Below are 57,671 nucleotides of genomic sequence, written 5' to 3'. Positions count from 1 at the left end.
TGGTCAACAGCACGGTGGACCGGGGCGCCATCCCGGCAGCGATGCGGACCCGGGTGATGGTGTGATCGGCCGGCACCGACCACCACACATCCGGGCCCCCGGGTGCGATGTAGGCGGCGGTGACGTTGTCCTGCCCCTTGATCGTCGACCACTTCTCCCGCACGAAGCTGATCTCGGTCGCATGGTCGAAATCGTCGAAACTGCGCGCACATTCGGCATCGACACCGTGGCTGGCCAGCCGGTCGGCAATCCGCGTGGTCGATGCCACCAGGTAGCGGGCGATACCCGCGACGCCCTCGTCGCGCCGCCGCGCCGACGCCTGAGCACGCCGCGGATCGGCACGCATCACGATCCAGGTTCGCCGGTACGCCGGCGCCGGGTCACGACCGATCACTTCCCGGTACAAATTCAGCACATCCGGGGACGCGGTCTTGCCGACCCGGTATCCGGCCGACACCACCTCGGCTTCCAAGTCGGGACAGTGCACTGCGAGCAGCTGCTCCAGCAACCGCGTGTCGACGACGTCGTCGGTGTTCGCCTTGCCGTCGACGACCACCGTCGGCGTGAACGGCCGCGGAATGAGCTCGATGACCGCCACCAGCTGCTCGCCTTGCCAGCGCACGGCCACGTGGTCGCCGGGCAGGACGGTGGCACCGACCTCGGCCTCGGACGGAAGTTCGGGTGACCGGCGATGGCGCAGTAGCCAAGCGAACATCGCCACCACCCAGCCGGTGAGCCGCCGGCCGCGGAAGGTGACCGTCGCGATCACGGCGCCGACCGCCACCAGGGTCGGGCCGGCCCACTCGTAACGCGTCCCCATGAACAGCAGGATGCACAGCGGAGCCAGCACGGCCGCCCACATCGCGTGACCGCTGCTGAACCGGAGTCGTATTGATCGCATGGGCTTCGTCAGCGCCGTTTCAGGGCTTGCCCGACGAGCGCGGCGAGTCCCAGCGCGACGATCAAACCCATGACCCCCATCGTGACAGCATCGATCGGCCCGTGATCGGGGCCCGGCACCGACACCGGGGCTTGAATCGCTTTGACCGGATCCACCGGCGCCGGTGGGCCGGCGGGGACGTCCCAGGTCAGCGCGGCGACCGCATCGATGATGCCCGCACCGACGGCATCGTCGACACCGCCCCCGGGGTGGCGTGCGGTCGCGGTGATCCGGTGCATGACCTGGGCCGGCGTCAGGTCGGGAAACTTCTGCCGCACCAGCGCCGCCAGACCCGACACGTACGCCGCCGCGAACGAGGTTCCCGCGATCGGCACCGGACCCTCCTTGCCCGACAACGCATCCACCGGGTCGCCGCCGGGGCCAAGTGCGATGACGTTGTCGGCGGCCGCGGCCACACTCACCCACGGTCCGTGCATCGAAAACTCGCTCGGTGCCCCGTTTTGCCCGACACCCCCGACGGTCAGCACCAGCGGCGCGTACCAGGCCGGCGTGACGATCGTCTGAACCCCTTGCCAGCCGCGGGGATCGGAGGGAATGGCCGCGTCGGGCGGCGGATTCTGCTGGCAATCCCCGCCGACGTTGCCGGCCGCGACGACCACCACGGCGCCCTTGACGTTGACCGCGTAATTGAGCGCGCCACCCAAGGTGGTCTCGTCGACCTGCTTCTTGGCCTTGAAGCAGGCCGCCTCGCTGATGTTGATCACGCCGGCGCCCAGATTGGCGGCGTGCACCACCGCGCGGGCCAAGCTGCGGACGGAGCCGGCGGCCGGCGTCGCGTTCGGATCCCCCTGATCGGGTTGGGAATCCTTCGGCTCGAACGCCTCCGACGTCTGGCGCACCGAGACCAACCGCGCGTCGGGTGCGACACCGACGAACCCGTCGGTCAGCGAGGGCCGCCCCGCGATGATCGACGCGGTCAGCGTTCCGTGCGAGTCACAGTCGGAGAGCCCGTTGCCGTCCTTGACGACGAAGTCGCCGCCCGGATCGGCCGGAACGCGGGGCGAGGCATCCACCCCGGTATCGATCACGGCCACCGTGACACCGGCACCGGTCGCGAACTTCTGGGCCTGGGTGATCCCGAGGTAGGTGTTGGGCCACGGTGCATCGTGGAAATTGGTGCCCGGCAGCGATAACGGGGCCTTACAGACACGCTTCTGTTCGAGGGGCTGATCGGGACCCGTCACATCGGGTGGAACCGCCGTCGAATCGATCAACGGTGGCGATACCGCCACGGCAGGAGGTGCACTGACCATGGCTAGCATCAACGCCACCGTGATCAGCAAGATACGCTGCACCGCCGGACGCTCCATTCGTCAGCCCTGTTTGGCCACCGCACTATCCCGGTGGCGGGCCTGCGTGCATCTTAAGCTTTCCGGCTGCGCCGACAACGGGTTTCCCGCAACGCTGGCCACCCGCGCGCCCGCGCCCATCGGCTCAGGAATCGGGCCTGATCAAAGCACTATCGGCACATGCTTTTCCGCGCACGCGTCCTTCACCGCCGCAACGACGTCCTGGGTACGGAGCGTTTGCAGATCCTCTACCGTCACCGACCCTTTGTCGACTCGGTGCTGCGCGGCCACCCGCGAGTCGCGCAATCGTTCCGCGCGCTCAACGACATTGCGCGCGAACCGGCCGTTGTGCATGACGTCGATCCCGTGCTGGCCATCAGGGGCACGGTAGGCGCGCAATGTCGCGCAGGCGGCGGTCAGCGCCTCGGCGGTGGCGGGGTCGAGAACCGTGGCGCGGGGCCTGCCGTAGCGAACCGCGATTTCCACCAGCTCGTCGGGTGTGTAGGACTCGAACCGCAGTTTGCGGTTGAACCGGCCCGCCAGACCCGGGTTCACGGTGAGGAATTCGTCGACTTCCTTTTCGTATCCGGCGCCGATGAAGCAGAAGTCGAACCGGTGCACCTCAAGTGCCACCAGCAGCTGGTTGACCGCCTCCATGCCGATCATGTCCGGCCGACCGTCCTGGTGGCGTTCCACCAGCGAATAGAACTCGTCCATGAACAGGATGCGGCCCAGCGACCGGTTGATCAGCTCGTTGGTCTTCGGCCCGGATGCACCGATGTGCTCCCCGCAGAAATCTGCCCGCTTGACTTCGACGATCTCCGGATGGCGCACGATGCCCAGGCCGGCGTAGATCTTGCCGAGCGCCTCGGCGGTGGTGGTCTTACCGGTGCCGGGCGGTCCGACCAGCAGCATGTGGTTGGTCTGATTGGCCACCGGCAGGCCCGCCGCCAGACGCAGCGCACGCACCTCGATCTGGTCTTCCAGTTCGGCGACCGCACGTTTGACGTCGGCCAATCCCACTTGGTTGTCGAGCAGCGCGCGACCCTCCTGCAGCAGTTCGGTGCGCCGCTCCTGATGCTCCTCTTCCTGTCGCTGCTGCTCCGACAGCTCGGTGGTCACGTCCCATTTGTTGGTGCGAGAACTGATCGCGTCCTCGTCGGTGACGACCAGCTGCAGCGCGGGGTCGGCCAGCGCTTGCTTGGCCGGCTCGATCAATGCGCCGTTGATCGTCGCCTTGGACAGCCAGATCTGCGCTTTGGGCTCCTCGCCGAGCTGGCGATGCGCCATGCCACGCACATAGGCGAGGTCGGCGGCGATCAACGGGAAGTCGGTGGGATCGACTGCGGTGACAGCGGTTTCGAGGTGCTGACGACGCGTCTCGGTCGGGCCGCCGAATCCGGCGCGCAGCTCGACCCGGTCGGTCCATTCCAACGCGACGCGCGCCTGGCCGAGATGGGCCGCGGCGTGTGCCGCCAGCGTGCAGGTGGCCGCGGTGACCGCCGACATGATGATGGCCTGCGGTGGCAGGATGGCCGCGGCCACCGAGATGACGTCCGGCCACCGTTGGGTGGCGAACATCAGATAGGACTCGATGTATTGCTTCCACTGGTGGTTCTCCCAGGTGTCCAGCAGCGTCGAATCCCCCAGCAGCGCTTCGGCTTTCTCGTATTGACGATCGTCGATGAGCGCGCTTGCCAGGGCCAGGCCGGCATGCGAGGCCTCGGTCACCGAAATCGACAGATAGGGCCCGGCTTTGATCGGCGCCGACAGACGCGCCCCGATCCGGTTGGTCTCCCGGTGCAGCCGGCCGCCGTAGTTGTAGAGCTGTTCGACGGTCGACAACGCCTCGTCACCCGCGGCGATCCGGCCCAGCCACGCGTCGGCCATCGACGGGTCGACTTCGGTTGCCTCCCGAAATCGGGCAGCTGCCGCGGCGGGATCGCTGTCGAGCAACGCCATTGCCGCGTCGAAGTACTTTCGCGCGGCGGCCGGCGTCGTGCTGCTGGTCATGGGGTGTCCACCGCTTCGAGATCAGGGGTTCGCAATGCCATTGGTTCCGACGATACGTATCTATTCTCGGCGCGGAACAGCTCCACTTCCACCGCATGCAGGCGACCATCGGCCGCGACCACATCGACCGTCGCCGGACCCGTCTGGGTGATCAACACGTTGGCGGTGCCCCGGTACGGCTCACCCGGGCCGCCGATCGAGATGAGGGTGTTCGGCCGCGGCGCCGGCGACATGCTGCCGTCGACGACGCTGACCGTGGTGCCCGATACCGGTTTGGGCTGATCGGTCACGGCAACGTCCGGCATCCGAACACTGGCCCACCGCTGCATGTTTCGAGTGTGCACGGTGATCCGCTCGCCGGCACCGGCCAGGCGAATGATGAACCGCTTGGCCAGCGCGTCCTCTGCGGCGATGTGCACCCGGCTGAACTCACCGGCGTCGTCGAGCGGCAGCAGCATCCGATTCCCGCCGGCGACCTTGCCGAGCAGCACACCCGACGGTCCGATCGGGACGATGAGCGGACCGTGCAGCACACCACGACGGATGCCACGCAACGGCGGCAGCGGACCGCACAGACTGGCGGCGACGGCTTGGGCCTGCTCCCCCCGCAAGGTCTTCAGCCGCATGCTCAACGACGCCGACGGTGGCTGGGCGCTGCGTACGGTGACGGTCGCCGTCGCGGTGCCGTCGCTGAAAAGCGTGACGTTCTGCACGATCCCGTCGACGCGTGCCGACCACGCTTCGGCCAGCGCTTCGGAAGTGATGTCGCCGGGGCGGTACCAATAGGTGGTCAACCACCCGCTGTCGCCACGCACCGATCGCCACCGCCGATTCGAGACGTCCAGCGCGGAGCGGCCCAACCGCCGCTCCATCTCGACGATGTCGGTGGCGGTGGCGACCTTGGCGCGGATGCCATGCTGGCGCAGCGCCGCGCTGATCCGCTGGGCGGCCGCGAGGGTGGCGGTACCCACCGAAGTGCGACCACGTAACGCCTCGACATTGTCCAGCGCCGCGATGCGCACGATGAGCCAGGTCTCGCGCTGGCCGGCGTAGGGCGGCGTGCCGATCAACGTGTCGTACACCCGCGGATAGTCGCCCGTGCTGCGGCGGCGGGCGCCCGCCGTGACCACGCTCAACGAATCCAGAGTGAGCCCCAAGCTCTGGTGTAGCAGCGGCATCAGCTCGGTGATGTCGAAGGAGTTGTCGGTGTAGGTCGCGGTCGAACCGGTGAACAGCGTTGGCGCGTGCGCCTTTCCGAGCAGCTGGACCGCGGCCACCGCGACGCCGTCCTGGTAGCGGATACCGCCGCCGGCACGGTCGTTGGCCACCGTGAGCGGCTCGGTCCACGCGATCGGGCGCCGGCGCCGCAGCCACAGGATCAGCCAGGACCACATCGGCTGGCCACGCCACCGGATCACGCCGACCGCGATTCCGATCACCAAACCCGCTGCCGCACCGGGGTACCCGCCGCCCGCCCAGCCGATCGTGGCGGCGATGAAGATAGCGACGATGATCGTCAGCTTCGTGGCGGCGGTCATCGCTCACGCCTTGCCCGAACGATCAGCGCGACGACGGCGATCGTCGCCGCCACGATACCGGCGAAGATCATCGCGACATTGCGGGCGCGGTGATCCGGCAGCGGTGGCGGCGGTGCCGGGTGCAGAACCCGACTGGCGGCGGCGGGTGAAAGTCGTTCCCCGGCAGGCACATCGAAGGTCAACGCGGCCACCGGGTCCACCACGCCGTAGCCGACCTGGTTGTCTACCCCGCGGGGTGGATTGTGCGCGGTCTGCAGAATACGGTTGATGATCTGGTGCGCGGAGAGGCCCGGATATTTCGCCCGCACCAACGCGGCCACCCCGCTGACATACGCCGCGGAAAAGCTGGTGCCCCAGAACGGCATGTTCTTCTCACCGGGCCGGATCGGCGGATAGGCATTGACCGGTCCCCCGGTTTCCGGTGACAGACCCATGATCCCGACGCCGGGTGCCGCCGCGGCCACCCAGGGCCCGGCCAGACTCTTGTTGATCGGCGCGCCGGTGTTGTCGACCGCCCCCACCGACAACACATAGTCGGAAAACCAGGACGGCGACGACACGGTCTTGACTTGGTGCCAGTCGCGCGGGTCGGAGGCATTGAGTGGGTCGAAGGTCGGATTCTGGGCGCAGCCTTCTTCGTTGTCATTGCCGGCCGCGGCGACGATGACCGCGTCCTTGACGGTGGCCGCATACCAGACGGCGGCGCCGATGGCGGTCTGATCCAGCGGGTCGGCGGCCGAAACACAGGCTGTGACACTGATATTGATCACCTTGGCGCCCATGTTCGCCGCGTGCACGATGGCGCTGGCCAGCGTCGCGATGGTGCCGGCCTTCTTGCGCCCCTCAAAGTCGCCGCCGCCGCCGGGGTTCACCGGCTCGAAGGCACGCGAGGACTGGCGGATGGAGATGACGGTCGCGTGCGGCGCGACGCCCGCGACGCCATCGGGCGCGCCTGGGGGCGGTGGTGGCACCTCGGGATCGTCGGGCTGTCCGGGCGCGGGGTCCCCCGGTCCGTTCGATGGCGCGTCGGGTGGGGGTGGCGGCGGGGGTGGTGGTGCCACCGTTTGGGTGATCGTCACCGGCGAGGGCGGTGGCGGAGGTGCCGGCGGGGGCGGTGGTCCGCCGGGTGGCGGCGCTCCCGCATCGGTGGGCGGTGGGCCCGCCGGTGGCGGGAAGGCGGGGGCGCTGGGCATCGGGGCCGGCATCGGAGTGCCTTGCGGCGCAGCGCCGATCACCGACGCCACGACGGTGCCGTGCGCGTCGCAGTCGCTCAGACCGTCGCCGCCCATGATGTAATCGCCACCCGCCACCACCGGCAGCCGGCGACTCGGGTTGATGCCGGTGTCGATGACCGCGACGGGCACCCCGTTGCCGGTCGAGTACTGCCAGGCCTTGCTGACGTTGAGCATCGTGAAACCGGGCGCGGGCAGGGCCACATTCGGGTCGGCGACGGTCATCGTCCGTGCACAGGTGAACGCCTGCCGCATCGGCTGATCGGACGCGGGCTTACCGTCGGCCGGTACCCGGCCGGGATCAACAACCGGCGGTGGAATCGCCTGGGCCGCAGGCAGTCCCGCTATCAGGGTGACCAGCAGGCTCGTCAGCGCCGTGGCGGCGACCCGCTGGGTCATTGCGCGAGCGGTGAGCGCCATCGGGGTCATCGCATGCGCACCCAGGTGAACAATCCGCCGATCCATGCGGCCAGCGGCAGGGCCGCAATGATCGCCGCTATCTCCACCCATTCGGCGGTCATCCGCACCAGCGGCGTGAACCGGGTGATCGGCACGAGCAGAGCGGCGAGCAGCCCGGCACCACCGAAGACGGCCAGTACCAGCGTGCCCCACAACAGCCCGTAGCCCGATGAAGCAGGTTCGTGCAGAACGTATTTCGCTACGCCCACGCACAATGCCGCGGCCGCGCCGCAGACCAGCGCGATCGCCTGCCGTTTGTCGGCGAAAGCCCGCCCCCGGCTGATGAAGATCACCACGAACAGCCCGGCCAGCACGGCGGCCGGCAGGCTGCGGTCGTGCCCCGGCATCAGGGTGGCCCACACCGCGACGGGAAGGGTCAGCCCCGCGCCCACGCAGATTCCGGTCAGCACGTTGTTCGCGTGGACCGCCGCGAGCGCGATCTGGGCACCGCGCGGCGTGGTGTCGGAGTTCGCTTCGTCGTCGGCGCCTTCCTCCACGGGCGACACCGCGTCAGCGGGCAGGCCCGCGCTGCGCCGGAACAGATCGCGCCCGGTGATCGAGCCGAAATAGGGCGGCCGGATCCGCGCGACCCACAGCGCGATCGTGGGGGCCATGGTCAGCAGCAGCAGCAGCATGACAAGCGCGCACATGCCCAGCCATTGGGCCGGCACGGGCCACCACATCCGGGCCGCGGCGGCCGCGCCGCCGAGCCCCAGTACGGTCACCACGGTCGCCGCCACATTCGCGTGACGCCCCGTCGCCGATGTGATTCCACACGTCAGCACCGCGCCCGCCAGCGCCGCGATGAAGGCGTGCGCGGCCCCGACAGGGCCCGGCGCCCCGGACGCGAGGCCGGCCGTGAGCAGTGGCAACGCGGTCCAGCCGAGCCCGTCGACCATGTCGGTGCGTCCCGGCCACCACCGCCACACCGTGGTCGCACCACCAGCGATCAGCAGACCGGCCGTCCCGGTCACGATGGTGGGCATTAGCGAGTCGGTTGAGAAGCGTTGGCGCACAGCCAGTCCCAATAGGGTCAGGGAGACCATTGCCAAGATCACCAACGCGGTGTGCGCGGCGGTCTTGAGCGTGACCGGCTCGAACAGGGCCTTGCCGACCCGGGCCAACCCGGTCGACAGCGACTCGTACTGCGGCTCAAACGATTCGCCCGCAACCGCGGGGACCAGCGTGAGTGTGGCACCGTCTTCGACGCCGAGTTCGTCGAGCGTCTTCGTGACGTCCAGCCGTACGCCGTTGGCCTTATGGAGTTCGTATCCGATGCCGGATTCGAGTCCGATGAAACCCCGGCGTTTGAGTTCCTCGTTGAGTAGCTCGACGACGTTGTCGATGAAGGCCTCGATCGGGACCGAGGCCGGATAAACCTGCGAAACGAGATGTTCTCCACATACGACAGCAACCGCACAGCGGGCTGGAAACGAGACCTTACCCACGTATGGGGTCATTAACGCGGCCTGTCGGCATCTGGAATGTATTTGTCGGCCAATGCCGCAGTGATTTCGAATATGCGCAGGCGGGTTTTCTTCTTCAGCTCATGCCGGGTGTCAATTATCCCGCCTTTTGCCAGGAACGGATCGTACGGCATGAATTCGACCGTTGCGCCTGATTGAGCGAAACGCTCGGTGAGATAGGTGCGCGCCTCCGCGTCGTATTTGTCGCGGCTGTCGTTCAGGATGACCATGCTGCGCGACACCAGCTCGTGATAACCCATCGAGCGCAGCAGGTCGATCGCACGGGTCACCGGCAACGAGGTGTCGGCGGTGAGACCGGACACGAAAACCAGGGTGTCGCACGCGTCGAGCACAGCCTTCATCACGGGGTGCTCGAGGTCGTCGGAGGTGTCCACCACGATCACGGTGTGGGTGCGACGCAGCCGCGACAGCACACCGGAGAACATCGAGGCGACCAATGGCCGCGGCTGGTCGGACGCGCGGTTACCGGCCAGCACGTCAAGTCCAAGACTGTTCTGCCCCAAGTGTTCTCGGATATCAGCGTAGCCCTGCACGTCCGTGTCGTTGAGGACCGCCGCGTAGTCGCCCGGCGGAGATTCGTCGATTCGCCCGGCCAGCGTGCCAAAGCCGGGGGCCGCGTCGATCGCGACGACGTTTTCGGGCCGGCATTCCCGGAACACCGCGCCGATGCAAGCGGTCATCGTGGTCTTGCCGACGCCGCCCTTTCCCGAGACGACCCCGACCACGTACTGCTTGCGGATGTGGCGACGGATGCGCTCTTGCAGCTCGCGATAGTGTCTTTCGGACGGCGATTCGCCGAAGTTGATGACATGGCCCGATATCTGGTACAGGAATTTACGCCAGCCTCCACCGGGCGGAATTTTGCGCGGCGCGACCATATCGGAAATGCGTAATGTTCCGGATACCGAATCTTGATTTTGGTACTGCGCGGCTGGCGCTTCTCGCCGAGTCGGTCCGCCCTGTTCCGGAGAATTGGATGAGCCCGTCCACGGATTCGTCACGGTGCCGATGCTATCATTTTCGGACTGCCTTTCGACTACACGACTTTTCGGTACGAATGCCATTCCTCGCTGGCCGGTAGCCGCCGCACCATATGGTTGATCGCGGTACCGATGTTGTTCTTGGTCCCCGGCGCGATGATCATCCAGTTCTTGCCACCGGACGAAACCTGTTCGGCGACAACACGTCCCTCCGTCGTATCGATGATCGTCACCGCGCCTGGTTCGAAGTGGGTCCGGGTCGGCAGGCCGGTTTCCACCCCGGACTGCAGGGCGACGAACGACGCCTGGGCCGAGCGGCTGGGATCGGTAGCCAGTTTCAGCATGTGCACCTGATCGGCATCCAGCCCTTGATTGCCCAGGAACTCGTGCAGCGATCGCTCGTCGGTGGCGGTGGCGCGCATCGCATCCGCATCCAGGGTGACCGGACGCAGCGGCGCGGGATCGTTTGCACCGCATAGTCTTTCGATCTGTGCATTGAGCGCCGCACTAGCCGTACCCTCGCTGTTCGCGATGCCCGCCCCGCTGATCCGGACCAGGTCACCCGATCGTTCGATGGCGACCCACCACTGTGCGAACCTGGCGAGCAGCGCACGCGTCGGCTCGCCGTCGTCGGCCAGGCGGAAGTGCACCAGCAACCCGATGTCGCGGCGCGACAGCACGGTCAGCCACTCGACGATCACGCCGTCGACCGAGTCGGTTTCGTCGATCGCTCCGGCGGCGCGCAGCTCCGCGGTCACCGGGTGGGCCAGCGCCTGGTGCTTGGGCTCGACGCGGGGCAGATGCGGTCGCAGCCCCATCTCGGGAGCCAGGACCTCGATGCCGGTGAGTACCTGCAGCACCCAGAGGCCGTCTAGAGAGGTGGTCAGCACGGTCTTCCCTTGAAGCCAAGTGCGGGGCGCACGCTAGGTGCGCCCCGCCAATCCCGGACTACGCCTGGTTGAAGAAACCTGCCGTCAAACTGTCGGCATTTATAGCGGCTTCGTGCACATTGCCCACGGTGTGCCCGTGCAGGGTGACGGTCTGGATCATATCCTGCAGTCCGTGCAGCATCTGCTGTTGCGCGTCGAAGAATGACGTGGCCCCCTGGCCCTGGAAGAACTCGGCCAGCGACTGGGTGATGTGTAGAACGTCGTCGTGAATTTCCATCAGCTGCGCGGCTTGGGTCGCGATGTCTCCGGTGAGGCCGCTGACGACGGCGTGGTTGTACGTAATTTGGTCTGACATTTTTGTATTCCTTACGCTAAATAAGCTTTTGGGGATTGCGGCTTAGGTGGACTGGACTCCGCCGAACACACCGTTGAGATTGTGCGCGGAATCGGCTTCGTGGTGTTCCATCAGCGTGGCCGTCTTGCCCAGCCCGTGGGCCAACCGGTTACCGCCGGTCATGATCTGCTGCAGGTCGTGCTGGATTTGGCCCGCGGTATTCAGCGACGTAGTCCCGGCCTGGCCGGTCCACCCGGCGGCGCTGACGACGTTCTCGTGTCCGCTCAGGTACTGGTTGGCGATGGCCGCCGCCTCTTGCAGCCGCGATTCGATCTTTTGCTGTGAAGCGCGCAGCAGTTCGGGTGTAACAACGGTTGAACTTGGCATGTTTTTCTCCCTCGATTCCTAGGCCTCCCCGACCGGATATGGATAAGAGTGTAGACAGGGATCGGGGTCTGTCACTTCAGTTGTTTTGCCTGCTGCACAGGCGTTGATTTACCCATTCGCGAAAGCGGCAAAACACCATGTCAAAGGTGGGTCGCGCCATCTGCCGACCCGTCACCGTCGGTATCGGATAACCGGACGTCCCACCGGCCGTCGCCGTCGGTGTCCACATAACCGGTCACGCCGGTCTCGTCGGTGCACAGCACTCGGTCGGCCACCCCATTGCCGTCGACGTCCACCAGCCGATCGTCCGGATGCCCGTGACCGTCGAAGTCCACCAGGGGGCCACCGGTGTGCTCGATCCCGTCGAGCCCATACCAGCGCAATCCCCCGGCCCGGTCCGCCGCTACCGCCCAGGTACCCGACCCGTCGTCGGTGACGTACGCCTCGGGCGTGCCGTCATTGTCGAGGTCGAGCACCGCGTGATCGACCAAACCGTCGCCGTCCAGGTCCGCCAGCGCGTCGTCGCGCATGCCGTCGTGGTCGAAGTCCAGCCCGATCGATTCGAGACGGCCGTCGTGGTCGAGATCGAGGTCGGGTTGGCCGTGCCACATCGCCGCGCCGCTATCACCTGCCAGGCAGTAATCCATAACCGTTCCGACGCGTCGGTGCCACGCGTGGTTCCGAGGCTGGCGGTCAGCTCCCCGGTTTGCGAAACCAGACCGGTGGGTCTTTGGTCAGGTCGACGTGGCTGTCCTGCACCGTGACGGCGTCCCGGAAGATCGCCGGTTTGGCATACTGAATCACCTGCGCCCGGTAGTTGAAGACACCCGAGACATGAACCGTCATCGTGTTCGGGTCCAGGTCGTAGGTCATGCCCTGAGTGTTCTCGAGCTCCTGGAGTGTCTCGCTGTCCGGCGCGACTCCAAGAGGCGGGGCAGGCTGCGGCTTGCAGCCGTCTTTGGGACAGCACTCCGGCGGCTTGGGACCGCTTTTGAAACAAATGCGGAGCTGGGCATCCACAGCCGCCAGGGCCGCCTGGCGACCTGCATCGTTGAGTGCGACGGTCGGGTGAATGACCGGTCGGTTGGCCGCCGGTGTGGTGAGCGCCTCGAGCATTACTCGTTCCGGCGGCGCGGTGACATCGATGAAGCGATTGGTCGATCCCATCTGAACGATGCCGGGGAAAACCGAGATGGGATTGGAGCCGTTCGTCCCCACGCCATAGATCGCAACGGTTTTCATTGCTTCGACCGCGTCAGGCGGATTGTCCACCGCTAGCGCGGCGGTGGTGGTGTCGAGCTTCCACTGACCGTCTTTCTTGTGCGCCCAGATCACGACCTGGGTGGGCGTGACGCCGAATTTCGCGGCCAAGACCAGCCGCTGGGCGTCGGATGGGGTGCCCGGGTCCGGGGCCGGGTCGGTGCTGACCTTGATGTCGGTGATTGGCGTGGTAGCCAATTGTGCGCGCAGCACCTTGTCGGTGAGCAGCTGCGGCGTGACCGGTTGGTCTGCCGACACCGACAGCGCGGTGTGGGCGTCGCCGACTGCCAGCGCCTCCAGGTAGTGCTGCCCGGCCAACCGGGCGGCTTCGCGGTCCTGCTCGGCACGTTTCGTGTCGTCGCCGGCGATGATCTTGCTTGCCGCGAAGATCCCCACTCCTGCCACCACGGCAAGCACGGCCAGCAGCGAAAGGGCCAGCGTCGCAGTGCGTTTCCGGCGGCGCGGCGGCGCGGGAAACGCATTGAACGGCGGGCCCCACGCGGGCGGCGGTGGCACGGGTGCAGCAGGATGGCCGGCCGGGGCCGGCGGCGGGTACTGCGGGCGCGGTGGCGAGATCGGACGGGTCGCGTCGGTCGCTACCGCGGCGACGGGCACCGTCTTTTCCGATATCGGCCTCGGCGGGGTGGGCGCCGCGGTGTGGCCGTGCGCCAGGCGTGCGGCCAGGGCGGCGGCGAAATCGCCACAACGCTCAAACCGTTCGGCGGGGTTCTTCGCCAAGGCGCGTGCGAAAACCCCGTTGGCGCTGGCTAAATCGGGACGCAACCCACCGAGCAGCGGTGCGGGCAATGTCAGGTGCGCATTGATTACCGCCACTGGGTTGACGTGAGGAAACAATTTGGCACCGGTGAGCAGGTAGTAAGCCGTCGCGGCGAGCGCATACTGGTCGGCGCGACCGTCCAAGGGCTGACCCGACAGCTGCTCGGGAGCGCAGTACGGAACCGTGCCGACCGTCATATTGGTCACCGTCAGACCGGTGGTGTCATCGACGGGACGCGCGATACCGAAGTCACACAACAGGATTCGCGGAGGACTGCCGTCGTCGGACCGGCTGATCATGATGTTGCCCGGCTTGATGTCGCGGTGGAGCAACCCGCGGTGATGCGCATGGTCCAACGCCGCGCCGACTGCGGTCACGATCGCAAGCACTTCCCCGGCCGGCATCCCACCGGGGTACTGCTCGTCCATCAGCGCGTCGAGGTCGGTCCCGTCGACGTAATCCATGGCGATCCACAGCCGGCCCTCGAACTCGCCACGGTCCTGCACACCCACGATATGGGGGTGCCACAGCCCGGCGGCGAGTTCGGCCTCGCGGTTAAACCGTTGCTGGTAGCCAGGATCCGCCGATACCTGGGTGCCCAACACCTTCAAAGCTTCGAAACGCGGCAGTCGCGGGTGGCGCACCAAATACACCTCACCCATACCGCCGGCCCCCAGCAGCCGCATCACGGTATAGCCCGCGAACTGTGCCCCCTCACTTAACGGCATGCGCGCATCTTAGGCTCGCCGAGCGACGGGCGACTGGTGTTTATCCATGCTTTTCCGTGCGCATATATATCGGGGGTTCCTTAGTCAGGTCGACGACGCCGATGGGTTTCTCCGTCACGGTGTAGTCGGGAATGCCCGCAGCGTGTCCCTGGTAAACGATGGTGCCGCCGATCGCGACCACCATCGTGCCGGCGTCGAAGTTGAAGGTCGCCTTGCTGAAATCGCCGGGGCCATCGATAGCGATCGTAGGGTTGTCGGGGCTCAGGCGCGCGCAGTCGTCGGTCGGTTCCACGCCGTGATAGCAGTTGTGGCTCCACGTGTCGAACGCCGCCTTGGCGGCCTGGTTCCCCGCATCGTTGAGCGTGGCTACCGGCCTGATGGTCGGCCGGTCGGTGGCACCGCCGAGTGCGTCGAGTAGCACCGGCAGGGTCTGCGCCGCGATGTCGACGTAGCGGTTGCTGGACGAAACCGACAGTGCACCGGGAAACACTGCGACCGGCGATGTGCCGTCGGTCGGAACACCCCACAGCGCAACCGCTTTCAGCGATGCATCCTTGCTGCCGGATGGTCCGATATCGACGGCGACGGTGGCGGTGTCGAGTTTCCATTCGTCGCCCTTGCGGTGCACGGCAATGCGGGCCTGCGACAAAGTCGGGCCGAATCTGGCGGACAGCATCAGGTACTGCACCTGCTGCGGGTCGTCGCCGGCGGGCACCGGTGCCGCCGTGGCGGTGATGTCGGTGATGGGCGCGGCCGCGAGCTGGGCCCGCAATACATCGCTGGTCGCGAATTGTGGTGTCGCCGACGGGTTTACGCTCAACGCAAGTGCGGCCGGCGCATCGCCGCGGGCAAGTGCCTCCAGGTAATGCTGTCCGGCCAGCCGGGCGGCTTCCTGCAGCTGCGGTTCCGATTGCGCGGGGTGCCCGTGATCGATCAGTCGTGGAATCGCAATGGCGGCAACGATGCCGACGGCGGCGAGCCCGGCCGTGACCAACGCGGCGGCGCGCCATCGACGCCGTCGCGGACGCTGTGGCGCACCGGGCGGTGCTGACGGGCCGGGCCACGCGGGCGGCGCGAATGGCATCGGGGCGTGCGTCGGCGGGGCGACGGGGGCCGGTCGAGGGGGCCCGGCGGGTGGGGCGTGATGCAGCTGACGAGCCAGCGCCGTGGCGAAATCACCGCAACGAGCGAACCGCTCGGCGGGGTTTTTCGCCAACGCCCGCGCGAAAACCGAATCGGCACTGCCCAATTCGGGGCGGCGCGTACCCAGCATCGGCGGCGGCGCGGTCAGGTGCGCGCTGATCACCGCGACCGGGCTGGCACCGGTAAACAGCTTGGCGCCGGTCAGCAGGTAATAAGCAGTCGCGGCCAGCGCGTACTGGTCGGCACGGCCGTCGATCGGATGACCCAGCAACTGCTCGGGCGCGCTGTAGTCGACGGTGCCCACCGTCGCGTTGGTCACCGTCAGTCCTGTGGTGTCCTCGACGGGTCGGGCAATACCGAAGTCGCTCAACATGATTCGCGGGGGGCTGCCGTCATCGGGCCGGCTGATCATGATGTTGCCCGGTTTGACGTCGCGGTGCAGCAGCCCCCGGTGATGGGCATGGTCCAGCGCCGCGGCGACCGCGGTCGCCACCGCCACGACCTCGCCTGCCGGCATACCGCCTGGGTGCTGGTCCATCAGCGCGCGGATATCAGGCCCGTTGACATAATCCATCGCGATCCACAACTGGCCGTCGAATTCACCGCGGTCGTGCACGCCGACGATGTGGGGATGCCACAGGCCGCCCGCCAATTCGGCCTCACGGTTGAACCGCTGCTGAAAGTCGGGATCCGCCGACACGTCGGCCCGCAAAATCTTCAAAGCTTCGAAACGCGGCAACCGCGGATGGCGCACCAGATACACCTCGCCCATACCGCCCACGCCCAACGGCCGCACCACGGTATAACCAGCGAATTGCGCCCCCTCAGCCAATGGCATGGGCAAATCCTAGAACTCCTCGGCGGGCGCCCACGGCCAAAGTCAAGCGTTGCCGCGCGTCTTCCACCAGGCGAGCAGCTCCGCGGTGGCTTCCTCGTCGGTCAACGGCCCGCGATCTAGGCGCAGCTCTTTCAAGAACCGCCATGCCTCGCCGACCTGCGGGCCGGCCGGGATGTCCAGCAGCTCCATGATCCGGTTGCCGTCCAGATCGGGACGCACCCGCGCCAGATCCTCCTGGGCTGCCAGCTCGGCGATGCGCGCCTCGAGCCGGTCGTAGTTGGCCTGCAGTCGCGCGGCCCGGCGTTTGTTGCGGGTGGTGCAGTCGGCGCGGACCAGCTTGTGCAGCCGCGGCAGCAGCGGTCCGGCGTCGGTGACGTAGCGGCGTACTGCGGAGTCGGTCCACTTCCCGTCGCCATAGCCGTGGAACCGCAGATGCAGATACACCAACTGGGAGACGTCGTCGACCATTTGCTTGGAGTATTTGAGCGCCCGCATCCGCTTGCGGGTCATCTTCGCGCCGACGACCTCATGGTGATGAAAGCTCACGCCGCCGTTTTCCTCGTGGCGTCTGGTGGCGGGCTTGCCGATGTCATGCAGCAACGCTGCCCAGCGCAGCACCAAATCGGGGCCGGCATCTTCGAGCTCGACGGCTTGGCGCAGCACGGTCAGCGAGTGCTGGTAGACGTCCTTGTGCTGGTGGTGTTCGTCGATGGCCATCTGCATGGCGCCGACTTCGGGCAGCACAACTTCGCCCATCCCGGTCTGAACCAGCAAGTCGACGCCGGCCACCGGGTCGGCGCCGAGCAGCAGCTTGTCCAATTCGGCGGCCACCCGTTCGGCGCTGATCCGGGCCAGCTGCGGGGCCATCTCTTCGATCGCCGCCCGCACCCGAGGGGCGACGGTGAACCCGAGCTGCGATACGAACCGCGCCGCGCGCAGCATCCGCAGCGGATCGTCGCCGAACGACACCGACGGCGCCGCCGGGGTGTCCAGTACGCGGGCCTTGAGCGCCGCCAAACCGCCGAGCGGATCGAGGAATTCGCCCGGGCCTTGCGATGTGATGCGCACGGCCATCGCGTTCACGGTGAAATCGCGGCGCACCAGGTCATCTTCGAGGCGGTCACCGAACTTCACCTCGGGACTGCGTGACACCTGGTCGTAGCTGTCCGCGCGGAACGTGGTGATCTCCAGGCGGTGCTCGTCCTTGCCGACGCCCACGGTGCCGAATTGAATGCCGGTATCCCAGACCGCGTCGGCCCAGCCCCGCACCATCTGCTGCACCTGCTCGGGGCGCGCGTCGGTGGTGAAGTCCAGATCGGGGCTCAACCGGCCCAGCAGCGCGTCGCGCACCGATCCGCCGACCAGATACAAGTCGTGCCCCGCGGCCTCGAACAAGGCGCCCAGTCCACCCAGCACGGCGGCATGCTGATTGAGGGCAATCCACGCCGACGTCAGCAGCTCTACATCGTTGGCGGCGTCGGACACGTTCGGTCAGCCTAGTCGTGTGACGATGCGGGCAGGTACGGCCCGCGGAGGAGCGCGACAATTCAGCCTAGTCGTCCACGGGCCGTCGTCGCGCCCGCACCAGCGGCGAGTGTGTCCGGAAGAACAGCTCGTGCCAGCTACTATCGCTTGGGTGTCGGATGGCGAACAAGCCAAACCACGCCGGCGGCGGGGGCGCCGTCGCGGTCGTGGCGGTGTGGGCGCGTCCGAAAACGACGCCGACGCCAAAGTGACCGCCGACTCGGCGGCAACCAGCACGCGTCGACCTCGCCCCTCCCGCCGGGTGCCGGAGCGGCTGCGGACCGTGCATGAAACGTCCGCGGGTGGCCTGGTCATCGACGGCATCGACGGCCCGATGGACGCGCAGGTCGCGGCCCTGATCGGACGCATCGACCGGCGGGGACGGATGCTGTGGTCGCTGCCCAAGGGGCACATCGAACTCGGCGAGACCGCCGAGCAGACCGCCATTCGAGAGGTCGCCGAGGAGACCGGGATCCGCGGCAGCGTGCTGGCCGCACTCGGCCGCATCGACTACTGGTTCGTCACCGACGGTCGCCGGGTGCACAAAACCGTGCACCACTATTTGATGCGCTTCTCCGGCGGCGAGCTGTCCGATGAGGACCTTGAAGTCGCCGAGGTGGCGTGGGTGCCGATCCAGGAGCTGCCGTCGCGGTTGGCCTACGCCGACGAACGTCGACTCGCCGAGGTCGCCAACGAGCTGATCGGAAAGCTGCAGACCGACGGTCCCGCCGCGCTGCCGCCGCTGCCGCCCAGCACGCCCCGGCGCAATCCACAGACCCATTCCCGAACCCGGCATTCCGACAAGCCCCGCGGTCGTAAGAACGGTCACGGGCCGGGGCCGTGACCGCGCCACGCCTCTGCTGCGCAGCCGTGTTGCGCCTTGCCGTCGTGATCGGCATTGTGGCCGGTTTTGCGGTGGTGCTCACCGGCCCGATCGGCATGCCCCGCGCCGCGGCCAACGAACCCGGTTCGACGCCGTTCGTCCGCGTCCGCATCGACCAGGTGACCCCGGACGTCGGCACCACGACCAGCCCGCCGGTCGTCACGGTCAGCGGGATGGTGACCAACATCGGCGACCGCCCGGTGCGTGACGTGATGGTCCGGCTCGAACATGCCGCCGCGGTCACCGCATCGGCGAGCCTGCGGACCTCGCTGGACGGCAGCACCGATCAATACCAGCCGGCCGCCGACTTTCTCACCGTCGCTCCCGAACTCCAGCGCGGCCAAGAGGTCGGCTTCACTTTGTCCGCACCGCTGCGCTCGCTGGCCAAGCCGTCGCTGGGCATCAACCAGCCGGGTATCTATCCCCTGCTGGTCAACGCCAACGGCACACCCGACTACGGCGCCCCAGCCCGGCTGGACAACGCGCGGTTCCTGCTGCCGGTGATCGGGGTGCCACCCGACCACGCCGACGCTTTGGAGTCCGCGGTCGCGCCGGACACCTCGAAACCCGTGTGGGTCACCATGCTGTGGCCGCTCGCCGATCGCCCCCGATTGTCCCCGGGCCAGCCGGGCGGCACCATCGGAGTCCGGCTGGTCGACGACGACCTGGCCTCCTCGCTGGCCACCGGCGGCCGGCTGGACATCCTGCTGTCCGCGGCCGAGGTCGCGACCAGCCACGACGTCGACCCCGATGGTGCCGTCGGCCGCGCGCTATGCCTGGCCATCGACCCGGACCTGCTGGTGACCGTCAACGCGATGACGGCCGGCTATGTCGTGTCCAACTCCCCCGACGGGCCGGCGCAGCAGCCGGGCACCCCGACACACCCCGGCACCGGGCAGACCGCCGCGACCGGGTGGCTCAACCGGTTGCGCGCGCTGGCCCGCCGCACCTGCGTCGCACCACTGCCCTACGCGCAGGCCGATCTCGACGCGTTGCAGCGCGTCAATGATCCGGGCCTCAGCGCAATCGCCACCACCAGCGTCGGCGACATCGTCGACCACATCCTGGACATCTCCTCGACCCGCGGTGCCACGCTGCTGCCCGACGGCCCGCTGACCGATGGCACGGTCAACCTGCTCAGCGCCAACAACAGCACGGTCGCGGTGGCCGCCGGCGAGCTGGTCGCCCCGGATCCGCAGGCGTCGCCCGGGCCCGACAACGTCGACACCGCACCGCGGCGGCTGTCCCCGCAGGTAGTGGTTGCGCCGTTCGACCCCGCGGTCGGCGCGGCACTGGCCGGGGCGGGCAACAGCCCCAGCGCGCCGACCTATCTGGACCCGTCGCTGACGGTTCGGCTCGCGCACGACTCCAATACCGCACGCCGCCAAGACGCCCTGGGCTCGATGTTCTGGCATGCGCTGGACCGCGACGCCCCGCCGCGCACCCAGCTCCTGGTTCCGCCGGCGACATGGAACCTGGGCGCGGACGACGCGCAGGTGATCCTGACGGCGCTGGCAACGACGATCCGTTCCGGCCTGGGGGTGCCGCGGCCGCTGCCGGCGGTCATCGGCGAAGCCCAGGCCGTTGACGCGGCCCGCACCCAGCCGGCGCAGCAGTTGGACGTCGCCGACCCCGAGCGCGGCCGGTTCGGGGAGAACGTCATCGCCGACGTCAACGGCCAGACCGCCCGGCTGTGGAAACTGACCGCCGCGCTGAGCACCGACGAGCGCACCGGCCTGACCGGCGTCCAGTACACCGCTCCGCTGCGCGAAGACATGCTGCGCGCGCTGAGCCAGTCCGATCCTCCCGATAGCCGCAACGGGCTGGCCCAGCAGCGGCTGGCGGTCGTCGGTAACACGATCAACGACCTATTCGGTGCGGTGACGATCGTCAACCCCGGCGGTTCCTACACCCTGGCCACCGAGCACAGTCCCCTGCCGTTGGCGCTGCACAACGGTCTCGCCGTGCCGATCAAGGTCCGCCTGCAGGTCGACGCCCCACCCGGGATGACCGTGACCGACGTCGGACAGATCGAATTGCCGCCCGGCTACCTGCCCCTGCGGGTGCCGATCGAAGTGAACTTCACCCAGCGCGTCGCGATCGACGTCACGCTGCGGACCCCGGACGGCACCCGGCTGGGCGACCCGGTGCGCCTGTCGGTGCACTCCAACGCCTACGGCAAGGTGCTGTTCGCGATCACCCTGACCGCGGCGGCGGTGCTGGTGCTGCTCGCCGGCCGCCGTTTGTGGCACCGATTCCGCGGCCAGCCCGACCGCGCCGACCTGGACCGCCCCGACCCGCCCCACCACCATCCGGCCGGCGCCCGGCGTGAGGTCGGCGGACGCGTCGACGAAGAGCACCGCGTATGAAACCCGCCTACCGGCGGTCCCATCCTCAGCAACCGCCGCGGCGCCAGCAGCCGCCACCGCGACCGTCCGGCCCGCCGGGCCGGATTCCAGCGCCGACGGGGCCACTGCCACCGGTGACCGACCTGCCAACGCGGCGGGTGGAACTGTCCGATTCCGCCTTGGTATCGCGGTCGTGGGCGATGGCGCTCGCGACGCTGGTCAGCCGGATCACCGGGTTCGGCCGGATCGTGCTGCTGGCCGCGATCCTGGGTGCGGCGCTGTCCAGCGCCTTCTCGGTGGCCAATCAGCTGCCGAACCTGGTCGCCGCGCTCGTGCTGGAAGCGACGTTCACCGCGATCTTCGTGCCGGTGCTGGCCCGGGCCGAGCAGAGCGACGCCGATGGCGGTGCCGCCTTCGTCCGGCGGCTGGTCACGGTGACCACCGCGCTGCTGCTATTCGCCACGCTGGTGTCGGTGGCGGCCGCGCCACTGCTGGTCCGGCTGATGTTGGGCCGCACCCCGCAGGTCAACGAGCCGCTGACCACCGCGTTCGCCTACCTGCTGCTGCCGCAGGTGCTCGCCTACGGCCTGACGTCGGTGTTCATGGCAATCCTGAACACCCGCAACGTTTTCGGGCCGACGGCGTGGGCGCCGGTCGTCAACAATGTCGTCGCGCTGGTGACCTTGGCGGTGTATCTGGTCGTCCCCGGTGAGCTGTCGGTCGATCCCGTCCGGATGGGCAACACCAAGCTGCTGGTGCTCGCCATCGGCACCACGCTGGGCGTCTATGCGCAGACCGCGGTATTGCTGGTCGCGCTGCGCCGCGAGCGCGTCAGCCTGCGCCCGCTGTGGGGGATCGACGAGCGGCTCAAGCGGTTCGGCGCGATGGCCGCCGCGATGGTGCTCTATGTGCTGATCAGCCAGCTCGGCCTGGTGGTGGGAAACCAAATCGCCAGCACCGCGGCGGCGTCCGGCCCGGCGATCTACAACTACACCTGGCTGGTGCTGATGCTGCCGTTCGGCATGATCGGTGTCACGGTGCTGACCGTCGTGATGCCGCGCCTGAGCCGCAACGCGGCCGCCGACGACACCAAAGCCGTGCTCGCCGACCTGTCGCTGGCCACCCGGCTGACGCTGATCACATTGATTCCGATCGTGGCGTTCATGACGGTCGGCGGACCCGCGATCGGTAGCGCGCTGTTTGCCTATGGCCACTTCGGTGGGGTCGACGCCGGATATCTGGGCGCCGCGATCGCCTTGTCGGCATTCACGCTGATCCCGTACGGCCTGGTGCTACTGCAGCTACGGGTGTTCTACGCGCGCGAGCAGCCCTGGACGCCGATCGTGATCATCCTCGTCATCACGGCCGTCAAGATCGCCGGTTCGGTGCTCGCGCCGCACCTGACCAGCGATCCCCAACTGGTGGCCGGCTACCTCGGGCTGGCCAACGGACTCGGGTTCTTCGCCGGGGCGCTGGTCGGCTACTACCTGTTGCGGCGCACGCTGCTGCCGGCCGGCGGTCAGCTGATCGGGTCTGCGGAGGTACGGACGATCCTGGTGACGATCGTCGCGTCGATGCTGGCCGGCCTGATCGCCCACATCGCCGACCGGCTGTTGGGGCTGGCCGCCTTGACCGCGCATGGCGGTGCTGCCGGTTCGCTGCTGCGGCTGTTGGTGCTGGGCTGCATCATGGCGCCGATCCTGGTGACGGTCATGGTTCGCGCGCAGGTCCCGGAGGCGGTGGCGACGATCGCGGCCGTCCGTCGCCGGGTTGGCGGTCGCGGCGCCAAGCCAGCCACAGCCCTGGAATCCCGGCCACCCGCCGCCCCACGGGGATCGTCTCAGCCGGGCCCGGTCACGTACCCTGAGCAGAGGAATTCGTCCCCGCCGGGGGTTGATGCGGTCCAGGAGCCGATCCGGCGCCGGCCTCCGGATCGAGCAGGCGACGCCCGGCTAGCGAAAGGACCGGAGGTGACCGACCGCCCCTTGGAGAGCGCTGCCGCGGGACCTGGGTCCGGTTTGGGTTCGGGCGGCGACCGACCCTCCCCAATACCAAGGCCGGCTGCCGACGACTTTCAGCCCGACATTCCGGCCGGGCGCAAGCCCGAACCATCGCCGCCGGCGCGCAACGGAGATCTCGCGCGCGAACGGGCGGCGGAATCGTCGGGCGAGGACGTCCACCTGGTTCCCGGTGCCCGGATCGCCGGGGGCCGGTATCGGCTGCTGGTCTTCCACGGCGGTGCGCCGCCGCTGCAGTTCTGGCAGGCACTCGACACCGCGCTGGACCGGCAGGTGGCGCTGACGTTCGTCGATCCGGAGGGTGCCCTACCCGAAGAGGTCCTGCAGGAGATCCTGTCCCGTACGCTGCGGCTGAGCCGGATCGACAAGCCCGGCATCGCCCGCGTGCTCGACGTCGTCCGGTCCAGTCATGGTGGCCTGGTGGTCGCGGAGTGGATCCGTGGCGGCTCGCTGCAGGAGGTGGCGGACACCGCGCCCTCGGCGGTCGGCGCCATTCGGGCGATGCAGTCGCTGGCCGTTGCCGCAGACGCCGCCCACCGCAATGGGGTCGCCCTGTCGATCGACCATCCCAGCCGGGTTCGGGTCAGCATCGACGGCGACGTGGTGCTGGCCTACCCGGCGACCATGCCCGACGCCAACCCCGAGGACGACATCCGCGGCATCGGCGCCTCGCTGTACGCGCTGCTGGTCAACCGGTGGCCGCTGCCGGAGTTCGGGGTGCGCAGCGGGCTCGCGCCGGCCGAGCGGGACGCAACGGGCCTACCCGTCGAACCCAACTCCATCGATCGCGATATTCCCTTCCAGATCTCGGCGGTCGCTGTCCGCTCCGTCCAGGAAGATGGTGGAATTCGCAGTGCGTCAACGCTTTTGAACCTTTTGCAGCAGGCCACCGCGGTGGCCGACCGCACCGAGGTGCTGGGCCCCATCGACGACTCCCCGCCACCTGAAGCCCCGCGGCCGACCGGCCGGGAGTACGCGGCGATGGTGCGTCGGCGCCGCAACCTGGCGATCGGTGGCGCGGCGGCGCTCGCGATCATCGTGGTCGCGTTGTTGGTGCTGGCGTCGATCGTGAGCAAGATCTTCGGCAATGTCGGCGGCGGCCTCAACAAGGACGAGCTCGGGCTCAACGGGCCGAGCTCGTCGAGCGCCTCGTCGTCGCCGAACCCCGCCCCTGCGGGCAGCATCGTCAAACCCACTCGGGCCACGGTCTTTTCGCCCGACGGCGATCCCGACAATCCGGGTACGGCCGGGCAGGCGATCGACGGCGACCCCACCACCGCCTGGGCGACCGAGGTCTATACCGATGCCGTGCCGTTTCCCAGCTTCAAGCAGGGCGAGGGGCTGATCCTGCAGCTGCCGAAGCCCACGGTGATAGGCCAGGTCAGCATCGACACGCCGAGCAGCGGCACCAAGGTCGAGATTCGCGCGGCGTCCACGGCGTCGCCCTCGAAGCTGGACGACACCACCGTGCTGGCCCCGGCGTTCACCCTGAAGCCCGGTCATAACGTCATCCCGGTCAAGGCCGGCGCCCCCACGTCTAACCTGCTGGTGTGGATCTCCACCCTGGGAACCACCAGCGGCAAGAGCCAGGCCGGCTTCTCGGAGATCACCGTTCAAGCCGCGTCCTGACACTCACAACCACCCCCTGGGGTGAAGTGCCGCGCGGTAACCGATTGGATACTGTCCGGCCGTGGGCGTCGGGGGGTATATCCAGCAGGAACGCAGTGATGCCGAGCTGCTGGCCGCCCATGTTGCCGGCGACCGCTACGCGTTCGGCGAGCTGTTCGGACGCCACCGGCGCCAGCTGCACCGCCTTGCCCGGTTGACCACTCGCACGCCCGAGGACGCCGAAGACGCGCTGCAGGACGCCATGCTGTCGGCACACCGCGGTGCCGGCTCATTTCGGTATGACGCCGCGGTCGGCAGCTGGCTGCACCGGATCGTGGTCAACGCCTGCCTGGATCGGCTGCGGCGCACCAAATCTCACCGGACGGCGCCGCTGGAGGATGTTTATCCGGTGCCCGATCGTACGGCTCAGGTCGAAACCGCGATGGTGGTGCAACGCGCGCTGATGCGGTTACCGCTCGAGCAACGCGCCACGATCGTGGCGGTCGACATGCAGGGCTATTCGATCGCCGACACCGCGGCGCTGCTGGGAGTCGCCGAGGGCACGGTCAAAAGCAGATGCGCGCGTGCCCGGGTACGGCTGGCCCACCTGCTCGGCTATCTGGATGCCGGCGCCCACACCACCCCCGACCGCCCCGGCGGCCAGCGTTAACGGGCCGGGCGCGACCGCCGGCCCGGGCATGACGGACACTGGGGCGGATGGGCGAGGCGGAGAACGAACCGGCGGATCACGATCCGGATCCGCGGAATGCGGGCGCGGACGCGGCGCTGACGGCGGAGTCGCTCGCCGACCTGCAGGCCGGTCTGCTGGACGACGAATCCGCCGCCCGGCTGCGCCGGCGAGTGCGCCAAGACCCGAACGCCCAACGGGTCCTGAGGGCGTTGAACCAGGTACGCCGCGATGTCGCGGCTCTCGGCGCGGATCCGGAATCGGCACCTGAATCGCCGGCCGAGACAACGAACCGGATCTCCGCGGCGCTGCGGGCGGCGTCCCCAGGTGCCGCGGCGACGGTGGTGACTCACGCCGCTCGCCCGCGCATCCGCCCCGCGCGAATCGCCGCCGGGGTGGCCGGTGTCGGCGCGGCGCTCGCGGCGGTCGGTTTCGGCACGGTGGCGCTGCTCAACGAGCCCGAACCCGCCCCGAGCACCCCGACCACCGCCATGCACATCACGGTGTCGACCCCACCGATGGCGATCCCGCTGTCCGCGTCCGAAATCGGCGTCCTGCTGCGCCGTGCTCCCGATTACGGTCCGCTCGCCGACCCCGGCCGACGCGCATCCTGTCTAGGCGGTCTCGGCTATCCGGCTTCCACCCAGGTGCTCGCCGCGCGGCCGATCGAGATCAACGCTCGCCCCGGCGTGCTGCTGGTGTTGCCCGCCGATAGTCCCGACGACCTTGCCGTCTTTGCGGTGGCCCTGAACTGCAGCGCCGCCGATACTGGGCTGTTAGCCAGCACCCAGGTCCCCCGCCCTTAAGGTGGTGGCACGTGTTGCGCGACACGGCCGGGAACAGCCGCGCCTAGGCTGGCGTTCGACACGATTGAGAAATCTGGATCCCTGAAAGGCTCGCATGACCGATACCGCTCATGACAAAGTCCACGACGTCATCGTCATCGGTTCCGGTCCGGCCGGGTACACGGCAGCGCTCTACGCGGCGCGCGCGCAACTGGCCCCGGTGGTCTTTGAAGGCACGTCGTTCGGCGGCGCGCTGATGACCACGACCGAAGTGGAGAACTACCCCGGCTTCCGCGACGGCATCACCGGCCCGGAACTGATGGACCAGATGCGCGAGCAGGCGTTGCGCTTCGGGGCGGACCTGCGGATGGAAGACGTCGAATCCGTCTCGCTGGACGGACCGGTCAAGTCCGTTGTGACCGCCGAAGGCGAGACCTTCAAGGCGCGCGCCGTCATCTTGGCGATGGGTGCCGCGGCGCGTTACCTGCAGGTGCCCGGCGAGCAGGAGTTGCTGGGCCGCGGGGTCAGCGCATGTGCCACCTGTGACGGGTTCTTCTTCCGCGACCAGGACATCGCCGTGATCGGCGGCGGTGACTCGGCGATGGAAGAGGCGACGTTCTTGACCCGCTTCGCGCGCAGCGTGACGCTGGTGCACCGTCGTGACGAATTCCGGGCCTCCAAGATCATGCTCGAGCGCGCACGTACCAACGACAAGATCAAATTCATCACCAACCAGACCGTGGTGGCGGTGGACGGCGAGACAACAGTCACGGGACTGCAATTGCGCGACAACGTAACTGGCGAAGAGACCACACTCCCGGTCACGGGTGTGTTCGTCGCGATCGGCCACGAACCCCGGTCGGCTCTGGTGCGCGACGTCATCGACGTCGACCCGGACGGCTACGTACTTGTCAAGGGACGCACCACGAGCACCACCATCGACGGTGTCTTCGCGGCCGGCGATCTGGTGGACCGTACCTACCGGCAAGCCGTCACGGCGGCGGGCAGTGGCTGCTCGGCGGCCATTGACGCCGAGCGCTGGTTGGCCGAGCACGAACAGACCGAAGTCGCCGACGAAAAACCGGCGGCCGGAAATGCGGACGACACTGATTTGATTGGAGCACCACGATGAGCGACGCCGAAAAAGCCGGGGCCACAAAGGAAGTCTCTGACGCTTCCTTCTCCGCGGACGTATTATCCAGCAATAAGCCTGTGCTGGTTGACTTTTGGGCGACCTGGTGCGGACCGTGCAAGATGGTCGCACCCGTTCTCGAAGAGATCGCGGCCGAACGGTCGGATCAGCTGACCGTGGCCAAGCTCGACGTCGATGCGAATCCCGAGACGGCGCGTGACTTCCAGGTGGTATCGATCCCCACGATGATCCTGTTCAAGGACGGCCAGCCGGTGAAGCGAATCGTCGGCGCGAAGGGCAAGGCGGCGCTGCTGCGCGAGCTCTCCGACGCGGTGCCCAACCTCACCTGATCGCCATCCGGTTTGCGCCAGCGCATCGCCGTTCAGCCTGGGGTTTTCCGGAAATTGAGAAGAATCTGCGACAATACCGGTTAGCTGTAGTGCGTTTGTCAGCCTGTCAGTTTGTCCCGGAGGGCCCTTGGTATGTCGAGTCCGCGCCGCGAAAACGGCGACGCTCTGCGCTGTGGTGACCGCAGCGCAGCTGTGACCGAAATCCGGGCCTCACTGGCAGCATTAGGGCTACTGGACAGCGCTGGCGAAGATCTGGCGACGGGTCGGCAGGTGGCCCTCGAAGTCTTCGACACCCAGCTTGACCACGCCGTCCGTGCTTTCCAGCAGCATCGTGGGCTGCTAGTCGACGGCATCGTCGGCGAGGCGACTTACCGGGCACTCAAAGAGGCGTCCTACCGGCTCGGCGCGCGCACGTTGTACCACCAATTCGGTGCTCCGCTCTACGGTGACGACGTCGCGACATTACAGGCCAGGCTGCAAGATCTCGGTTTCTACACCGGCCTGGTCGACGGCCATTTCGGCCTGCAGACGCACAACGCGTTGATGTCGTACCAACGCGAGTACGGGATGTCGGCGGACGGCATCTGCGGGCCGGAAACCTTGCGCTCCTTGTACTTTCTGAGTTCGCGGGTCAGCGGCGGTTCGCCCCACGCCATTCGCGAAGAAGAACTCGTCCGGCGCTCCGGTCCCCGACTCTCGGGCAAGCGGATCATCATCGATCCGGGCCGCGGCGGTGACGACCATGGTCTGATCGCACCCGGCCCGACCGGCCCGGTCAGCGAAGCAGATATCTTGTGGGACTTGGCGAGTCGGCTGGAAGGCCGGATGACCGCGATCGGCATGGAGACCTTCCTGTCCCGCCCGACCAACCGTAGCCCGTCGGACGCCGAACGGGCCGCTACCGCCAACAACGTCGGTGCCGACCTGATGATCAGCTTGCGCTGCGAAGCTCAGGTCAGCTCTTCTGCCAACGGCGTGGCCTCGTTCCACTTTGGCAACTCGCATGGGTCGGTTTCGACCATCGGCCGCAATCTCGCCGACTTCATCCAGCGAGAAGTGGTGGCCCGCACCGGGTTACGCGATTGCCGGACGCATGGACGCACTTGGGATCTGCTGCGGCTGACCCGGATGCCCACCGTCCAGGTCGATGTCGGCTACATTACCAACCCCGGTGACCGGGACCGGCTGCTCTCGATGCAAACGCGCGATGCGGTGGCCGAAGGCATCCTGGCCGCGGTCAAGCGGCTCTACCTGCTCGGCAAAAACGACCGACCCACCGGCACCTTCACTTTCGCCGAGCTCCTGGCGCACGAATTATCGGTGGAACGGACGACCCGCCTCGGCGGTACTTAACCGTTCTGCTTGTTCTGCAACGTATTTCCCGCCTTCAGGACGTTGCAAGACCCGGCGCCGACCGGCTGCTGAAGCTCGGCGTTCTGCAGTAGGCGCTCCAGGGCGGCTTCCACCTCCGCCTTCCACCCCAGGCCCTTGTCGAGCTCGAGGCGTAGCCGCGGGAAGTACGGATGTGGCGCTACCACAACGAAACCCACGTCTTTCAAGAACTCCGCATCGATGATGCAGCGGTCCACCGAGCAATCCCCCAGGGACTCCAGCACCGGCCGGACGTCGGGGTCGGCGAGGGTGGGGTCCAACGATTCCGATGCGGCCGGGGTGCGGCCGAAGGCTTCCAGCGCGCGGACCCCGCGACGCATCAACTCGTCGATCACCCGGGCCAGCAGATCATGTGGCAAGTCGTCGGGGGCGTGCCCGAGTTCGACACCCATCGAGGTCAACAGGACCGCGTCCGGAGACACCGGAGCGGTAGGAAACCGATGCGCTCGCGGCACCGCACCCGGCGGCGCGTACAGCACATAGCCCAGACACGGAGGATCGGTGACGCTTTGCTCGTCGGGCATCGCGGTCGCGACCTGTCCGCACGACCCCCACTCCAGCATCACCATCGACAGCCATGCCTCTTTTTCGAATTCCGGGTCGGCGAGGTGGTCTTGATCGCCGAGGGTCGCGGGATCGACCTCCCAGAAAACACAGCGGCGCGCATGCTTGGGCAGCTGCTCGAAGCCTTCGAGCCGCAGGGGCGTGATTCGAGCAGACACTAGCCTCCTGGCTTCCGTGCGTATCGCAGCCCAGTGCGGCAAGCCCGGCTGTACCCGGGCTGACGTGCACCACCAACCGCTCCAGGATAGGAGAGTTTATTGTTCTCGGGCCAGTGTTGACCCGACCACTCCGGCGCCGCGGCCGAAACGCTCCGATACGCGCAGCCGGCGGCGACCGGGACTCGAAAAGGCTTGATGTACAACGGATCTCCGCGCTCGAGAGGGTTCGGTAGGCGTTCGGAACACACCCGGTGTCACAGTGACGTAATTACACCGTGTAACGGGTCATGCCTTGGGCGGGGTCATGGTGTCGATAATCCGCTGTAAATCCTCGACCGAGGCGAACTCCACCACGATCCTGCCCTTGCGCTTGCCCAGGCTGACGGTGACCCGGGTGTCGAAGGCGTTCGACAGCCGCTCGGCAACGTCTTGCAGACCGGGCATCTGGATCGGCTTGCGGCGCGGCGCCGCCGGGGCCGCCGCATCACCACGGTTGGCCAATGTCACGGCCTCCTCGGTGGCGCGCACCGACAGACCCTCGGCGACGATCCGGCTCGCCAGCTCCTCCTGCGCTTCAGGCCCGGCTTCCAGCGACAGCAGCGCGCGGGCGTGGCCGGCGGACAGTACTCCGGCGGCCACTCGGCGTTGCACGGCGATCGGCAGTTTGAGCAGCCGGATCATATTGGTGATCAACGGCCGCGACCGTCCGATCCGCGAGGCCAGTTCGTCATGGGTGACGTCGAACTCATCGAGCAGCTGCTGGTATGCGGCGGCTTCTTCCAACGGGTTCAGCTGTGCCCGGTGGATGTTCTCGAGGAGAGCGTCGCGCAACAGGTTGTCGTCGGTGGTCTCTCGCACGATGGCGGGAAGGGTCGCCAGCTGCGCCTCCTGGGCCGCCCGCCAGCGCCGCTCCCCCATCACAATCTGGTACCGTGCGCCGCCGGGTGCTGGGGTGACCGCGCGCACCACGATCGGCTGCAAAAGGCCGAACTCGCGGATTGAGTGCACCAGTTCGGCCAGGGCCTCGTCGTCGAACACCTGCCTGGGCTGCTTGGGGTTGGGCTCGATATCGGCCGGCGAGATCTCGCGATACACCGCGCCTATCTCGTTAGCGATTGGTGCCGGCCCACCGATCAGCACATCGGCTGCGGCGTCGCCCATCCTCGGACCCAGTGTCGCGGGTCCGCCGTCGGCTTCGGCGGGTCCGGTGGGAATCAGGGCAGCGAGACCTCGGCCGAGCCCGCCCTTCTTTTTGCCCGCACTCGTCATTGTCGTCCCTTCACGAATGATGGTTAGTCGCGCTGTGCGAGTTCGCGGCTCGCGTCGAGATAGCTCATCGCCCCGCGGGATCCGGGGTCGTAGTCGATGATCGTCATGCTGTAGCCGGGCGCCTCCGAAACCTTGACGCTGCGTGGGATGACGGTGCGCAGCACCTTGTTGCCGAAGTAGCGGCGCACCTCCTCCGCCACCTGATCAGCGAGCTTGGTCCGGCCGTCGTACATGGTCAGAATCACCGTCGTCACATCCAGTTGCGGGTTGAGATGCGCCTTCACCATCTCGATGTTTCGCATCAGCTGCGACACCCCTTCCAAGGCGTAGTACTCGCATTGAATCGGGATCATCACCTCGGGAGCCGCGACGAGTGCGTTGATCGTGAGCAGTCCCAGCGACGGCGGGCAGTCCACGAAGACGTAGTCGAAGTCGAAGTGGTCCAGCTCCGCCAAAGCGTTACGCAATCGGTTCTCGCGCGCGACCATGCTCACTAATTCGATCTCGGCACCCGCCAGATCGATGGTCGACGGAACGCAGAAGAGTCGGTCGCTGTGCGGGCTACGGCGCAGCGCGGTCTCGATCGTCTCCTCACCGAGAAGCACTTCGTAGGACGACGGTGTGCCCGATTGGCGGTCCGTGATGCCCAGTGCCGTGCTCGCATTGCCTTGCGGATCGAGGTCGATGACGAGCGTTTTGAGTCCTTGCAGCGCGAGCGCAGCGGCGAGATTGACGGCGGTCGTTGTCTTACCGACGCCGCCCTTCTGGTTGGCGACGGTGAACACCCGGCGATGTGCCGGCCGGGGCAGCGGTGGGTAGGTCGTGTGCAGCACCCGCATGGCGCGTTCCGCCGCGGCGCCGATTGGGGTGTCGAATTCGTTCGATGTTTCACGTGAAACATCCGCCGTGGTGTCGGTCCGCGATTCGTCCGCGAGGGGTGCCGTCTCGTCCGGAGCGAGTGGCGGGGCCAACGGCGCCGGCGCCCGCTGCGGGTGCTCGACGCTCGGACCCGTGCCTGCGGACCGATCCTGGGGCGAGCTCATCGCTTTCTCCTGTCCGCCCTTGGTGCCGACCCGCGTCGCGACCGCGTTGCGCGCTGCGCTACCACGACGGTTGCGGGCGGACGCAAATAGCTCGCGCCACATGTCACCACCCTGACATCAACTGCCTCCAGCGCGGCCATCCCACGCCGGTGTTCCTCGACTTCGTCGGGAGCGCGCTCCCCTTTGATCGCAATCATGCGTCCGCCCGGCCGTAGCAACGGCATGCTCCACTTCGTCAACTTGTCCAACGCCGCGACTGCCCGTGAGACCGCCGCATCGCGCTCGCCGAAACGCTTACGTATCCCTGGCTCTTCGGCCCGGCCGCGCACCACTTCGACGGTTAACCCTAGTTCGGCAACGACCTCTTTGAGAAACTCGCTGCGGCGCAGGAGTGGTTCCAGCAGCGCGATCTCCAGATCGGGCCGCGCGATCGCCAACGGTATGCCCGGCAATCCCGCTCCGCTGCCGATGTCGACGATCCGCTCACCGTCCTCGAGCAGTTCGGCGACGGCCGCACTATTCAATAGGTGGCGGTCCCAGACACGGTTTACCTCGCGAGGACCCAGCAAGCCGCGTTCGACACCGCTCGTCGCGAGGATCTCTGCATACGCCTGAGCCATGTCGAGGCGGGGCCCGAAGATCTCGGCCGCAGCGGCCGGTGGCTGGCCCGGTCCGGCAGCGATCAACCCGGTCGGTGCCTGGGACGGCGAGTCCGACTCCACGGACTCCCCCGCCGGTGCCACTGCCCGATCAGATCCGCCGACATGTTTCACGTGAAACATTCCTCCGGTCTTCGGACCTACAGCACCATGCGCGCGGGTGAACTACACCGCTGTAACCCGGTCCCGACTAGTCGTGCAGGACAACGACGCGGCGGCTCGGCTCCACGCCTTCGCTCTCGCTGTGGACGCCCGCCACCGCCGCGACGGCGTCGTGGACGATCTTTCGCTCGAACGGGGTCATCGGCTTGAGTTCTTCGCGTTCGCCGCTCTCCAGCACGCGGCGCGCGACTTTGTCGCCCAGCGCTGCCAACTCTTCGCGGCGTCGCCGGCGCCAACTCGCGACGTCGAGCATCAGCCGGCTGCGCACGCCGGTCTTCTGGTGAACCGCGAGTCGGGTCAGCTCCTGGAGTGCATCGAGCACTTCCCCGCCACGACCGACCAACTTGTTCAGGTCGTCGCTGCCGTCGATGCTGACGACCGCGCGGTTGCCCTCGACATCCAGGTCGATATCGCCGTCGAAATCCAGCAGATCCAACAGCTCTTCTAAGTAGTCGCCGGCGATCTCGCCCTCGGCGACCAACCGCTCCTCCAGGTCATCGCCCTCGTCGGCACCGGTCTCCGCCGCCGTCGACTCCTCGTCGTCAACCGCCACTTGCGTGTCCAACTCGCGTTCGGTGGTGTCAGCGTCCGTCATTTTCTCTCCCTCATCCATGGGTCCGTCCCTGTCTCATTCGGGTCACTCTCCGGAGACGGCCCGGTAAAGCTGTGGCGCTATTCGTCAGCGCTTCCGCCGTTTCGGTCGTGCCCCTGGTCGGGGCGTGCGGTTGGCCGGACCGTCCGTGCTGCCGGTGGTCTCCGGTTTGTCAGGTGCGGCGTCGGTTGTCTTTCCGTCGGACACGTCGGGCCTCGCGTCTGCCTTCGTAGCACCGTCGTCGTCAACCGTCGACGCGCCGTTCCCGCCCGGCGAGGTCTTGCGCTTCGGTTTGGCTCCGGGCAGCGGTGCATTGGCCGCCCGGCGTTCCAGCACCTCTTGCTTCTTGGCCTCGTCCTCTTTCTCAATCATGTTGAAGACGTAGTGCTGCTGTCCGAACGTCCAGATGTTGTTGGAGAACCAGTACAGGATGATCGCCAGTGGAAGGAATGGGCCGCCGACGACGACACCGAGGGGGAAGACGTACAGCGCGAGCTTGTTCATCATCGCGGTCTGCGGATTCGCGGCCGCTTCCGCGCTTTGGCGGGCAATCGATGCGCGGCTGTTGAAATACGTGGCGACGCCGGCCAGCAACATCACCGGCGCACCGACCAGGATGACGGCGGGTCGGCTGAAGTCGATGAAGGCGTCCAACCCGGTGCGCTGCGTCATCGACGCCCCGATCGGCGCACCGAACAGATTCGCGTCCAGGAAATGCCCGACGTCGGTCGGGCTGAACACGTAGTTGCCCGTCAATCGGTTCTGGATGACCGACATCTGTGGCTGGCCGAAGCCGCCCGTCGTGCGATTGAAGGAACGCAACACGTGATACAGGCCAAGAAACACCGGGATCTGAGCGAGCATCGGCAAGCAGCCGAGAATCGGGTTGAACCCGTGCTCGCGTTGCAGCTTCTGCATCTCGAGCGCCATCCGCTGCCGATCCTTGCCGTACTTCTTCTGCAGTGCCTTGATCTGTGGCTGCAGTTCTTGCATCTGGCGGGTGGTGCGGATCTGGCGCACGAACGGCTTGTAGAGCAGCGCCCGCAATGTGAAGACAAGGAACATCACCGACAGGGCCCATGCGAAAAAGTTCGAGGGCCCGAGCAATGCCGCGAACAGCTTGTACCAAACCCACATGATCCACGACACCGGGTAGTAGACGAAGTCGAGGCTAAACAGATCAAACGACAAAAGATTCACTCTCCCCTCGCGCCGCCGGGACGTCCCCGACGGCGCTGGTGTCTGCAAAGTCCACCCGGCAGCCGCGCTCTACTGAGGCGCGTTCCGGTATCGGGTCCCATCCTCCCCGATGCCACGGTCCGCACTTGGCGAGCCTGACCGCCGCCAGCCAACTGCCGCGAAACAACCCGTATTCGGTGAGGGCGTCCACCGCGTATTGACTACAGGTCGGCATGAAGCGACATGTCGCCGGTCGCAGCGGCGAGACCATATGCCGGTACAGCTGGATCAGGAAAACCAGGCCGCGGACCACGGTCCGGCTCGCGCTGCCCAGTCCCGAGCGCACCGGCGCCGTGACGGTCACCGGTCAGTCTCCGCACGTTCGAACGCGCGCCGCAGACCCTTGCGCAGCTCCTGCTCCAACCTGGCTGACGACACCTGCCGACTACTCGGCAGCGCCCGGATAACCACTTGGTCGTGTCGATGAAGATCGGGCAACATACCCCGGACGGCGTGGCGGAGCCGGCGTGAAACCCGATGGCGGTCGACGGCCGAGCCGACTGACTTCGCGACGATCAGCCCCACGCGTGGACCCGGTTGGTCATCGTCATCCCGGCGCACGTGGACGACGAGATCGGGCTGCGCGGTGCGCATCCCCTTCTTCACTGTCGCGTCGAATTCCCGTGACCGCGTCATGCGGTTGCGCGCGGGAAGCACCGCCAACACGCCTGTCGGTCAGATCAGGCAGATAGCGCGCGGCGACCCTTGCGGCGCCGGCCGGACACGATGGCGCGTCCGGCCCTTGTGCGCATCCGCAAGCGGAAACCGTGCACACGAGCACGGCGCCGGTTGTTCGGCTGGAAAGTCCGCTTGCCCTTGGCCACGGCGTTCTCCTCGTTCTGTTTCGCTAGAAGCTTGTCCCCGCCGTCCGGCCGGTCACATTCAGCTCAGCTAGATTGCGTCGTGACTCGGTCGAAAAGTGGTTCTTGCTGCTGGCCGGCGCGGTCCCCGGGCAATTACTTCCCGGTCGCAGCCGTATCGCCGACTTTCGGGCGACTGTATGAGGGTACTGACGAGCGTTGCCTGGGTCAAACCTGGCCTGCCCCAACGAACCCGCTACCACCCGAGTTGAAATTTTGGCTGCCGTCGCAGGCGATCGGCACGACATCATCGACAAGCCGCAGCACGCCCCGATGAACTCTAAAGAACGCGACTGGAATGCAACAGAACTGTTGGCAGCCGCACGGAAAACTGTTAGCTTCGGGCAATGCTGTTTCAGAGTTGGGACGGCGCTCGACAACGAAGCATGATGGCGGATCTACTCGCTGTGCCGACGACCTGACCTGGGTTGTCTCAGCCCGCGGATCGCGAGCCGTCGCCGGTGGGTTGCGGCCCGTGTACGCCTATCCTGTCCACACCTGTGTATAACTATGTGGACAGTTGCTTTGTCGCCAAGCGTGGTTGTAGCTCGACCCGGGACGTTCTAGAACCAGGGAGATGCGTCGTTGACCGATGACTCCGGTTCTGGTTTCACGGCAGTGTGGAACGCGGTCGTCTCTGAACTCAACGGCGATTCCGATACAGACGGTGTGGGCAATCGCGCGACTCTTGTCACTCCGCTCACTCCGCAGCAGCGCGCGTGGCTGAATCTTGTTCAGCCGCTGACCATCGTCGAGGGGTTCGCCCTGCTGTCGGTGCCGAGCAGTTTCGTGCAAAACGAAATCGAACGGCATCTGCGCACCCCGATCACCGACGCGCTCAGCCGCCGGCTCGGGCAGCAGATACAACTCGGGGTACGAATCGCTCCGCCTTCCGACGACGCCGACGACGCGGCCCTTCCGCCCGGTGACACCTTCGCCGACGACATTGGTCTAGAAACGTCAAGTGACGCCGACGAGGCCGATGAAAACGGCGAAGCGATCGGCGTCGAACAGAGCTGGCCCAACTATTTCGCCGAACGTCCACACAGCACCGACTCCGCCGCGGCCGCCGGTGGGACCAGTCTCAACCGGCGCTACACCTTCGAGACTTTCGTCATCGGCGCCTCCAATCGCTTCGCCCATGCCGCGGCCCTGGCCATCGCCGAAGCGCCGGCGCGTGCCTACAACCCGTTGTTCATCTGGGGCGAGTCCGGCCTCGGCAAGACCCACTTGTTGCATGCCGCAGGCAATTACGCGCAGCGATTGTTCCCCGGCATGCGCGTGAAGTACGTGTCGACCGAGGAATTCACCAACGACTTCATCAACTCGCTTCGCGACGATCGCAAGGTCGCATTCAAGCGCAGTTACCGCGACGTCGACGTACTGCTGGTGGATGACATTCAATTCATCGAGGGCAAGGAAGGTATCCAGGAGGAGTTCTTCCACACCTTCAACACGTTGCACAACGCCAACAAGCAGATCGTCATCTCGTCGGACCGGCCGCCCAAACAACTCGCCACTCTCGAAGACCGGCTGCGAACCCGTTTCGAGTGGGGTCTGATCACCGACGTCCAGCCACCGGAACTGGAAACCCGCATCGCGATTCTGCGCAAGAAGGCCCAGATGGAACGGCTTGCGGTCCCCGACGATGTCCTCGAGCTCATCGCCAGCAGCATCGAGCGCAACATTCGCGAGCTCGAGGGAGCCCTGATCCGGGTGACCGCGTTCGCCTCGCTGAATAAGACGCCCATCGACAAGTCTTTGGCCGAGATCGTGCTGCGCGACCTGATCGCCGATGCCAGCACGATGCAAATCAGTGCGGCGACCATCATGGCCGCCACCGCCGAATACTTCGACACCACCGTCGAGGAATTACGCGGTCCCGGCAAGACCCGAGCCCTGGCTCAGTCGCGGCAGATCGCGATGTATCTGTGCCGCGAGCTCACCGATCTGTCATTACCCAAGATCGGCCAAGCGTTCGGCCGCGACCACACCACGGTCATGTACGCACAGCGAAAGATCTTGTCCGAAATGGCCGAGCGGCGTGAGGTGTTCGATCACGTCAAAGAACTCACCACTCGGATCCGGCAGCGCTCCAAGCGCTGATTTCTGCGGTTTCGGCCACCACGCGCCAAACTTTTTCAAAAAACTTGCCACCCGTCCGTAACTCCAGTCACAGCGCAGCGATGTGCGCAGCGTTGTGTACAAACGTCCCAAACAACAGTGCAGCAATCGGCTGCGACGTGCACACCGCTGCCCCGTCCCCAGTCGCCCAACAACGACTGCACAGTTACCCACGCCGTCATCCACAAGCCGATCGACCCGCTAGCTGCGCGGGGCCGGACCTGTCCCCAGATTGCACAGGCCTTAATACTGGTACTGAGATCTATCCGTTGTTTCTTCTTTGAAGAACAGCTTTGGGGACGCGTCGCTGCACAGCGCTCGCGGACCTCTCGTCGACTCGGCTTGTCGGCCTTAACGATTAGCTTTCAAGATGGGCGCAGAAGCTCTACGGTTGTGATTCGACTCCCGTTGCGGACGTCGTGGCGGGTAACTCGCCTCGGCTGTTCGTCGCGGGGCCCAAGCCGGCGGGACGAGAAGCTGGCTACCGGATTTTGAACTTTGGGTAGGTGAAGGGACGCTATGGACGTGGCGACGACAAGTGCTGGTCTCACCGATCTGAAGTTTCGCCTGGTCCGAGAATCTTTCGCCGACGCGGTGTCGTGGGTTGCGAAGAATCTGCCGAGCCGGCCGGCGGTTCCGGTTCTTTCCGGCGTGTTACTCACCGGTTCGGACGAGGGCTTGACGATCTCGGGATTCGACTACGAAGTGTCCGCCGAAGCACAGATCCCGGCCGAAATCGCTTCTCCGGGAAGCGTTTTGGTGTCGGGACGGCTGTTATCCGACATCACCAGGGCGTTGCCGGATAAGCCGATCGACTTCTACGTCGACGGCAGTCGTGTCGCGTTGACGTGCGGCAGCGCGAAGTTCTCGTTGCCGACGATGGCGGTCGAGGATTACCCGACGCTGCCAACGCTGCCCGAAGAGACCGGAAGCTTGCCGTCGGATTTGTTCGCCGAGGCGATCAGCCAGGTCGCGATCGCCGCCGGCCGGGATGACACGTTGCCGATGCTGACCGGGATACGGGTCGAGATCTCGGGTGAGACGGTGGTTTTGGCCGCGACCGACCGGTTCCGTCTGGCGGTTCGCGAGCTGACGTGGTCGGCGTTGTCACCCGACATCGAGGCGGCCGTATTGGTGCCGGCGAAGACGCTGGCCGAGGCCGCGAAAACAGGAACGGACGGTTCCGATGTTCGGCTGTCATTGGGTGCGGGCAGCGGGGTCGGCAAAGAGGGGCTGCTGGGGATCAGCGGCAATGGCAAGCGCAGCACCACGCGACTGCTGGATGCGGAGTTCCCGAAGTTTCGTCAGCTGCTGCCGGCCGAGCACACCGCGGTCGCGACGATCAACGTCGCCGAGCTGACCGAGGCCATCAAGCTGGTTGCGTTGGTGGCAGACCGGGGTGCACAGGTGCGCATGGAATTCGCCGAGGGGCTGTTGCGACTTTCGGCCGGCGCCGACGATGTCGGTCGCGCCGAGGAAGAACTCGCGGTCGATTTCTCCGGCGAACCGTTGACGATCGCCTTCAATCCGACCTACCTGACCGACGGGCTCAGCTCGGTGAAGGCCGACCGGGTGTCGTTTGGCTTCACTACCCCGGGCAAGCCGGCGTTGCTGCGTCCGGCATTCGACGAGGACAGCCACCCAACGGGCACCGGTCCGTTCTCCGCGTTGCCGACGGATTACGTCTACCTGCTGATGCCAGTTCGGTTGCCCGGATAGGTGTACGTCCGGCATTTAGGGCTGCGTAATTTTCGGTCCTGGGCACAAGCCGACCTCGAGCTCGAACCGGGCCGGACGGTGTTCGTCGGTCCCAACGGTTTCGGGAAGACGAATTTGGTTGAGGCACTGTGGTATTCGACCACTTTGGGCTCACATCGGGTTGGCACTGATGCGCCGTTGATCCGGGCAGGCGCCGATCGGGCGGTGGTTTCGACGATTGTGGTCAGCGAGGGCCGGGAATGCGCGATCGATTTGGAGATTGCTGCGGGACGAGCGAACAAGGCTCGGTTGAACCGCTCGCCGGTGCGCAGTACCCGCGAGGTGGTCGGGGTATTGCGCGCGGTGTTGTTTGCTCCCGAAGACTTGTCGTTGGTCCGGGGTGATCCCGCGGACCGACGTCGCTATCTCGACGATCTGGCGACAGTGCGGCGCCCGGCGGTCGCCGCGCTGCGCGCGGATTACGACAAGGTGTTGCGCCAACGCACCGCACTGTTGAAGTCCCTGGCCGGGTCCCGGCATCGCGGTGACACCAGCGCGCTGGAAACACTCGACGTGTGGGACAGCCGATTGGCCGAGCACGGAGCCGAATTGATGGCCGCGCGTATCGATCTGGTGAATCAGCTGGCCCCGGAGGTGGAGAAGGCCTACCAGCTGCTCGCGCCGGGATCGCGGCCCGCGGGCATCAATTACCGAAGAAGCATCGACGGTTTGAGTGTTGACGGCGCGCAGGAAACAACGGGCCCCGACCGCGATTTCCTGGAAGCTGCGCTGCTGGCCGCATTGGCGGCCCGCCGCAACGCCGAACTGGAACGCGGCGTGTGCCTGGTGGGCCCGCATCGAGACGACTTGGAGCTTCGCCTTGGCGATCAACCAGCGAAAGGCTTTGCCAGCCATGGTGAATCGTGGTCTTTTGCGATCGCGCTGCGGCTGGCCGCTTACGAGTTACTCCGCGCCGACGGCAGCGAGCCGGTGCTGTTGCTCGACGATGTGTTCGCCGAGCTCGACGCGGCACGCCGGCGCGCCCTGGCCGCGGTAGCGGAATCGGCCGAACAAGTGTTGGTCACCGCGGCGGTACTGGAAGATATCCCGGCAGGCTGGGACGCTAGGCGGGTGCACATCGACTTGCAAGACGATGACAGCGGCCGGGTTTCGGTGATGCAACCGTGATCGACGACGAATCGGACGAGGTGTCACCCGCCGGAGAACTGCCGGAGTCATCGAGCGGTCTCAGCGGTATCGACTTGGTGCGGCGCACTCTGGAAGAAGCCCGCGCGGCGGCGCGCGCGCAGGGCAAGGACGCCGGGCGCGGCCGCGCCAGCAATGCGGTTCCGCGCCGGGCCGGCGGGCAGCGGCGGAGCTGGTCGGGTCCGGGACCTGATGTTCGGGATCCGCAACCGATGGGAAGGGTAGTTCGCGATATCGCGAAGAAGCGCGGCTGGTCGGGGCGGGTCGCTGAAGGCACGGTGCTCGGTCACTGGGCGTCGGTCGTGGGCCATCAGATCGCGGATCACGCGACACCGACCGCGCTCAGTGAGGGCGTGCTCAGCGTGACGGCCGAATCCACCGCCTGGGCCACCCAATTGCGGATGATCCAGTCACAGTTGCTGGCCAAGATCGCCGCGGCGGTGGGCAACGGTGTGGTCACATCGCTGAAGATCACGGGTCCCGCGGCTCCGTCCTGGCGCAAGGGGCCCCGACACATCTCCGGGCGCGGCCCGCGTGATACCTACGGCTGACACAATCACGGGGCGCACTGACGCCGGCGACATGCGTCAACAAGGCGTAAAGGTTAGCCCTCTCAGATCCGCGAGAACGAAACGGACCCCCGCTGCGCACGTCCGGACGCGGCGTTAATAAAGAAATTGAGCGCACGGCGCGTCCAGATAGGTAGAAACGCGCCCAGAAAATCGGTCCAGACCCCCGATCACGGTAGAGTGGACGGATGCGACTGCTGCGGTGACTGGAACCGCCCGCATGAAACCCCGAGGAGAGCATTCCGACCGTGGCTGCCCAGAAGAAGAAGGCGCAAGACGAATACGGCGCGTCAGCGATCACCGTGCTCGAAGGGCTGGAGGCGGTCCGTAAACGCCCCGGCATGTACATCGGGTCCACCGGCGAACGAGGTCTGCACCACCTGATCTGGGAGGTCGTTGACAACTCCGTCGACGAGGCGATGGCCGGCTACGCCAACCAGGTCGACGTGCGCATCCTTGATGATGGCAGCGTCGAGGTCGCCGACAACGGCCGCGGAATTCCCGTCGCCATGCACGCCACCGGTGCGCCGACCGTCGACGTCGTGATGACACAACTGCACGCCGGCGGCAAGTTCGGTGGCGAGAACAGCGGTTACAACGTCAGTGGCGGTTTGCACGGCGTCGGTGTGTCAGTGGTCAACGCACTGTCGACGCGGCTCGAGGTCGAGATCTCCCGCGACGGCCACGAGTGGTCGCAGTACTACGAGCGCGCGGTACCCGGAACCCTCAAACAGGGCGAGGCCACCAAGAAGACCGGAACCACGATCAGGTTCTGGGCCGACCCCGACATCTTCGAAACCACCGACTACGACTTCGAGACGGTGGCGCGGCGGCTGCAGGAAATGGCATTCCTCAACAAGGGATTGACGATCAACCTCACCGACGAGCGCGTGACCCGGGAAGAGGTCGTCGACGACGTCGTCAGCGACACCGCCGACGCACCCAAGTCCGCCGAGGAAAAAGCCGCCGAGTCCACTGCCCCGCACAAGGTCAAACACCGGACGTTCCACTACCCCGGCGGCCTCGTCGATTTCGTCAAGCACATCAACCGCACCAAGAGCCCGATCCAGCAGAGCGTCATCGATTTCGACGGCAAGGGTCCCGGCCACGAGGTCGAGATCGCCATGCAATGGAATGGCGGCTATTCGGAGTCGGTGCACACCTTTGCCAATACGATCAATACCCACGAGGGCGGCACGCATGAGGAGGGTTTCCGCAGTGCGCTGACGTCGGTGGTCAACAAGTACGCCAAAGACAAGAAGCTGCTGAAGGAAAAGGACGCCAACCTCACCGGGGACGACATCCGCGAGGGCCTGGCCGCGGTGATCTCGGTGAAGGTCAGTGAGCCGCAGTTCGAGGGCCAGACCAAAACCAAGCTCGGCAACACCGAGGTGAAGTCGTTCGTGCAGCGGGTCTGCAACGAACAACTCACGCACTGGTTCGAAGCCAACCCGTCGGAGGCGAAAACCGTTGTGAATAAGGCGGTTTCGTCGGCGCAAGCCCGTATCGCGGCGCGTAAGGCGCGCGAGTTGGTGCGCCGTAAGAGTGCTACTGATCTGGGTGGGTTGCCCGGTAAGCTGGCTGATTGCCGCTCGACGGATCCGCGCAAGTCGGAACTGTATGTGGTGGAGGGTGATTCAGCGGGCGGTTCGGCGAAATCCGGGCGCGACTCGATGTTTCAGGCGATCCTGCCGTTGCGCGGCAAGATCATCAATGTCGAAAAGGCACGCATCGATCGGGTGTTGAAGAACACCGAAGTCCAGGCGATCATCACCGCGCTGGGCACCGGCATCCACGACGAGTTCGACATCACCAAACTGCGCTACCACAAGATCGTGCTGATGGCCGATGCCGACGTGGACGGACAACACATTTCGACGTTGTTGCTGACGCTGTTGTTCCGGTTCATGCGGCCGCTGATCGAGCACGGGCACGTGTTTTTGGCGCAGCCGCCGTTGTACAAGCTGAAGTGGCAGCGCAGCGAGCCGGAGTTCGCCTACTCCGACCGCGAGCGTGACGGCCTGCTCGAGGCCGGGCAGAAGGCCGGTAAGAAGATCAACAAGGACGACGGCATCCAGCGCTACAAGGGTCTGGGTGAGATGGACGCCAAGGAGTTGTGGGAAACCACGATGGACCCGACGGTGCGGGTGCTGCGCCAGATCACTCTCGACGATGCCGCCGCCGCCGACGAGCTGTTCTCCATCCTGATGGGCGAGGACGTCGACGCACGCCGCAGCTTCATCACCCGCAACGCCAAAGACGTTCGCTTCCTAGACGTCTGAGCGATCAGACGCGCCACCGTTGACCTACCGACGAGGACTACATGACTGACACCACGCTGCCACCGGGGGACGACTCCCTGGACCGGATCGAACCGGTTGACATTCAGCAGGAGATGCAGCGCAGCTACATCGATTACGCGATGAGCGTGATCGTGGGCCGCGCGCTGCCCGAGGTCCGCGACGGCCTCAAGCCGGTGCATCGCCGGGTGCTGTATGCGATGTACGACTCGGGCTTCCGGCCCGACCGCGGCCACGCCAAGTCGGCGCGGTCGGTGGCCGAGACGATGGGTAACTATCATCCGCACGGCGACTCGTCGATCTACGACACCTTGGTGCGGATGGCGCAGCCGTGGTCGCTGCGCTACCCCCTGGTGGACGGCCAGGGCAACTTCGGTTCACCGGGCAACGATCCGCCGGCCGCCATGCGGTACACCGAGGCGCGCCTGACGCCTCTCGCGATGGAGATGTTGCGCGAAATCGACGAGGAGACAGTCGATTTCATTCCCAACTACGACGGCCGGGTGCAGGAGCCGACCGTGCTGCCCAGCCGGTTCCCCAACCTGCTGGCCAACGGCTCCGGTGGCATCGCGGTCGGTATGGCGACCAACATCCCGCCGCACAACCTGCGCGAGTTGGCCGAAGCCGTCTACTGGTGCCTGGACAACCACGAGGCCGACGAAGAGGCGACCCTCAGTGCGGTCTGCGAACGGGTCAAGGGCCCGGACTTCCCGACCCACGGTCTGATCGTCGGATCTCAAGGCATCCACGACGCCTACACCACCGGCCGCGGGTCCATCCGGATGCGCGGAGTCGTTGAGGTGGAAGAGGATTCACGCGGCCGTACCTCGCTGGTGATCACCGAGCTGCCGTATCAGGTCAACCACGACAACTTCATCACCTCGATCGCCGAGCAGGTGCGCGACGGCAAGCTGGCCGGCATCTCCAACATCGAGGATCAGTCCAGTGACCGCGTCGGACTGCGCATCGTCGTCGAAATCAAACGCGACGCCGTGGCCAAGGTGGTGCTGAACAACCTCTACAAGCACACCCAGCTGCAGACCAGCTTCGGCGCGAACATGTTGTCGATCGTCGACGGGGTACCGCGCACGCTGCGGCTCGACCAGATGATCCGCTACTACGTCGCCCACCAACTCGACGTCATCATCCGGCGCACCACTTACCGGCTGCGCAAAGCCAATGAGCGCGCGCACATCTTGCGCGGTCTGGTCAAAGCCCTTGACGCACTGGACGAAGTCATCGCGCTGATCCGCGCGTCGGAGACCGTCGACATCGCGCGGGCCGGCCTGATCGAGCTGCTGGACATCGACGAGATCCAGGCCCAGGCGATCCTTGACATGCAGCTGCGGCGCCTGGCTGCCCTGGAGCGCCAGCGCATCGTCGACGACTTGGCCAAGATCGAGGCCGAGATCGCCGACCTGGAGGACATCCTGGCCAAGCCGGAGCGCCAGCGCGCGATCGTGCGCGACGAGCTCGCCGAGATCGTCGACAAGCACGGCGACGACCGTCGCACCCGGATCGTGGCGGCCGACGGCGACGTCAACGACGAGGACCTGATCGCCCGCGAGGACGTCGTCGTGACCATCACCGAGACCGGCTATGCCAAGCGCACCAAGACCGACCTGTACCGCAGCCAGAAGCGCGGCGGCAAGGGTGTACAGGGTGCCGGGCTCAAGCAGGACGACATCGTCGCGCACTTCTTCGTGTCGTCGACGCACGACTGGATCCTGTTCTTCACCACCCAGGGGCGGGTGTACCGGGCCAAGGCCTACGAGCTGCCCGAGGCGTCGCGAACCGCGCGCGGTCAGCACGTCGCCAACCTGCTGGCCTTCCAGCCCGAGGAGCGCATCGCGCAGGTCATCCAGATCCGCAGCTACGAGGATGCGCCGTACCTGGTGCTGGCCACCCGTAACGGGTTGGTCAAAAAATCCAAGCTGACCGACTTCGACTCCAACCGGTCGGGTGGCATCGTCGCCGTCAACCTGCGCGACGGCGACGAACTCGTCGGCGCCGTCCTGTGCTCGGCCGAGGAAGACCTGCTGCTGGTCTCGGCGCTGGGTCAGTCGATCCGCTTCTCGGCGACCGACGAGGCGCTGCGGCCGATGGGTCGCGCCACCTCCGGGGTGCAGGGCATGCGCTTCAATGAGGACGACCATCTGCTGTCGCTCAACGTGATTCGCGAGGACACCTATCTGCTGGTCGCCACGTCCGGGGGTTACGCCAAGCGCACCGCGATCGAGGAGTACCCGGTGCAGGGCCGTGGCGGCAAGGGAGTCCTGACGGTCCAATACGACGTCCGGCGTGGCAGGCTGGTGGGGGCGTTGATCGTCGACGACGACAGCGAGCTGTACGCGATCACTTCGGGCGGCGGTGTCATCCGCACCACGGCGCGCCAGGTCCGCAAGGCCGGACGCCAGACCAAGGGCGTGCGGTTGATGAACCTGGGTGAGGACAACACCCTGTTGGCCATCGCCCGCAACGCCGAGGAAAGCGCGGACGACGACATCGAGGAAGTCGACGGCGCCGGGGAGTCGGAGAGCTAGTTCGGGTCCGGCAGTCGCCTGCCAAAGGACTGCCGCCGGGCACGGGCAATTAGACTCAGCCCGACCAGAGACAATGCTGGGGCCACCGACCGGGCGGCCCAGGCAGCGGAGGTAAGGAGTTCCGGTGACCTCACCGAGCGAGCCGGGTGCCCCCAAGAAGGGCGACAGCCAAAACGGGGACGTTTCGGGCGAGCGCGCCGGTGCGCACACGCGCGGGACGCCCGCCCAGGCGGGTCGCGCCCAGGAGGGCGGGGATTCCCCGCCGTGGCAGCGCGGAGCGGCCCGGGCCGCCAATCCCGGAAATCGTCCGGGCGAACCGGCGACGGAGTCGCGGCCCCAAGGCCCGCCCGCAGGTGTCGACGCCCGGGTAAACCGCTTCATCTCCGGTGGCAACGCCGCGGGGCAACCTCCGTCGCGGCGGGACGACTTCGACGCGCCGAACCGCGGTGACGGGCCGGCCCACGAGGCGTATGCCAGCGAATTGCCGGACCTGTCCGGCGGGGTTCCGCGCGGATCGCAGCGCAGCACGCCGGAGCGCAGCTCGGAGTCGTCGCAACCGGCCGGCTCGGGGCGCTCGACGAGTACGGAATCGCGAGAGAATCGGGACAGCTTGGTTCAGGTGTCGCGGCGACGCGGGGGCCCGGTCCGGGCCAGCATGCAGATCCGTCGGATCGATCCGTGGAGCACCCTGAAGGTGTCTCTGATGCTTTCGGTGGCGCTGTTCTTCGTGTGGATGATCGCCGTCGCGTTCCTCTACCTTGTGCTCGGCGGCATGGGCGTGTGGGCCAAGCTCAACAGCAACGTCGGTGACTTGCTGAACAACACCAGCGGCAGCAGCGGCGAGCTGGTCTCGAGCGGGACGATCTTCGGCGGCGCCGTGCTGATCGGATTGGTCAACATCGTGTTGTTGACGGCGATGGCCACGATCGGTGCATTCGTCTACAACCTGACGACCGACCTGATCGGGGGCGTCGAGGTGACGTTGGCGGACCGGGATTAGTGCGGGTTTTGGGGTGGGGCGACGATTGCGGTAATCTCGTCGCTCGGCCGTACGCGTGTACGGGCCTATAGCTCAGGCGGTTAGAGCGCTTCGCTGATAACGAAGAGGTCGGAGGTTCGAGTCCTCCTAGGCCCACAACCATGTGCCCGTCAAGACGTTGTGTGAGACTTGCATTGCCGCTGGCACTGATCGCCTTGGTGTCGGCGGTGGTGTGGTCGCGGCGCGGGGTCGAGGTCTGGCACGTGGCAGTTGATCCCACTCCCATTGGCGAGGGGCCTTAGCTCAGTTGGTAGAGCACTGCCTTTGCAAGGCAGGTGTCAGGGGTTCGATTCCCCTAGGCTCCACAAATTCAAATTGTGTTCAACCGGCAGTCGTATTCCGCGCGGGCACCAGAAATTGAAATGGCGTTCGGCTAGCAGCTGAACGACTGTGGTGGGGCTCTGCTGTGGTCGCGGGGTGGGGCTCGGAATTCTGCACGCGGTATCGAATTGCCGACTCCCCCATGCACGTTGGCTTCTTGTCCCGGTGCGCGGCCGGGTTATCGTTCATTTGCTACAGCCAGGTAAACACACCCGTCCGGCTAAGTCATCGAACAGTATTAGCTGTATCGTGCGGCTCATGATGAAATCAGCGCGCGTCGCCGGAACCGCGGCGCTGGGAGCGGCACTAACAGTCAGTGGAATTGGAATTGGCATCGCAATGGCTCCGCCCGCGTCAGCGGGTTGCCAGGGCACCCTCATCCCGGGAGAGTCTTACTGCGATAAGCCGATAGGACCGAACGGGATCTTCGAGCGGTGCCATCAGGCACCCAGCTACCCGGTGTTCGGCGGACGGGGCGTGATCGAGGACGTCACGCCGCCGCCCGAGTGCTACCCGGTTGACCCGGCACAGCCGGTGCCGCTTGGGCAGCCGCCGAACCACATCGACGACTAAGGCTCCAGTCACCTAGTGCGATTCGCACGCGATCCCGTCGTTGTCCCGGTCTAGCCACTGGCCATAGGCGGGATCGCCGCGCGATTCTCCATCGGCGCACAACGTTCCTCCTCGGGAATTGTGAGCTCGACCGAGAAGTACTGCTCCGATTCTGCAGGGGCACAGTGGATTTGAGACGACACCGGGCGGCACCGCATCGATGCGGTGCCGCCCGGTGCCGGCAATACTCTTGCTAGGCCGCCATTGCCGCATTCGGCCCTGTGGTGCCCGCGACTGTGGAACCGCATCCGGCAACAGCCAGGGCGGTGACAGAGAGAACCGCGGCGACAACAAGCTTGATGCGAAGACGAGACATATTAACGACTCCGTTCATATTGACCCCCGCGCAAAACGGTAAATCTGACAACGGCGGTTTGCCAGATAGCCCGTCGCAACGGATAGCGAACGGAGACAGTGCAATCGGTGAATAGCGACGGTACGACCAGCCCAACCTACGGGCGCGGCTGCACGTCCACACTGGGCGGCCGCGGCGACGGCTCGGGGTTGTCGCGGCGGGTTGAGCGCCGCACGATGCTGAATGCGACCGCGCCACCGGCCAGCACCACGACCGCGACGCCCGCGATCACCAACGGCCGCTTGCCCCGCCGGCGTTGGGATTTGCGTGCGTCCTGCAATGCCTGCGGCAGGTTCGAAACCACCTCCTGCGCGGCGGCCAGCTCCTGGGCGAGGGTTTCCTGCGCCGCGGCGATGTCGCGAGCCAGCCGGCCCTCGCGGTAGCGGCGGTGCAGCTCCGATGCCGTCGACTGCACGGAGTGGGCCCCCAAACCAACGGCACCGCGCGCGACGTCCACCGGTCCTATCGCCGAGTAAGCCAGGCCCCGGGACAGTCGCTGCCTAGGGGTCAGCTGGGATTCCGCCTTCGCGTTCATCTGCCGCCTTTCCGTGCCGGGTCGTGGAACCTACAGACTGCCACCATGAAAACACCGGCGCTCCTATTACCGCGTGCCGGCGGGATTTTCGGTGCCCTGCGGCGCCGAACGACACCCGGTGCGGGCGGGTCTGCGCGGAGTGGCAGACTCTGGTGTCGTGACCAACAGCCCGTATCAGACTGCCACTGCCACACTGCACACCAACCGCGGCGACATCAAGATCGCCCTGTTTGGAAACCACGCCCCCAAGACCGTCGCCAACTTCGTCGGCCTGGCGCAGGGCACCAAGGAGTACTCGACCCAAAACGCGTCGGGCAGTCCTTCCGGTCCGTTCTACGATGGCGCGGTCTTTCACAGAGTGATCCAGGGCTTCATGATCCAGGGCGGCGATCCGACCGGGACCGGCCGCGGCGGCCCGGGCTACCAGTTCGCTGACGAGTTCCACCCCGAGCTGCAGTTCGACAAGCCCTACCTGCTGGCGATGGCCAACGCAGGCCCGGGCACCAACGGTTCGCAGTTCTTCATCACCGTCGGGCAGACGCCACACCTGAACCGGCGCCACACCATCTTCGGCGAGGTGACCGAGCCCGAGTCGCAGAAGGTGGTCGACGCGATCGCGACGACGGCGACCGACGGCAACGACCGGCCGACCGAACCGGTCGTCATCGAGTCGATCACGATCTCCTAGACCGCTTCTGGCTATGCCGGCCGGGCACCATTTCGGCCGGCATAGCCGGCGTCGGTAAGCGCATCGAGCACGTCCAGTGGCTCGGTGCCGAGGTCCCAGCGGGAAAACAGCACCAGGCTGTCATCGGCCGTTTCCACTTCGAGGAACCGCACCTTGCGCCCCATGCGGCGGAACTCGGTGATCCGGATGATCTTGATGTCGGAGTGTTGCCATACCTGCGTTCGGAACCATCCCCGAATCACCAAGCCGGCAGGGGTAATTGCCAGCTTCGGGCGTGCGCGCCACGTCGCGCCCGCAAACAACAGCAGACCCACCCCGGCAATCCCCACGATGAGGCGGCCCGGCGGGTCTGTGACCACGGTCACACTGGCGATAGCCATGAACAACCCGCCGAGGCCACAACCAGCGACTCCCGCCGCGCGCGGCTCCCATCGTGTTTGCTGCATGGCGCGCTTAACCCCTCCCACCACTGCCGATGCAGTTATCCACATCAGCTATCAACAGTGGGGATAAATCACACGCGTGTGATTGGGTACTCACAAGGTTGCTGGCTCAGCCCTGGATCGACCCCGAGATGAATTCATCCGACATTTGATCTTGGTTAGTGCCAGCGCATCGTGAGCAACAAGCCGGTGATCATGAAAGCGAACGCGATCGCGTAGTTCCACGGGCCGAGATGCGCCATCCAGTTGAGGGCGGTCGGCGCCTGGCTTCCGACGGCGGCCAACTGGAACACCATCAGCCAAACCAAACCGATCAGCATCAGACCCACGAACAGCGCCACGAACCACACGCTGGACGGTCCGACCTTCACTTTCACCGGCGTCCGGCTGACCGCGCTGACGGTGAAGTCGTTCTTCTTGCGGACTTTGGACTTGGGCATGATTACCTCGGGATCACGGTGAGCGGGACGGGGTGCAACGATAGCGGTTGTAGCTACACGCAGGGCTTGGCTACGAGATTAACCCACCTGGCCCCCCGTCCAGGAAATTGGAGACTCGATGATGCCGACCGGCCGGTCACCATGGCGCTTCGGTGTCCCGTTGGTTTGCCTGCTGGCCGGACTGCTGCTGGCGGCCACCCATGGGGTGTCCGGCGGTGCCGAGATTCGCCGCAGCGATGCACCCCGGCTGGTCGATCTGGTGCGCGAGACCCAGTCCTCGGTGAATCGCCTCAAGGCCGAACGCGACGAACTGGAAAGCAAGATCGAATCGACGCATTTGCGGTCTTCCGATGCCGCTTTGGCGGCCATGCTGCGTCGTTCGGCAGAACTGGCAGCCGAGGCGGATATGACCCCGGTGCACGGGCCCGGCCTGGTGGTGACCCTCGATGACGCCCAGCGCGACGCCAACGGGCGCTTCCCGCGCGATGCCTCCCCTGACGACCTGGTGGTGCACCAGCAAGACATCCAGGCCGTGCTCAACGCGCTGTGGAGCGCCGGTGCGGAAGCGATCCAGATGCAGGATCAGCGCCTCATCGCGTCGTCGGTGCCGCGCTGCGTCGGCAACACGCTGCTGCTCAACGGCCGCACCTACAGCCCGCCCTACACGGTCACCGCGATCGGTAACGCGGCGGCAATGCAGGCGGCCCTGGCCGGCGCTCCCCTGGTGATTCTCTACAAGCAGTACGTCGTCCGGTTCGGGCTCGGCTACCACGAGGACGTCAAGCCCGACGTGCAGATCGCCGGCCACACCGAACCGGTCCGGACGCATTTCGCGCAGCCGGCCGGTCCGGTCGGCTACTGAGGGCCCACTGACCAGTGGTCGGCGGGGCGGTAACCTGACACGATGCGCATCCTGGTTGTCGACAACTACGACAGCTTCGTGTTCAACCTCGTGCAGTACCTGGGGCAACTCGGAGTCGAGGCTGACGTGTGGCGCAACGACGACGCCAGGCTCTCCGATGAAGCCGCGGTCGCCGCGCAGTTCGACGGTGTGCTGCTCAGCCCCGGGCCCGGCACACCGGAACGTGCCGGTGCCTCGATCGAGCTGGTTCGCGCGTGCGCCGCGGCCGCCACTCCGCTGCTCGGCGTCTGCCTCGGGCACCAGGCCATCGGGGTCGCGTTCGGCGCCACCGTCGACCGCGCACCCGAATTGCTGCACGGCAAGACCAGCAGCGTCCACCACACCAACGCCGGTGTGCTGCAAGGGCTTCCGGATCCTTTTACCGCGACCCGCTACCACTCGCTGACGATTCTGCCCGAATCGCTGCCGCCGGTCCTCGAGGCGACGGCCCACACCCGCAGCGGTGTCATCATGGCGGTGCGCCATACCGAGCTGCCGATCCACGGTGTGCAGTTCCATCCGGAGTCGATCCTCACCGAGGGCGGTCACCGGATGCTGGCCAATTGGCTGGCCGATTGCGGATGGTCGCGCGACGACACCCTGATCCGTCGGCTGGAGAACGAGGTTCGTTCCGCGGTGCGGCCGTTTTTCCCGGCCGAACCGGCGGCTACTGACCGAACTTCAGCGTGATGATGCCGTCCCGGTTGACCCCGGCGCCGGCGGGCGGGTTCTGATACACCACCTTGTGGGACTGGGAGCCGCCGGCGTCGACGTCGGCGCCCTTGTCCAGAACCCCGGTCCAGCCCAGCGCGCGTAGTCGTGGTTCGGCGTCCGTCCAGAACATGCCGGTCAGGTCGGGCATCAGGAACTGATTGCCCTTGGACACCTGCAGCTCGATGATCGAGTCCACCGGAACCGTCTGCCCCTTGGGCGGATTGGTCCCGATCACCTCGCCGGCGGGCCGCGGGCTGTCCACCGCCGTCTGGGTGAGCTTGGTGAAACCGTAGACCGTGAGGTTCTTCTGCGCGATGTCGACGGTCTGACCCGCGACGTCGGGAACCTGCTTGGTCTCCGGTCCGGAGCCCACGATCACGGTGATCACGTTGGTGATCGCCGACGTCTGGTTGGCCGGCGGGTTGGTGCCGATCACCTTGCCCAGCAGTTCCGGGGTCGACGGCGAGTTCGCCTGTTTGAACTTGGTGAACCCGGCGGCCTTCAGCTTGCTCACCGCGTCGGAGTAACTCATCGAGGACACGTCGGGAACTTCGCGCTGTTCGGGTCCGGTCGAGACGTTGATCGTGATCTCGTCGCCGGCCGCCACCGACGCGTTGGCGCCGGGGTCGGTGCTGATGACATGGTCGGGCGGGATCGACGAGTCGGGCTTCTGCAGCGTGCGGGTCTTGAAGCCGCGATTCTGCAGGGCCGCAACGGCATCGGCGGACACCTGGCCTCGCATGTCGGGCACCTGCACGTCGCGGGTCGAGCCACCGAACGTGTTGAACGCGATGACGACGACAATCGTGAGCACTGCCAGTACGGCCACCGCGACGACCCAGCGACCGACCGGACCGCCCATCCGATCCGGGTCGGTCTCGGTGAGGCGTTGGCGGGGCAGCGGGTCGGTGCGTGGACTCCCGTGACCGGGTCCCGTCGAGGCCATCAGCGAGGTCCGCTCGGCGTCGGTCAGCACCTTCGGGGCTTCCGGGGGCTCCCCGTTGTGCACACGAACCAGGTCGGCGCGCATCTCCGCCGCGGTCTGATATCGGTTGTCCGGGTTCTTGGCCAACGCCTTGAGCACGACGGCATCGAGGTCGGGGGAAATGCCCGCGTGCCGTTTCGACGGCGGTACCGGATCTTCCCGGACATGTTGGTAGGCAACCGAAACCGGTGAGTCGCCGGTGAAAGGTGGCTCCCCCGTGAGGATTTCATAAAGCACACAACCCAGCGAGTAGACATCGGAGCGGGCGTCCACGGAATCGCCACGTGCCTGCTCCGGCGAGAGGTACTGCGCGGTACCGATCACGGCCGCGGTCTGGGTGACGCTGTTGCCGCTGTCGGCGATGGCCCGCGCGATGCCGAAGTCCATCACCTTGACCGCGTTGGTCGTGCTGATCATGATGTTCGCCGGCTTGACGTCGCGGTGGATGATGCCGTTCTGGTGGCTGAAGTTCAAGGCCTGGCACGCGTCGGCGATGATCTCGATCGCGCGGCGTGGCGGCAGGGGTCCGTCGTTGTGCACGATGTCGCGCAAGGTGACACCGTCGACGTATTCCATGACGATGTAGGGCAGCGGACCGGCGGGCGTCTCAGCCTCGCCGGTGTCATAGACGGCGACGATCGCGGGGTGGTTGAGTGCCGCGGCGTTTTGCGCCTCGCGACGGAAGCGCAAGTAGAAGCTCGGATCGCGGGCCAGATCGGCGCGCAGCACCTTCACCGCGACGTCGCGGTGCAAGCGGACGTCGCGGGCTAGGTGAACCTCCGACATACCGCCGAAACCGAGTATGTCGCCCAGTTCGTAGCGGTCGGACAGGTGTTGCGGGGTGGTCATTGCGCTGTCTCGTGTCGGGCCGTCGACCGGCTGGGCGTTGAGGGGGTAGCCCAGCTCAGTTCGGGTGGCCTGCTGTGGAATCCAGAATTACTTATCGCGCCGCGATCCGTCCAATCCAGCCGCAAACTCGGGCCCGAACCGCTGGGAGTCTTGCTCGCCGGCGGCGTCCCGGTGTCGGTGACTGTCGGAGGCGGAGGCTGTTGCTGAGTGTCGCCACGGGAATTGATGACGATCAGCACCGCGATGATGATGGCGAGCGCGCCCAGCACCCCGGCGGCCCACAGCAGCGCGCGCTGACCCGACGAAAAGGTGCGACGGGCCGGCGGTGGACGACGACTGCTCGTGGCCGGCCGCGACCGGGTGGGTGCACCGCCTCGCGCACTGGGTGCGGCGGTGGTACGGGTCTGCGGACTGGACGGTATGGCCGCCGGCGCGGCCCGTCCGGGCGGCGGCGATTGGCTCGGCCGTGGTGGACGGCGCCCGGCGCGGACCGCCGCCACGGCGTCGGCGAAGGGGCCACCGCTGCGGTAGCGCATGCCGGGGTTCTTCACCAGCGTGATCTCGATGAGTTCGCGCACGTTGGGCGGAAGCTCGGGCGGCAGCGGCGGCGGAGGCTCCTTGATGTGCTTCATCGCGACCGTCAGGGCGCCGTCACCGGTGAATGGTCTCTTCCCCGAAACCACTTCGTAGCCAACAACTCCCAGGGAGTACACGTCACTGGAGGGGGTGGCGTCATGGCCCAGCGCCTGTTCGGGCGCGATGTATTGAGCGGTGCCCATCACCATGCCGGTCTGGGTGACCGGCGCGGCATCGACGGCCTTGGCGATACCGAAGTCGGTGATCTTCACCTGGCCGGTCGGGGTGATCAGGATGTTGCCGGGTTTGACGTCGCGGTGTACCAGCCCGGCGGCGTGCGCGATCTGCAGCGCACGGCCCGTCTGCTCGAGCATGTCCAGTGCGTGCCGCAGCGACAGCCGGCCGGTGCGCTTGAGCACCGAGTTCAGCGGCTCACCGTTGACCAGCTCCATCACCAGATAGGCGGTGCGGCCCTCGCCGTCCATCTGGCTTTCCCCGTAGTCGTGCACGGCGGCGATACCCGGGTGATTGAGCATCGCGGTGGTGCGCGCCTCGGCGCGGAACCGCTCGATGAACTCCGGGTCCTGAGAGAACTCCGCCTTGAGGACCTTGACCGCTACGCGCCGGCCCAGCCGGCTGTCCACCGCCTCCCAGACCTGGCCCATGCCGCCGGTAGCGATGAGGCGCTGCAGCCGGTACCTGCCCGACAGCGTCACTCCAACTCGTGGGCTCATGGCCCCCCCTGCAATGCGGCCTGGATGACGGCCCGTCCGATCGGCGCCGCGAGCGCACCGCCGGTCGCGGAGAGGCGGTCGGCACCGTTTTCCACGAGCACGGCCACGGCAACCTTCGGTGCCTGCGCGGGCGCGAACGCGATGTACCACGCGTGCGGCGGAGTGTTGCGCGGGTCGGCGCCATGCTCTGCGGTACCGGTCTTGGATGCGATCTGCACGCCGGGAATGGCCCCTTTCTGCTGTGCAGCCTTCTCGGCACCGACCATGAGCTCTGTCAGCTTAGCGGCGATCTGCGGGGATACCGCGCGACGCTGCTGATAGGGCGCAGTCGTGCTGATGTTGGCCAAGTCCGGTCCCTTGAGGCTCTCGACCAGGTAAGGCTGCATCATCACGCCGTCGTTCGCGATGGTCGCGGCGATCTCCGCGTTCTGCAGCGGAGTCAGTGCCACGTCCTTCTGCCCGATGCTAGACATCCCGAGAGCGGCGGCATCCGCGATTATCCCAACCGTCGATTCCGCCACCTGAAGCGGAATGACGCTCGGGCTGCTATCCAGGCCGAACGAATGCGCCATGCTGCGCAGCGCCTCGGACCCAGTAAGGATGCCCAGCTGGACAAATGCCGTGTTGCACGACTTGGCGAAGGCCTCGCTCAGCGACACGGTCGGTTGGTCGCCACACGGCGTGCCACCGTAGTTCTCCAGCGTCGCGGTGCTGTTGGGCAGCGGGATCGTGGGCGCCGCCGTCAGCTGCTCGTCATCCTTGGCACCGGCCTGCAGCGCCGCCGCGGTGGTGATCACCTTGAAGGTCGACCCGGGTGGGTAGGTCTCCGAGATCGCCCGGTTGGTGAGCGGGTTGTCCGGATCGTCGCGCAGCCGCTGCCATGCCTGCGCCTGCACCTCGGCGTCGTGCGAGGCCAGCAGGTTGGGGTCATACGACGGCGAAGACACCATGGCCAGGATCTTGCCGGTGGACGGCTCCAGAGCCACCACGGCTCCCTTGCACGGCGGGCCGCCGCAACCCTGCTGCATCCCGTCCCAGGCCGCCTGCTGCATCCGGGGATTGATCGTGGTGTCGACATTGCCGCCGCGGGGATCGCGGCCGGTGAAGAAGTCGGCCAGCCGGCGCCCGAACAGCCGCTCGTCGGAACCGTTGAGCAGCGAGTCCTCGGCACGCTCCAGGCCGGAGCTGGAGTAGCGCAGCGAATAGAAGCCGGTGATCGGCGCATATACCGCGGGGTTGGGGTACACCCGCAGGAAACGGTACCGGCTGTCGGTGGCGACCGAGTAGGCCAGCAGCTGGCCGCCCGCGATGATCTGGCCGCGCTGACGCGAGTACTCGTCGAGCAGGACCCGCTGATTGCGTGGGTCGGCCCGCAACCCGTCAGCGGCGAACACCTGCGTCATGGTCGCGTTGAGCAGAAGGAGCACGATCAACGCCATCACGGTCATCGAGATCCGGCGGAGAGAGGTGTTCATACCTTCTGGATCACCTCGGTGCCGGCCGCCGCGATTGGCGACGTGTCGCGCGTGCGGGATCGCAACGGGTGTCGGGCGCTGTGTGAAATCCGCGCCAGGATGGCCAACAGCACGTAGTTGGCCAGCAGCGAGGATCCGCCGTATGACATCCACGGCGTCGTCAGCCCGGTCAGCGGAATGAGCTGGGTGACGCCGCCGACGACGATGAACAACTGGATCGCCAGCGTCGACGCGAGACCCGCGGCCAACAGCTTGCCGAAGCTGTCGCGGGTGGCGATCGCCGTGCGCATGCCCCGAACGATCACGATGGTGTACAGCATCAAGATGCTGGCCAGCCCGACCAGTCCGAGCTCTTCACCGAAGGCGGCGATGATGAAATCGGTGGATGCGGCCGGTACCGTGTCGGGCTGCCCGTTGCCCAGACCGGTGCCGAAGATGCCCCCGGTAGCAAAGCTGAAAAGTGACTGCACGATCTGGTAGCCGCTGCCGTCGGGGTCGGAGAACGGGTCCCACCACATCTGCACGCGCGTCCGTACATGCGCGAAAATGAAATATGCGACAACGCTTCCCGCGGCAAACAGCACCAAGCCGATGATCACCCAGCTGAAGCGCTGGGTGGCCAGGTAGACCACTACCAGAAACGACGCGTACAGCAGTAGCGAAGTGCCGAGGTCTTTCTCGAAGACCATCACAGCGATCGAGGTCACCCACGCCGCCAACAGCGGCGCGAGGTCCCGCGGGCGGGGCAGGGTCATTCCCATCAGGTGCTTGCCGACGCTGGTGAACAGGCCGCGCTTGGCGACCAGCACAGCGGAAAAGAAGATCAGCAGCAGAATCTTGGAGAACTCGGCAGGCTGAATCGAGAAGCCCGGCAAGCGAATCCAGATCTTGGCACCGTTCTGCTCGGACAGCGAGGCGGGCAGCAGGGCGGGGATCGCCAAGAAGACCAGACCCGTGAGCCCAAATATGTAGC

General features: G+C 66.5%; 48 protein-coding genes, 2 tRNA genes and 1 pseudogene (2 of these 51 running past the window's edge). 21 read left to right on the top strand and 30 right to left on the bottom strand.

The genetic code is table 11. The features are described from left to right. The 14 genes and pseudogenes from eccE (AAHS21_RS18865) to AAHS21_RS18800 all read right to left on the bottom strand — a co-directional run. Nucleotides 1-901, bottom strand: the 5' portion of a protein-coding gene (gene eccE / locus AAHS21_RS18865; protein ID WP_342929099.1) for a type VII secretion protein EccE. It extends 500 nt beyond the left edge of the window; only the first 901 of its 1,401 coding nucleotides appear in the window; it begins with the start codon at nt 899-901; the stop codon falls past the left edge of the window. An 8-nt stretch (nt 902-909) separates the two neighbouring features. Beyond that, nucleotides 910-2,256: a type VII secretion-associated serine protease mycosin gene (mycP, locus tag AAHS21_RS18860; RefSeq protein ID WP_342929098.1), complete on the bottom strand. Its 1,347-nt coding sequence runs from the start codon at nt 2,254-2,256 to the stop codon at nt 910-912. Between the two features lie 156 nt (nt 2,257-2,412). Further along, nucleotides 2,413-4,263, bottom strand: a complete 1,851-nt coding sequence (gene eccA / locus AAHS21_RS18855; protein WP_342929097.1) for a type VII secretion AAA-ATPase EccA — start codon at nt 4,261-4,263, stop codon at nt 2,413-2,415. Continuing rightward, nucleotides 4,260-5,801, bottom strand: coding sequence for a type VII secretion protein EccE (eccE, locus tag AAHS21_RS18850; RefSeq protein WP_342929096.1), 1,542 nt, complete (start codon nt 5,799-5,801; stop codon nt 4,260-4,262). Before eccE (AAHS21_RS18850) ends, eccA begins: the two co-directional genes overlap by 4 nt. Then, on the bottom strand, nt 5,798-7,453 hold the full coding sequence (gene mycP, locus AAHS21_RS18845) for a type VII secretion-associated serine protease mycosin (RefSeq protein ID WP_342929095.1): 1,656 nt from the start codon (nt 7,451-7,453) through the stop codon (nt 5,798-5,800). Before mycP (AAHS21_RS18845) ends, eccE (AAHS21_RS18850) begins: the two co-directional genes overlap by 4 nt. A 5-nt stretch (nt 7,454-7,458) precedes the next feature. Beyond that, nucleotides 7,459-8,952 (bottom strand): type VII secretion integral membrane protein EccD, encoded by a 1,494-nt coding sequence (gene eccD, locus AAHS21_RS18840; RefSeq protein WP_342929094.1) that lies wholly within the window; start codon nt 8,950-8,952, stop codon nt 7,459-7,461. Beyond that, nucleotides 8,952-9,980 (bottom strand): MinD/ParA family protein, encoded by a 1,029-nt coding sequence (locus AAHS21_RS18835; RefSeq protein ID WP_342929093.1) that lies wholly within the window; start codon nt 9,978-9,980, stop codon nt 8,952-8,954. Before AAHS21_RS18835 ends, eccD begins: the two co-directional genes overlap by 1 nt. A gap of 35 nt (nt 9,981-10,015) precedes the next feature. Then, a complete protein-coding gene (locus tag AAHS21_RS18830; protein WP_342929092.1) occupies nt 10,016-10,849 on the bottom strand; it encodes an ESX secretion-associated protein EspG in 834 nt (277 codons plus the stop codon). 58 nt (nt 10,850-10,907) lie between these two features. After that, nucleotides 10,908-11,204 (bottom strand): WXG100 family type VII secretion target, encoded by a 297-nt coding sequence (locus tag AAHS21_RS18825; protein WP_096290682.1) that lies wholly within the window; start codon nt 11,202-11,204, stop codon nt 10,908-10,910. A gap of 42 nt (nt 11,205-11,246) precedes the next feature. Beyond that, nucleotides 11,247-11,570, bottom strand: a complete 324-nt coding sequence (locus AAHS21_RS18820; protein WP_330977086.1) for a WXG100 family type VII secretion target — start codon at nt 11,568-11,570, stop codon at nt 11,247-11,249. A gap of 140 nt (nt 11,571-11,710) precedes the next feature. Beyond that, the gene (locus AAHS21_RS18815) at nt 11,711-12,217 is read right to left on the bottom strand and encodes a pullulanase (protein WP_342929091.1); all 507 of its coding nucleotides are present in this window, start codon (nt 12,215-12,217) and stop codon (nt 11,711-11,713) included. Nucleotides 12,218-12,263: 46 nt separating this feature from the next. Beyond that, the gene (locus AAHS21_RS18810) at nt 12,264-14,336 is read right to left on the bottom strand and encodes a serine/threonine-protein kinase (protein WP_342929090.1); all 2,073 of its coding nucleotides are present in this window, start codon (nt 14,334-14,336) and stop codon (nt 12,264-12,266) included. Between the two features lie 1,159 nt (nt 14,337-15,495). Next, nucleotides 15,496-16,317: pseudogene (locus AAHS21_RS18805) on the bottom strand (serine/threonine-protein kinase); the annotation flags it as partial. Nucleotides 16,318-16,359: 42 nt separating this feature from the next. After that, nucleotides 16,360-17,802: a CCA tRNA nucleotidyltransferase gene (locus AAHS21_RS18800; RefSeq protein ID WP_342929089.1), complete on the bottom strand. Its 1,443-nt coding sequence runs from the start codon at nt 17,800-17,802 to the stop codon at nt 16,360-16,362. A 151-nt stretch (nt 17,803-17,953) separates the two neighbouring features. On the opposite strand from AAHS21_RS18800, the gene AAHS21_RS18795 reads away from it, so the two are divergent. The 8 genes from AAHS21_RS18795 to AAHS21_RS18760 all read left to right on the top strand — a co-directional run bounded on the left by AAHS21_RS18795 (nt 17,954) and on the right by AAHS21_RS18760 (nt 29,006). Further along, on the top strand, nt 17,954-18,685 hold the full coding sequence (locus AAHS21_RS18795; RefSeq protein WP_342929088.1) for an NUDIX hydrolase: 732 nt from the start codon (nt 17,954-17,956) through the stop codon (nt 18,683-18,685). After that, nucleotides 18,682-21,093 carry a DUF6049 family protein gene (locus AAHS21_RS18790; RefSeq protein WP_342929087.1) on the top strand — a complete coding sequence of 804 codons (2,412 nt, stop codon included), beginning with the start codon at nt 18,682-18,684 and terminating at the stop codon, nt 21,091-21,093. Before AAHS21_RS18795 ends, AAHS21_RS18790 begins: the two co-directional genes overlap by 4 nt. Before the next feature lie 179 nt (nt 21,094-21,272). Next, the gene (locus tag AAHS21_RS18785; protein WP_342929148.1) at nt 21,273-24,719 is read left to right on the top strand and encodes a lipid II flippase MurJ; all 3,447 of its coding nucleotides are present in this window, start codon (nt 21,273-21,275) and stop codon (nt 24,717-24,719) included. 61 nt (nt 24,720-24,780) lie between these two features. Next, nucleotides 24,781-25,368, top strand: a complete 588-nt coding sequence (gene sigM, locus AAHS21_RS18780; RefSeq protein WP_096290691.1) for an RNA polymerase sigma factor SigM — start codon at nt 24,781-24,783, stop codon at nt 25,366-25,368. A gap of 47 nt (nt 25,369-25,415) precedes the next feature. Then, the gene (locus AAHS21_RS18775; RefSeq protein ID WP_342929086.1) at nt 25,416-26,192 is read left to right on the top strand and encodes a hypothetical protein; all 777 of its coding nucleotides are present in this window, start codon (nt 25,416-25,418) and stop codon (nt 26,190-26,192) included. A gap of 94 nt (nt 26,193-26,286) precedes the next feature. After that, nucleotides 26,287-27,303 carry a thioredoxin-disulfide reductase gene (gene trxB, locus AAHS21_RS18770; protein ID WP_342929085.1) on the top strand — a complete coding sequence of 339 codons (1,017 nt, stop codon included), beginning with the start codon at nt 26,287-26,289 and terminating at the stop codon, nt 27,301-27,303. After that, complete coding sequence (trxA, locus tag AAHS21_RS18765; protein ID WP_090597962.1) at nt 27,300-27,653, top strand: thioredoxin; 354 nt, start codon at nt 27,300-27,302, stop codon at nt 27,651-27,653. Before trxB ends, trxA begins: the two co-directional genes overlap by 4 nt. A 132-nt stretch (nt 27,654-27,785) precedes the next feature. Next, nucleotides 27,786-29,006, top strand: a complete 1,221-nt coding sequence (locus tag AAHS21_RS18760; protein ID WP_342929084.1) for an N-acetylmuramoyl-L-alanine amidase — start codon at nt 27,786-27,788, stop codon at nt 29,004-29,006. On the opposite strand, the gene AAHS21_RS18755 is transcribed toward AAHS21_RS18760, so the two are convergent. From AAHS21_RS18755 to rpmH, 9 genes are all read right to left on the bottom strand, one after another. Beyond that, the gene (locus AAHS21_RS18755; RefSeq protein WP_342929083.1) at nt 29,003-29,767 is read right to left on the bottom strand and encodes an acetyltransferase; all 765 of its coding nucleotides are present in this window, start codon (nt 29,765-29,767) and stop codon (nt 29,003-29,005) included. The genes AAHS21_RS18760 and AAHS21_RS18755 overlap by 4 nt on opposite strands. A 285-nt stretch (nt 29,768-30,052) precedes the next feature. Continuing rightward, on the bottom strand, nt 30,053-31,036 hold the full coding sequence (locus tag AAHS21_RS18750) for a ParB/RepB/Spo0J family partition protein (RefSeq protein ID WP_342929082.1): 984 nt from the start codon (nt 31,034-31,036) through the stop codon (nt 30,053-30,055). Nucleotides 31,037-31,059: 23 nt separating this feature from the next. Then, on the bottom strand, nt 31,060-32,181 hold the full coding sequence (locus AAHS21_RS18745) for a ParA family protein (RefSeq protein ID WP_342929081.1): 1,122 nt from the start codon (nt 32,179-32,181) through the stop codon (nt 31,060-31,062). Further along, a complete protein-coding gene (rsmG, locus tag AAHS21_RS18740) occupies nt 32,076-32,699 on the bottom strand; it encodes a 16S rRNA (guanine(527)-N(7))-methyltransferase RsmG (RefSeq protein WP_342929147.1) in 624 nt (207 codons plus the stop codon). Before rsmG ends, AAHS21_RS18745 begins: the two co-directional genes overlap by 106 nt. A 229-nt stretch (nt 32,700-32,928) precedes the next feature. Further along, entirely contained in the window at nt 32,929-33,495 is a 567-nt protein-coding gene (locus AAHS21_RS18735; protein ID WP_342929080.1) for a R3H domain-containing nucleic acid-binding protein, read from the bottom strand. 84 nt (nt 33,496-33,579) lie between these two features. Beyond that, nucleotides 33,580-34,692 (bottom strand): membrane protein insertase YidC, encoded by a 1,113-nt coding sequence (gene yidC / locus AAHS21_RS18730; RefSeq protein ID WP_342929079.1) that lies wholly within the window; start codon nt 34,690-34,692, stop codon nt 33,580-33,582. Further along, nucleotides 34,673-35,035, bottom strand: a complete 363-nt coding sequence (yidD, locus tag AAHS21_RS18725) for a membrane protein insertion efficiency factor YidD (RefSeq protein WP_342929078.1) — start codon at nt 35,033-35,035, stop codon at nt 34,673-34,675. Before yidD ends, yidC begins: the two co-directional genes overlap by 20 nt. Next, a complete protein-coding gene (gene rnpA, locus AAHS21_RS18720) occupies nt 35,032-35,388 on the bottom strand; it encodes a ribonuclease P protein component (RefSeq protein WP_342929077.1) in 357 nt (118 codons plus the stop codon). The genes yidD and rnpA overlap by 4 nt, the downstream gene beginning before the upstream one ends. A 23-nt stretch (nt 35,389-35,411) precedes the next feature. Continuing rightward, complete coding sequence (gene rpmH, locus AAHS21_RS18715) at nt 35,412-35,555, bottom strand: 50S ribosomal protein L34 (RefSeq protein WP_003874369.1); 144 nt, start codon at nt 35,553-35,555, stop codon at nt 35,412-35,414. A gap of 621 nt (nt 35,556-36,176) precedes the next feature. Between rpmH and dnaA the strand changes: the two genes are divergently transcribed. The 10 genes from dnaA to AAHS21_RS18665 all read left to right on the top strand — a co-directional run bounded on the left by dnaA (nt 36,177) and on the right by AAHS21_RS18665 (nt 47,964). Continuing rightward, the gene (dnaA, locus tag AAHS21_RS18710; RefSeq protein ID WP_342929076.1) at nt 36,177-37,697 is read left to right on the top strand and encodes a chromosomal replication initiator protein DnaA; all 1,521 of its coding nucleotides are present in this window, start codon (nt 36,177-36,179) and stop codon (nt 37,695-37,697) included. A 537-nt stretch (nt 37,698-38,234) separates the two neighbouring features. Then, nucleotides 38,235-39,434, top strand: coding sequence for a DNA polymerase III subunit beta (dnaN, locus tag AAHS21_RS18705; RefSeq protein ID WP_342929075.1), 1,200 nt, complete (start codon nt 38,235-38,237; stop codon nt 39,432-39,434). After that, nucleotides 39,435-40,601, top strand: a complete 1,167-nt coding sequence (gene recF / locus AAHS21_RS18700) for a DNA replication/repair protein RecF (protein ID WP_342929074.1) — start codon at nt 39,435-39,437, stop codon at nt 40,599-40,601. A gap of 20 nt (nt 40,602-40,621) precedes the next feature. After that, nucleotides 40,622-41,170: a DUF721 family protein gene (locus tag AAHS21_RS18695; protein WP_342929146.1), complete on the top strand. Its 549-nt coding sequence runs from the start codon at nt 40,622-40,624 to the stop codon at nt 41,168-41,170. A gap of 266 nt (nt 41,171-41,436) precedes the next feature. Then, nucleotides 41,437-43,470, top strand: coding sequence for a DNA topoisomerase (ATP-hydrolyzing) subunit B (gene gyrB / locus AAHS21_RS18690; protein WP_342929073.1), 2,034 nt, complete (start codon nt 41,437-41,439; stop codon nt 43,468-43,470). Between the two features lie 41 nt (nt 43,471-43,511). Further along, the gene (gyrA, locus tag AAHS21_RS18685) at nt 43,512-46,031 is read left to right on the top strand and encodes a DNA gyrase subunit A (RefSeq protein WP_342929072.1); all 2,520 of its coding nucleotides are present in this window, start codon (nt 43,512-43,514) and stop codon (nt 46,029-46,031) included. A gap of 124 nt (nt 46,032-46,155) precedes the next feature. After that, on the top strand, nt 46,156-47,031 hold the full coding sequence (locus tag AAHS21_RS18680; RefSeq protein ID WP_342929071.1) for a DUF3566 domain-containing protein: 876 nt from the start codon (nt 46,156-46,158) through the stop codon (nt 47,029-47,031). Nucleotides 47,032-47,092: 61 nt separating this feature from the next. After that, nucleotides 47,093-47,166 (top strand) — tRNA-Ile (locus tag AAHS21_RS18675). A 136-nt stretch (nt 47,167-47,302) separates the two neighbouring features. Then, a tRNA-Ala gene (locus AAHS21_RS18670) sits at nt 47,303-47,375 on the top strand. A 274-nt stretch (nt 47,376-47,649) separates the two neighbouring features. Beyond that, nucleotides 47,650-47,964, top strand: coding sequence for a hypothetical protein (locus AAHS21_RS18665; RefSeq protein WP_133160895.1), 315 nt, complete (start codon nt 47,650-47,652; stop codon nt 47,962-47,964). Between the two features lie 491 nt (nt 47,965-48,455). On the opposite strand, the gene cwsA is transcribed toward AAHS21_RS18665, so the two are convergent. Then, nucleotides 48,456-48,893 carry a cell wall synthesis protein CwsA gene (gene cwsA / locus AAHS21_RS18660; protein WP_342929070.1) on the bottom strand — a complete coding sequence of 146 codons (438 nt, stop codon included), beginning with the start codon at nt 48,891-48,893 and terminating at the stop codon, nt 48,456-48,458. A 139-nt stretch (nt 48,894-49,032) separates the two neighbouring features. Here cwsA and AAHS21_RS18655 point away from each other — a divergent pair, with 139 nt between their 5' ends. Then, nucleotides 49,033-49,581 carry a peptidylprolyl isomerase gene (locus tag AAHS21_RS18655; RefSeq protein ID WP_096290711.1) on the top strand — a complete coding sequence of 183 codons (549 nt, stop codon included), beginning with the start codon at nt 49,033-49,035 and terminating at the stop codon, nt 49,579-49,581. Between the two features lie 11 nt (nt 49,582-49,592). On the opposite strand, the gene AAHS21_RS18650 is transcribed toward AAHS21_RS18655, so the two are convergent. Both AAHS21_RS18650 and crgA read right to left on the bottom strand, forming a co-directional pair. Further along, a complete protein-coding gene (locus AAHS21_RS18650) occupies nt 49,593-50,027 on the bottom strand; it encodes a PH domain-containing protein (protein ID WP_342929069.1) in 435 nt (144 codons plus the stop codon). Nucleotides 50,028-50,182: 155 nt separating this feature from the next. After that, complete coding sequence (gene crgA / locus AAHS21_RS18645) at nt 50,183-50,464, bottom strand: cell division protein CrgA (protein ID WP_313860613.1); 282 nt, start codon at nt 50,462-50,464, stop codon at nt 50,183-50,185. 118 nt (nt 50,465-50,582) lie between these two features. Here crgA and AAHS21_RS18640 point away from each other — a divergent pair, with 118 nt between their 5' ends. Together AAHS21_RS18640 and AAHS21_RS18635 are read left to right on the top strand one after the other, a co-directional pair. Continuing rightward, the gene (locus AAHS21_RS18640; RefSeq protein ID WP_342929068.1) at nt 50,583-51,326 is read left to right on the top strand and encodes a DUF881 domain-containing protein; all 744 of its coding nucleotides are present in this window, start codon (nt 50,583-50,585) and stop codon (nt 51,324-51,326) included. Nucleotides 51,327-51,368: 42 nt separating this feature from the next. Beyond that, on the top strand, nt 51,369-52,055 hold the full coding sequence (locus AAHS21_RS18635) for an aminodeoxychorismate/anthranilate synthase component II (RefSeq protein ID WP_342929067.1): 687 nt from the start codon (nt 51,369-51,371) through the stop codon (nt 52,053-52,055). Here the strand turns inward: AAHS21_RS18635 and pknB are convergent. The 4 genes in view from pknB to AAHS21_RS18615 are tightly spaced (each overlapping or abutting the next) and all read right to left on the bottom strand, a layout consistent with a single transcriptional unit that may run on beyond the window. After that, entirely contained in the window at nt 52,033-53,913 is a 1,881-nt protein-coding gene (gene pknB / locus AAHS21_RS18630; protein WP_342929066.1) for a Stk1 family PASTA domain-containing Ser/Thr kinase, read from the bottom strand. The genes AAHS21_RS18635 and pknB overlap by 23 nt on opposite strands. Next, on the bottom strand, nt 53,910-55,223 hold the full coding sequence (locus tag AAHS21_RS18625; protein WP_342929065.1) for a serine/threonine-protein kinase: 1,314 nt from the start codon (nt 55,221-55,223) through the stop codon (nt 53,910-53,912). The genes pknB and AAHS21_RS18625 overlap by 4 nt, the downstream gene beginning before the upstream one ends. Continuing rightward, on the bottom strand, nt 55,220-56,698 hold the full coding sequence (gene pbpA, locus AAHS21_RS18620; RefSeq protein WP_342929064.1) for a D,D-transpeptidase PbpA: 1,479 nt from the start codon (nt 56,696-56,698) through the stop codon (nt 55,220-55,222). The genes AAHS21_RS18625 and pbpA overlap by 4 nt, the downstream gene beginning before the upstream one ends. Then, nucleotides 56,695-57,671, bottom strand: partial view of an FtsW/RodA/SpoVE family cell cycle protein gene (locus tag AAHS21_RS18615; RefSeq protein WP_342929063.1) — the 3' portion only. Its footprint extends 433 nt past the window's final position; 977 of the gene's 1,410 nt are visible here — the last part of the coding sequence; the start codon falls outside the window, past its right edge — the gene reads right to left on this strand; the stop codon is at nt 56,695-56,697. The genes pbpA and AAHS21_RS18615 overlap by 4 nt, the downstream gene beginning before the upstream one ends.

Origin of the sequence: Mycobacterium sp. 050272 (assembly GCF_039023525.1) — a bacterium.
Lineage (GTDB): Bacteria > Actinomycetota > Actinomycetes > Mycobacteriales > Mycobacteriaceae > Mycobacterium.
This window is presented reverse-complemented; position numbering and strand designations above follow the sequence as displayed.

What these genes read in the sequence shown, in the direction of transcription:
- AAHS21_RS18775 (WP_342929086.1), top strand. Translation starts at nt 25,416, where the DNA reads ATGGGCGAGGCGGAGAACGAACCGGCGGATCACGATCCGGATCCGCGG.
- AAHS21_RS18635 (WP_342929067.1), top strand. Translation starts at nt 51,369, where the DNA reads ATGCGCATCCTGGTTGTCGACAACTACGACAGCTTCGTGTTCAACCTC.
- rsmG (WP_342929147.1), bottom strand. Translation starts at nt 32,699, where the DNA reads ATGGCTCAGGCGTATGCAGAGATCCTCGCGACGAGCGGTGTCGAACGC.
- AAHS21_RS18735 (WP_342929080.1), bottom strand. Translation starts at nt 33,495, where the DNA reads ATGACGGACGCTGACACCACCGAACGCGAGTTGGACACGCAAGTGGCG.
- cwsA (WP_342929070.1), bottom strand. Translation starts at nt 48,893, where the DNA reads ATGAACGCGAAGGCGGAATCCCAGCTGACCCCTAGGCAGCGACTGTCC.
- dnaN (WP_342929075.1), top strand. Translation starts at nt 38,235, where the DNA reads ATGGACGTGGCGACGACAAGTGCTGGTCTCACCGATCTGAAGTTTCGC.
- AAHS21_RS18785 (WP_342929148.1), top strand. Translation starts at nt 21,273, where the DNA reads ATGGCGCTCGCGACGCTGGTCAGCCGGATCACCGGGTTCGGCCGGATC.
- mycP (WP_342929095.1), bottom strand. Translation starts at nt 7,453, where the DNA reads ATGGCGCTCACCGCTCGCGCAATGACCCAGCGGGTCGCCGCCACGGCG.
- AAHS21_RS18820 (WP_330977086.1), bottom strand. Translation starts at nt 11,570, where the DNA reads ATGCCAAGTTCAACCGTTGTTACACCCGAACTGCTGCGCGCTTCACAG.
- AAHS21_RS18825 (WP_096290682.1), bottom strand. Translation starts at nt 11,204, where the DNA reads ATGTCAGACCAAATTACGTACAACCACGCCGTCGTCAGCGGCCTCACC.
- AAHS21_RS18650 (WP_342929069.1), bottom strand. Translation starts at nt 50,027, where the DNA reads ATGCAGCAAACACGATGGGAGCCGCGCGCGGCGGGAGTCGCTGGTTGT.
- eccA (WP_342929097.1), bottom strand. Translation starts at nt 4,263, where the DNA reads ATGACCAGCAGCACGACGCCGGCCGCCGCGCGAAAGTACTTCGACGCG.
- eccD (WP_342929094.1), bottom strand. Translation starts at nt 8,952, where the DNA reads ATGACCCCATACGTGGGTAAGGTCTCGTTTCCAGCCCGCTGTGCGGTT.
- trxB (WP_342929085.1), top strand. Translation starts at nt 26,287, where the DNA reads ATGACCGATACCGCTCATGACAAAGTCCACGACGTCATCGTCATCGGT.
- AAHS21_RS18810 (WP_342929090.1), bottom strand. Translation starts at nt 14,336, where the DNA reads ATGCCGTTAAGTGAGGGGGCACAGTTCGCGGGCTATACCGTGATGCGG.
- AAHS21_RS18640 (WP_342929068.1), top strand. Translation starts at nt 50,583, where the DNA reads ATGATGCCGACCGGCCGGTCACCATGGCGCTTCGGTGTCCCGTTGGTT.
- AAHS21_RS18625 (WP_342929065.1), bottom strand. Translation starts at nt 55,223, where the DNA reads ATGAGCCCACGAGTTGGAGTGACGCTGTCGGGCAGGTACCGGCTGCAG.
- eccE (WP_342929096.1), bottom strand. Translation starts at nt 5,801, where the DNA reads ATGACCGCCGCCACGAAGCTGACGATCATCGTCGCTATCTTCATCGCC.
- AAHS21_RS18815 (WP_342929091.1), bottom strand. Translation starts at nt 12,217, where the DNA reads ATGGATTACTGCCTGGCAGGTGATAGCGGCGCGGCGATGTGGCACGGC.
- AAHS21_RS18665 (WP_133160895.1), top strand. Translation starts at nt 47,650, where the DNA reads ATGATGAAATCAGCGCGCGTCGCCGGAACCGCGGCGCTGGGAGCGGCA.
- pbpA (WP_342929064.1), bottom strand. Translation starts at nt 56,698, where the DNA reads ATGAACACCTCTCTCCGCCGGATCTCGATGACCGTGATGGCGTTGATC.
- crgA (WP_313860613.1), bottom strand. Translation starts at nt 50,464, where the DNA reads ATGCCCAAGTCCAAAGTCCGCAAGAAGAACGACTTCACCGTCAGCGCG.
- gyrA (WP_342929072.1), top strand. Translation starts at nt 43,512, where the DNA reads ATGACTGACACCACGCTGCCACCGGGGGACGACTCCCTGGACCGGATC.
- AAHS21_RS18760 (WP_342929084.1), top strand. Translation starts at nt 27,786, where the DNA reads ATGTCGAGTCCGCGCCGCGAAAACGGCGACGCTCTGCGCTGTGGTGAC.
- AAHS21_RS18750 (WP_342929082.1), bottom strand. Translation starts at nt 31,036, where the DNA reads ATGACGAGTGCGGGCAAAAAGAAGGGCGGGCTCGGCCGAGGTCTCGCT.
- trxA (WP_090597962.1), top strand. Translation starts at nt 27,300, where the DNA reads ATGAGCGACGCCGAAAAAGCCGGGGCCACAAAGGAAGTCTCTGACGCT.
- pknB (WP_342929066.1), bottom strand. Translation starts at nt 53,913, where the DNA reads ATGACCACCCCGCAACACCTGTCCGACCGCTACGAACTGGGCGACATA.
- AAHS21_RS18745 (WP_342929081.1), bottom strand. Translation starts at nt 32,181, where the DNA reads ATGTGGCGCGAGCTATTTGCGTCCGCCCGCAACCGTCGTGGTAGCGCA.